Here is a 45,406-nt window from a genome sequence, read left to right as displayed (position 1 = left end):
TCGGGGGGGGGGGTCGGGGGCTCGGGGGGGGGGGCCCCGGCCCGGCTCAGCCCCCCCCCCCACTCCGCCCCCCCCCCGGGGGGCCCCGCGCCGGGGGGGGGCCCCCCCCCCCGGCGCCTCCGCGTCCTCGACGGCGGAGGCGAACCGCAGGATCGGGTCGATCAGGCCGGGGAAGCGGTCGCTCAGGTCGCGGGCGCGTGCCCGGACCCGCCGGTGACGGCCGTCGACGGTCATGCTGATCAGCCCGGCCTCCCGCATGATCCGGAAATGGTTGGACAACGTCGACACCGGCACGCCCATGCCGTCGGCGAGCGCGGAGCAGGTGGACTCGGAGGTGGCCCAGGCGCGGCGCACGAGCTCCAGGCGGACCGGGTCGCCGAGCGCGTGGAGCAGCGGCGCGAGGGTCAGGGACTCGCGGGCCGGTTCGGGAAGCGGTCGCATGCCTCCATACTACCAATACTTCGACTTTTCCGAAATATCGAACTATGGTGTGCGATCAGCGTCGCTTCACGACGGCCTGACGAGAGGGAGCACTGTGGTGACCGCACCCGAAAGCACGATGACGCCCGGCGCCGCGGGCGTCCCACCGAACCGGACCGTGTTGCTCGCGGTGGCCTGTCTGGGCCAGTTCATGGTGCTGCTCGACAGCACGATCGTCGGGGCGGCGCTGCCCGACATGCAGATTCGCCTGCACACCCAGCTCAGCGGGTTGCAGTGGATCGTCGACGCCTACGTGCTGCTGGTGGCCATGCTGCTGCTGTCCGGCGGCGTGTTCGCCGACCGGTTCGGCCGCAGGCGGCTGTTCCTGACCGGCGTCGTGGTGTTCACCGCCGCGTCCGTGGTGTGCTCCGTCGCGCCCTCGCTCGGCTGGCTGATCGCCGGACGGGTGCTGCAGGGCGTCGGGGCCGCGGCGCTGAGCCCCGCCTCGCTGGCCCTGATCGGCGCCGCGTACCCGGTCCCGCGGGAACGGGTGCGGGCGATCGGCATGTGGGCCGGGTTTAGCGGCATCGGCCTGGCCACCGGACCGCTGGCCGGCGGCGTCCTGGTGGACGCCTTCGGCTGGCCGTCGATCTTCCTCGTCAACGTGCCCATCGGCGCGGTGCTGCTGGTCGCCGGGCTGCGGGTGCTGGACGAGTCGCGCAACCCGGCCGCGCCGGGGATCGACGTCCCGGGCACGGTCCTGTCCGTCCTCGGTGTGGGGGCGCTGACCTTCGCGCTCATCGAGGGCGGCTCCCGTGGCTGGACCTCGCCGGTGATCCTGGGCGGCTTCGCCGTCGCGGTGGTGCTGCTGGCCGCGTTCGTCGTCGTGGAAGGACGCGGTCCGGCGCCGATGTTGCCGCCGCGGTTGTTCCGTCAGCGGCTGTTCACGGTCTCCAACACGGCGATGGTCGTGGTGGGGTTCGCGCTCATGGGCTCGTCCTTCTTCTTCTCCCAGTTCTTCGTCCACGTCCAGGGCAGTTCGATCCTGCGCGCCGGCGTGCAGACCCTGCCCGCGACCCTGGCCATGGTGGTCGTCAGCCCGTACGCGGGCCGGCTCGCCGCCAGGTACGGCTTCCGGATCGTGGTCACCACCGGCCTGGCGCTGGCCGGGCTCGGGCTGGTGGCGCTGGGCTTCGTGCACGCCGACACCGGCTACGGCAACGTGTGGTGGCGGCTGGCCGTCGCCGGCGTCGGGTTCGCCCTGACCATGTCCCCGCTGACCGGCGCCGCCATCCAGGCGGTCGGCCCGCAGGAGGGCGGCCTGGCCTCGGGCGTCAGCAGCACCACCCGGCAGATCGGCGCGGTGCTCGGCGTGGCGGTGCTGGGCGCGGTCGTCCGCACGCGGGAGTCCGGCGGCGCGTCGTTCGAGGCCGGGCTCGGCAGCGCCTTCGTCGTGGCCGGCGTCGTCACGCTGGTCTGCGCGGTGTTCACCGGCCTGTGGCTGACGCGGTCCAAGCCCGCCCGGGGTTAGGCGGTCTCGGGGCGGGTGGCCTTGCCGTCCAGCCAGAGGGTGTCGGACTCGTCGCGGTGGGAGCCGGAGGTGCCGACGTGCTTGGCGTCGATCTTCGGGCCCTTCTTGATCACGTGGACGAGGGCCATGGCGTGGCCGCGGCCGAGGTCGTAGTCCTGCTTGAGCCAGTCGATGATCGTCCCGGCCTTGGTGGAGGGGGCGTCGAAGCCGCGTTCCTGGGCCAGCGCGATGAACTGGCGGGGCGTCAGCCCGGTCTTCTCTTCGATGGTGTCCAGATACGCCTGGAACGACATGGCGTTCTCCCTCCGTCGTGGCACGTTGCGGCCTTAGTGTCCCATTGATGGCGGTTCGTCGTTCCAGTGCGGGGGCTGTTCTCAGTAGTGTCGAGGGGTGCAGATGGACGAGCGTGAACTGAGCTCCCCTTGGGAAGGGGTCCTGGTCACTCCGGGATCGGCCGGCCGGACGGGCGTCCTCGTGCTGGCGGGGTCGAGCGGGCGGATCGAGCGTGACCGGGCCCGCCTCCTCGCCGGGGAGGGGATGACCGCGCTGTCGATCCGGTGGTTCGGGGGCCCGGGGCAGTCGCCCGGCATCTGCGAGATCCCGCTGGAGACGTTCGTGTCGGCCGTCGACCTGCTGGAATCCACCGGGGTCCGGCGGATCTGCGTGCTGGGCATGTCGAAGGGGGCCGAGGCCGCGCTGCTGACCGCCGTCCGGGACCGGCGGGTCGGCGGGGTGGTGGCGCTGTCGCCGACCTCGGTCGTGTGGGGGAACGTCGGGCCGGGGCCCGACGGGGAGAAGCGTCCCTACCGGTCGTCCTGGACGTGGCGGGGGAGCCCGCTGCCGTTCGTCCCGTACGACGACGACTGGGCCGAGGTCGAGCCGGAGCACGGCCCGCTGGCCCTGCGCGCCCTGTACGAGCTCAGCGAGCGCACGTTCGCCGGCCTGCTGCCGGCCGCGGCGATCCCGATCGAGGAGGCGGCGGCCGACGTGCTGCTGGTGGCGGGCGGCGATGACGCCATGTGGCCGTCCGTGCCGTTCGCCGGGCGGCTGGCCGCCCGCCGTCGTGCCGCCGGTCGTACGGTCCGGCTGGTCAGCCGGGCCGAGGCCGGTCACCGTCCGCGCCTGCCGGGGGAGGGGCCCGCTCCCGAGTCACCCGACTTCCTCTACGGCGGCGACCCGGCCGCGGACGCCCGGCTCGGCGCCGACGCCTGGCCGCACATCCTCGATCTGCTGCACGGCTGACCGCGATCTGCTGGTGTGGTACGTTTTCTGGCGCATCGACCCGAGGAGGTGAGACCGATCAACGTTGTGACAGGTCGGGGCTCCCTCGCGCGCATCGCCTAGGGAGCGCCCGCACGAGGCATCCCGAAAGGCTTTCGACGCGCATGCGTTTCACCTCTCAGACGTCGGCCGACGGCGTCACCGCACGATCCTTCACCCTCGGCGAGATCCCCGGCGTGCTGTGGACCCCGCGGCACGCCGAACCCCGCGGCCTGGTCCTGATCGGGCACGGCGGCGGGCAGCACAAGCAGGCCCCGGGCGTCGTGGGACGCGCTCACCGGCTGGTGGCCGAACGTGGCTTCGCGGCGGCGGCCATCGACGCGCCGGCCCACGGCGACAGGCCCAGGAGCGCCGAGCACGAGCGCGTCATCACCGCGATGCGGGACCGGATGGCCGGCGGGGGCGACCCCACCCCGCTGCTGGCCGAGCTCCACACGTCGCTGGCCGCCCAGACCGTCCCGGAGTGGCGCTCGGTCCTGGACGCGCTCGGCGACCAGGGGCCGGTGGGTTACTGGGGCGTGTCGCTGGGCTGCGCCCTGGGGATGCCGCTGGTGGCCGCCGAGCCGCGGATCGGCGCGGCGGTGCTGGGCCTGAGCGGCACTTCGCTTGCCTCGGCCGAGGCCGCCGCCGGGATCACCGTCCCGGTGCGGTTCCTCCTCCAGTGGGACGACGAACGGGTGCCCCGGGCCGAGGCCCTGGCCCTGTTCGACGCGTTGTCCTCGGCCGAGAAGACGCTGCACGCCAACCCCGGCGGGCACGGGGACGTACCGGACTTCGAGCTCGACGACGCCCTGCGTTTCCTCGCCGACCGGCTGCGCTGAGCCTCCGAACGACGGGAGGCCGGCCGCCGGGCGGCCCCCGAATCCCGTTGCGGCCTGGTGATCGTTGCTCCCGGCCCGCCGGGACCTCGGCGTGTCGTTCTGCGGCGTGGGAAGGGTGGGTCAGGGGCCGCCGGCGATCTCCACGACGGCGTGGCGGTGGTGTTCGTCGGTGACGTGGGTGAGCAGGTAGTGGGCCAGGTCGGCGCGGGAGATCGAGCTCGCCTTGGCCAGCGGGCCGTTCAGGGCGGTTCGGTAGCGGCCGGTCAGGGGGCCGTCGGTGAGCATCGGCGGGCGCACGATCGTCCAGTCGATGTCGGGGGCGGCGGTGACGGCGGCCTCCATGCGTTCCATGTCGGCGTAGCCGTGCCGGTAGAGGCGCTGGATGACGAAGCGGGTGACCAGGCGGCGGCCCAGCGGCGTGTCCGGCGGGATCTCCAGGCCCGCCGACGACAGGCACAGCAGACGGCGCACCCCGCCCTCGCGCATGGCGGCGACGACGTTGGCGGTGCCCTGGGAGTAGACGGTGGTGGGATTGCCGCGGTCGGTGCTGCCCAGGCACGACAGCACGGCCTCGTTCCCGGCGACGGCCGCCCGCCAGGGGCCGGGGGCGAGCACGTCGCCGCCGATCACCCGCACCCGATCGGCCGAAGGGACGCGGGCGGGGTCACGGGCCAGGACGGTGACGTCGTGCCCGGCGGCGACCGCCTGCTCGACCACCTGGCGTCCGGTGCCGCCGGTCGCGCCCAGGACCATGAGCTTCATGCCGCACCGGCCAGCGCCCGTACGACGGCCGCGGTGATCTCGCGCTGGCCCTCGATGCTCAGGTGCACGCCGTCGTCGAGGAAGTGGTGGTCCTCGGAGACGGCGAGCCTGGTGTCCACGGTGAGCTCGGGACGGCCCAGCAGGTGGTCGGAGGTGACGTCGAGGTCCTTGGCGGCCCAGCTGATGCCGGCCCGCCGGAAGTGCGGGTAGGCGGCGGCGCGCGGCTCGTCGACGGGGCTGGGGGTGAGCCAGACCCAGCGGACGGGCCCCCGCTCCTGGGCCAGGTCGTGCAGCATGGCCAGGTTGCGTTCGGTCTCGGCGGCGCTGACCAGGGTCGGCGCGCCGGGGGCCAGGTGCTGGGCGTCGTTGGCGCCGATCATGCACAGCACCAGGTCGGGCCGCTGGAAGCCGAGGGCGGGGAGCTGGGTGAGAGCCTGGGTGGTGGTGCTGCCGGTGATCGCCAGATTGGTGAAGCGGACGGCGTCGCCGGGGCGGCACAGCGCGACGAGCCGGCCCAGGATCTCGAACCAGGACAGGCGGTCGGCGGTGGTGCTCTCGCCGACGGCGACGACGTGGAAGGCGTCCCGGGGGCCGTCGGCGCCCTCGGCGTGCAGGGGGAGCCGGTCGACGGCGTCGGCGAGGCCGGGCCGGGCCAGCAGCGTCGCGGCGGCCTGCCGGGCCTGGCGGTCGAAGCCGTCCAGCAGGGAGCGGTAGGCGTCGGCGTCCAGGCCGAACAGGGCGGCGACGCGGGCCTCGTCCGCGCCGATCAGGTAGGGCAGGGCGCCGGGCCGCTGGAACCGGACGAGCCGCTCGGTCATCGGGTCGATCATGACATGGCCTCCGTCTGGACGGTGGGTGCGAGGGACGGGAAGAGCGCGGCGTTCATCCGGAGACCCGTCCGCCGGTGAGGTCGAGGGTCGCCCCGGTCACCCAGGCGGCGGCGGGCGAGGCGAGGTAGAGGACGGCCTGGGCGACGTCGGCGGGGTGGCCGACGCGGCCGAGCGGGAACGTCGCGGCGAGCTGGGCGAGCCGCTCGGCGGGCAGGGCGGCGAGCTTGTCGTTGAGCACGGCCGAGGGCGCCAGGCAGTTGACCCGGACGCCGTCGCCGCCCACCTCGGCGGCCAGATGCCGGGCGAACATGACGACGCCCGCCTTGGCCGCGGCGTAGGCGGCGTTGGCGCCGCCGGGACGGCGGCCCGCGGTGGACGACATCAGGATGATCGACCCGGCGCGCCGCTCCAGCATGCCCGGCAGGAACTCGTGGACGGTGAGGAACACCGAGGTCAGGTCGGACTCCAGGACGGCCCGCCAGCGGCCCGGGTCGAGCCCGGCGGTCGGCGCGGGCGCGCCCTGCCCCCCGGCGAACGGGGCGAGGATCTCCACCGGCCCCAGCGCGGCCTCGACCTCGGCGCGGATGCGGGCCAGGACGGCGGTGTCGGTCACGTCGCCGGGCGCGGCCAGCGCCTGGCCGCCCTCGCCGGTGATCGAGGCGACGACGCGGGCCACCGCCTCGGTGTCGCGGCCGGTGACCGCGACCTTGACGCCGTTGGCGGCCAGCGCGTGGCACGTGGCCGCGCCGATGCCGCGCGAACCGCCGGTGACGAGGGCGACCTTGCCCTCAAGTCCTGGATGCCTGGGCCAGTCGGTCCGATCGGTGGTCATCTCGGTAGCCATCGCATATTGCTTCTCTCTAGAGAAAGGTTCACTCTTGTGAAAGGTTCTGTGCGGAGTACAGTATGCGCTGTGTCCGCGTCCCGCAACCGCCCGATGGGCGTCGCCTTCCTGCTCGCGCAGCTCGGCGCGCACGCCGCCGGCCGCTTCGCCGCACGGGTCGCCGAGCTCGGCCTGTCGCCGTCCGACGTCGGGCTGCTGCGGATGATCGCCTTCCAGCCCGGCCGCAGCCAGCAGTCGCTCGCCGCCGATCTCGGCGTCGTGCCGAGCCGGGTCACCGCGCTGCTCGACCCGCTGGACCGGGCGGGCCTGGTGGAGCGCCGACGGTCGGCCGGTGACCGTCGCAACCACGAGCTGCACCTGACCGAGCAGGGCGCGCGGGTCATGGAGGACATCAAGAGGACCGCGATGGCGCACGAGGCCGACGTGACCTCCGCCCTCAGCCCCGACCAGCGCGGGCAGCTGCTCGCCCTGCTGGAGCTGATCGCCGCCGACCAGGGCCTGACCCCCGGCGTGCACCCCGGCTACCGCCGCTCCTGACGCCCGCCCCGGCCCGTGGCGGGCCGTAGGTCCCCGCGCGATGGGACCTACGGCTCTGGCGGCCGCATCCGCGCAGGCCGGAGGCTGGGTGCATCACCACCGGATGCGAAGAAGGTGTTCACGAATGAGGCACAGGCCCATCGCCCTTGACGCCGACGACGTTCAGGTCAGGATCCGCGGCGGCGGCGTGCGCGCGGCCGACGTGCGGCGTGCCCGGCACACCGTGGCCGACCTGACCCGGCTCGCCCACGAGCCGGTGCTCGGGGCGACGGTCAAGCTCGCCGCCACAACGGAGGTCGCGGGTGAGCGGCGTACGGCCGAGGCCGTGGTGGACGTCCAGGGCCGGCTCGTCAGGGCCCGGGCCGGCGCCGACTCCACCCGCGCGGCCATCCACCTGCTGGGCGACCGGCTGCGGACGCGGCTGCTGGAGACCAGCAGGGACTGGGAGAACCGGCGCGGACGCCACCCCCGGCCGCCTCACCCCGCCCCGCCCGCCGGGGAACGCCGGATCGTGCGCACTTTCACGGCCGCCCGCGCCGTGCCCGACGAGGCGGCGGTGGACATGGAGGACCTCGACTACGACTTCCTGCTGTTCACCGAGACCGCGACCGGCCAGGACAGCGTGATCTACCGCACCGAGGACGGCTACCGGCTCGCCCAGCTCGACCCCGGGCCCGGCCTGCCGACGCCGACCTGCGCGGCGATCTCGGTCAGCCCGCTGCCCGCCCCCCGCCTCACCACCGGGCAGGCCCTCGACCGGCTGGAGCTGACCGGCTTCCCGTTCGTCTTCTACGCCGACGCCGGAACCGGAGCGGGCTGCCTGCTCTACCGCCGTGACGACGGCGACCACGGCCTGGTCACCACGGCGCACGAAGGCTGACCACCGCGCCGCCCCCGGACCGCGCCGCCCTGGATCGGGGGCGGCGCGGACCGCCTCAGCGGGACGCCGCGCGGGCGGCGTCGAAGTCGTCGGCCTCGAAGGCCACCACGGCCCGCCGGGTCGCCGCCGCCAGTTTCGACCCGGTCACGGCACGGATCACGATGGACCGCCCGTCGAGACAGAAGTTCACCGGCTGGACGGCGGGCAGGGCGCGATCGGTGAACACGATCCGCCCGATGGGCACCGAGGACAGCAGCAGGAAGCACTCCTCCTCGGAGAGCACCTGAAGTCCGGACGAGTCGAGCCGCATGGTCTCCAGGATCCCAGTCCGGCCCCCGCCCCCGGCAGGGACGAAAGTCCCATCTTCCACCGCCGACCGCCGACCGGCCCTCGGGCGCACGCGCCCGGATGTCCCGTCCGGGACCTTCGGCCCTTCAACTGCGGACGTTCGCCCCGGTGAACGGCCCGGCCGCGCTCCTAGCCTGAGATCCGGCCCGCGATCGCGGGTACGTTCCCCCTGGGACTGTGGAGGTCACATGTTGTCCCCGGAATCCGCCGCCGTCGTCCGCGCCACGCTGCCCGTCGTCGGCGCCTCGCTCGACGCCATCACCGAGCGGTTCTACGCGACGATGTTCGCCGACCGGCCCGAACTGCTGGACGGCCTGTTCAACCGCGGCAACCAGGCCAGCGGCGAGCAGCGCAAGGCGCTGGCCGCCTCCGTCGCCGCCTTCGCCACCATGCTCCTGGACCACCCCGACCAGCGCCCCGACCACCTGCTCGCGCGCATCGCGCACAAGCACACCGCGGTCGGCGTCACCGACGACCAGTACGTGATCGTCCACAAGTACCTGTTCGGCGCGATCGCCGAGGTGCTGGGCGAGGCCGTCACCCCGCAGGTCGCCGCCGCCTGGGACGAGGTCTACTGGCTGATGGCCGGCGCCCTGATCGCGATGGAGGCCCGCATCTACGCCGAGGCCGGCGCCGTCGAAGGCCGCACGTGGCGGCGCTGGCGGGTGGCCGGCCGCCGCGAGGAGACGCCCGACGTCGCCTCCTTCCTGCTCAGCCCGATCGGCGAGGAGCCGCCGCCGCCCGCCCGCCCCGGCCAGTACGTCAGCGTCCAGGTCGAGATGCCCGACGGCGTGCGCCAGCTCCGCCAGTACACGCTGTCCAACGCCGGCGACGGCCTGCGCAGGATCACCGTCAAGCGCGTGGACGACGACCCCGCGGGCGAGGTGTCCACCCTGCTGCACGCCACCGTGCGCCAGGGCGACGAGCTCACCCTGTCGGCGCCCTTCGGCGACGTGACGCTGGACGACTCCGAGGCGCCCCTGGTCCTGGTGAGCGCCGGCATCGGCTGCACCCCCATGGTGGCCATGCTCGACCACCTGGCCGCCACCGGCTCGCGCCGCCGCGTCCTGACCCTGCACGCCGACCGCTCGCCCGACCGGCACGCGCTGCGCGAGGACATGGCCCGCCTGGCCCCCGAGCACGTCTTCTGGTACGAGCACGGCGCCCGGGGCGCCGACCGCGACGGCCTGATGGACCTCGGCGACGTCCCGATCCCGCAGGGCGCGGTCGCCTACCTGTGCGGGCCGCTGCCGTTCATGCGCGAGGCGCGCGCCGCGCTGCTGAGGGCGGGCGTGGCGGCGCGCGACGTGCGCTACGAGGTCTTCGGCCCCGACCTGTGGCTGGCCGCCGGCTGACGCCCCCGGCGATCCACCCTCGATCCACCCTCGATCCACCCGCGATCCACCCTCGATCCACCCTCGATCCACCCTCGATCCACCCTCGATCCACGTGAGGAGCATTGACATGAGCGCTGTCCGAGGCGCGGCGAGGGCGCTGCTGGGCGCCACCGGCGCCGCGATGGTGGCCGCCGGGCCCGTCATGGCCGCCCGGGGCCTCCAGGCGCGCGGCGAGATCCGGGACGAGCTGCGCCGCCAGGCCATCAGCTTCCCCGGCAAGGGACTGCCCGCCGAGCTCGCCGCCCACCAGGGCCGCGACGTGCTGACCGGCCCGCAGGCCAGGGCCTACGCCCAGGTGATCGGCCGCAACGTGCTGACCGCCACCGGCGGCCGGACGTACGCGCAGGTCAGCGCCGAGCTGTTCGCGGCGGGCGGCGAGGACGCCGAGCTGGAGAGCCTGCGGCAGACCGCCTTCACCGGCCAGATGTTGCGCGCCTCCCTGCTCAACGCCTACCAGGCCTGGCAGCTCGGCAACCTGGTCATCGGCCTGGGCGGGCTGCTGACCGTCACCGGCGCCGCCCTGCTGGCCGCCGGCGCCACCCTCGCCGGCGACGAGTGAGGGGGAGGCGGACCATGCGACCGGCGACGTCCGGAACGACACAGCTGGAGGACTGTGTGCTGTCCATCGGCCATCACTTCACCGAGACCTTCCACGCCGAGCACCGCGAGGTCAGGGACCTGCTGCTCGCGCTGATCGACGCCTTCCGGACCGGCGCGGCGGCGCGGGTCGGGAAGCTGGTGGAGGCCCTGTCGGCGGCCGTCGGGCCGCACTTCCGCTACGAGGAAGAAGCCATGTATCCCGGCCTGAGATCCGTCTTCGGCGCGCACTACGTGGACAAACTGCTCAGCGATCACGACGACACGATCCGCAACATCCGCGAGCTGACCGAGCTGGCCGACCTGGTCGCGATCGACGGCCTGGGCGAGCTCGACGAGAACCTGGCCGCCTGGGGCATCGCCCTGGTACGGGAGATCCTGCCGCACGTCGGCGACTGCGACGGCCTGTCCCTCATGGTCGAGACGCTGCCCGAGGACGACGTCGTGCACATCCTGGCGACCCGCGAGGTGGCCAGGGAGATCAATGCCGACGTGCTCACCTGGGCCGGGACGCTGCGGGCGCGACGTGTCTGAGGCCGTTACCGAGGCCGTGTCCGAACTCGCGCTCCCCGTCCTGATCCAGGGCGGCATGGGCGTCGGGGTGTCCGGATGGCGGCTGGCGCGCGCGGTGGCCCGTACCGGGCAGCTCGGCGTGGTGTCGGGCACCGCCCTGGACGTCACCCTGGCCCGCCATTTGCAGCGCGGCGACCCCAGCGGCCACCTGCGCCGGGCGCTGGCCTGCTTCCCCATCCCCGGGATCGCCGAACGGGTGCTCGGACGCTACTTCGTGCCCGGCGGGATCGCGCCCGGCACGCCGTACCGGCCGGTGCCCCGGCTCGGGCTGCGGCCCAGCAGGGCCCGCGACGAGCTGGCCGTGGTCGCCAACTTCGCCGAGGTCTTCCTGGCCAAGCAGGGCCACGACGGGCCGGTCGGCGTCAACTACCTGGAGAAGATCCAGCTCGCCACGCCGGCCGCCGCGTACGGCGCGATGCTGGCCGGCGTCGACTACGTGCTGATGGGCGCCGGCATCCCGGCGGAGATCCCCGCGCTGCTCGACGCCTTCGCCGCGCACCGCCCGGCCGAGATCACCGTCACGGTCGCCGAGGCGGGAGAGGCCCGCCACACGACCGGACTCGACCCGGCCGCGCTGTGGCCCGCGCCCGCCGAGCCGCTGCGGCGCCCCAAGCTGCTGGCGATCGTCTCCTCCCACGTGCTGGCCCTCTACCTGGCCCGCTCGCCCGTGACCAGGCCCGACGGGTTCGTCCTGGAGACGCCGGTGGCCGGCGGGCACAGCGCGCCGCCGCGCGGCCGGCTGCTGCTGGACGAGCGCGGCGAACCCGTCTACGGGCCGCGCGACGAGGCCGACACCGCCAAGGTCGCCGCGCTCGGGCTGCCGTTCTGGCTGGCCGGCGGGTACGCCGTCCCCGGCGGCGCGGCCGGAGCGCGGGCCACCGGGGCCACCGGCATCCAGGTCGGGACGGCGTTCGCCCTGTGCCGGGAATCGGGCCTGGACGACGGCCTGCGGCGGCGCATGCTCAGCCGGGCACGCCGGGGCGCGCTGGAGGTCCGCAACGACCCGCGTGCCTCGCCCACCGGCTTCCCGTTCAAGGTCGCGAGCCTGCCCGGCACCCTGTCGGAGCCCGAGGTGCACGACCGGCGTCCGCGGCTGTGCGACCTGGGCTACCTGCGCACCCCGTACGCCAGGCCCGGCGGCGCGATCGGCTACCGCTGCCCCGCCGAACCCGTGGACGCCTACGTTCGCAAGGGCCGGCCCGCCGAGGAGGCCGAGGGCCGCCAGTGCCTGTGCAACGGGCTGACCGCCGCCATCGGCCTGGGCCAGCGCCGCGCCGACGGCTACCACGAGCCCGCCCTGCTCACCCTGGGCCAGGACCTCGGCTTCCTGGACGGCCTGCCCGACGACCACTCGGCCGCCGACGTCGTGGACCACCTCCTGCGAGGAACACCCGCATGACCGCCCCACCCGGCCGCGGGCCGCTGCGCCGGGTCCGGCGCGACGTCGCCGCGAGCCCGTTCATCGTGATCTGGGAGGCCACCCGCGCCTGCGCGCCGGCCTGCCTGCACTGCCGCGCCGAGGCCGTGCCCGACCGGAACCCGGCGGAGCTGGGCACGGAGGAGGCGTACCGGCTCGTGCGCCAGGTGACGGACTTCGGCGCGCCCCCGCCGCTGTTCACCGCGCTGCGCGACCCCGACCGGCTGGGCGGGCGGTGCGGGGCGTGCGAGTTCCGCACGATCTGCGGCGGCTCCCGCTCACGCGCCCACGCCTGCTCCGGCGACGTGCTCGGCGAGGAGCCGTGGTGCGCCTACGAGCCGGGCAGCTTCCCCTACCAGAAGGAACCGGCCGCCCATGTTTGAGAAGAGAAGGGCCGGCGGGCTGGCCGCGCCCTACGACACGATGCTGGCCGCGTACGCCGCCGCGCTGGCCGGCTCGCCGCTGGCCGCCTCCAGCCGGGACAGCTACCTGCGCCGGGTCGGCCGCTACCTGACGTGGGTCGCCGCCGCCTCGGCCCGCGGCCTGCTGGCGGGCGAGCCGCTGGCCGACACGACCGAGGCCGTCCGCACCGCGCACGCCTACCACGGCGAGCTGGACGGCCGCTACGCCGCCAGCACGATCAACAGCACCCTGGCCGCCCTGGAGGACTTCTACGCCCGCCTCCACCTCGGCGCGACCGGCATCCCCCGCCGCCAGGCCGCCGGAGAGCGGGTGGGCGCGCGATGACCTGGTGGTCGGTGGTGCGCTTCCTGCACGTGCTCGGGGCCGCGCTGTGGGTCGGCGGCCAGCTCGCGGTCTCCCTCGTGCTGCTGCCCCTGGCCCGCCGCCTGCTCGACGAGGAGCGCCGCGCCCGGATGCTCGACGCCGTCGGACGCCGTTTCGGCCTGCTCACCGCCGCCCTGTTCCTGCCCCTCCAGCTCGCCACCGGCCTGGCCATCGCCTGGCACAAGGGCGTCACCTGGGCCTCGCTCACCGAACCCGGCTACGGCCGCGTCCTGGCCGCCAAACTGCTGCTCTTCTGTGCCGTCATGGCCGCCGCCGCGCTGCACGGCTGGGCCGCGGCCCACGCCCGCCCCCGCCTGGCCCGCGCGATGGCCGTCAGCGCGCTGGCGGGGTCGATCGGCGTGGTCCTGCTGGCCGCCGCGCTGCCCGCCACCTGATCATGGCCGATCGGACGTACGGAAAGGGACTTTGGTCCCTGACGGCGGCACGGCCGGCCACGACATCGTGGAGACATGCCCGCAGTTACCGTCGTGCCGGGAACCCCGCGATGACCGGCGTCGGCGTCCCCGGCGCCCGCCCCTGGGACAAGCCCTTCGCCTCGCGCGCCGCCGTGCGCCGGGTCGTCGCCTCCGCCGTCGCCGCGCCCTCGGTGCACAACACGCAGCCGTGGCGCTTCCGCCGCCTCGACGACACCACCATGGAGTTGTACGCCGACCTCGACCGGCTGCTCGCCGTCACCGACCCGCTCGGGCGCGGGCTCGGCATCAGCTGCGGGGCCGCGCTGTTCAACCTGCGCCTCGCGGTCCGGATGACCGGGCACGACCCCCGCGTCCTGACGCTGCCCGACCCCGACCGCCGGCCCGAGCTGCTGGCGACCGTACGCGCCAGGCCCGGCGGGCCGCCCACCCCGGACGAGCGGCTGCTGCACGACATGATCCCGCACCGGCGCACCAACCGCTTCCCCTTCGAGGGCCGCCCGCTGCCCGGGGACGTCCTCGTCGACCTGGTCAACGCCGCCCATGACGAGGGCGCCACGCTGCTGCTCGTCAAGGGAGGCACGGCCAGGCGGGTGCTGGACATGGTCGCCGTGGCCGACGACACGCTGACGGCCGACGCCGCCTACCGGGCCGAGCTGGCCCGCTGGACCCGCCCGGACGGCGGCGCCGACGGCGTGCCCGCCGCAGCCCGCGGCCTCCGTCCCCGCCACGGCGAACTGCCCATGCGCGACTTCGGCGGCGACGCGCGGCGTGCGCCGGAAAACGGCGAGGTCGCGGACTTCGAGGCCGACCCGCAGCTCGCCGCCCTGTTCACCCGGGGCGACGGCCCGCGCGACTGGCTGCGCGCCGGTCAGGCCCTGCAACGCGTCCTGCTCACCGCCACCGCGCACGGCGTGGCGGCCTCGATGTTCAGCCAGCCGCTCGACCTGCGCCCGCCGCAGCACCGCGGCGACCGGCCCGGGCCGTTCGGGCACGTGCAGATGCTGATCAGGCTCGGCTACGGCCCGCCGGTCCCGCGCGTCCCGCGCCGCCCGGTGTACGAGGTACTCGACCGGCTCGGGGCCCGGCGTGCCTGACCGGCGCGGGCGGCGTGAGGGCGGGTCTCGCTCCGCCGGCGTTCGTGTGACAGGGAGGTTCCCGGGATGCCCGTCGACGTCGGCATAGAGAGCGGCAGGCCGATCGACCTGCCGCCGAGACGGGCCCGCGCGTCCTGGCACCTGCGCGCGAACGCGGTCGTCGTCGCCTGGCTGGGCCTGACCGTCGTGGCCGCGCCGGCGGGCGAGGTGCTGCCGGCGCCGTCGTGGCTGCTGATCCACGTGTTCCTGCTGGGCGCGGTCAGCACGGCCGTCCTGATCTGGAGCGAGCACTTCACCGTGGCGCTGCTGCGCGTCCGCGGGCCGTCCGGGCGGGGGAGCCTGACCCGGCTGGCCCTGCTCAACACGGCCACGGTCGCGGTGCTGGCCGGGGTGGCGTACGGGCCGTGGCAGGTGGCGGCGGCGGGCGCGGCGCTGCTGACGGGCGTGGCGGTGTGGCACGCGGCCGTCCTGGCCCGGCTCGTACGCGGCGCGCTGCCCGGCCGGTTCGGCCACGTCATCGGCTGGTACGTCACCGCCGCCTGCGCGCTCGCCGCCGGAGGCACGCTCGGCGGGCTGATGGCCGCCCAGACCGTCCAGGGCGCGCTGCACGAACGGATGAGCGCCGCCCACTCCCAGGTGAACGTCTTCGGCTGGGTCGGGCTCACCGTTCTCGGCACCCTCTTCACGCTGTGGCCGACGGTGCTGCGCACCCGCATGTCGGAGCGGGCCCGCCGGGCCTCGCGCGTGGGGCTGTGGCTGGCCGCGCCGGGGCTGACGGTGGCCGTCACCGGGCTGCTGGCGGGCTGGCGGTGGGTGGCGCTCGCGGGGCTGGCGGCGTACGCGGCCGGCGGGCTGGCGGTGCTCACACCGCTGGCCGACGCGCTGCGGCGCAAGAGGCCGCACACCGGCGCGGCCTGGACGCTGGGGGCGGCGATCGTCTGGTTCGAGGTGGCGCTGGCCGCCGATCTGGTGGTCGTGGCCACCAGGCCGGCGCACGAGGTCGCCGCCGCGCTGGCGCCGCTGCTGCCGCTGGTGCTGGCCGGGTTCGTCGGGCAGGTGCTGCTCGGGTCGCTGCTGCACCTGCTGCCCGCGGTGCTGGGCGGCGGGCCGGTCCGGTTCAAGGAGAACGCGGCGCTGCTGGAGCGCGGCCGGGCGGCCCGGCTGGTGGCGCTGAACGTGGGGGTGCCGCTGCTGGCGCTGCCGGTGCCGCGGCCGGTCACGCTGCTGGGGTGGGGGCTGGTGCTGGCCTCGGCGCTGGCCTTCGTCGCCCTGGCCGCGACCGCCCTGACCCGCGCCCGCCCACCCGCCGTCCCTCCGGTCGTCGCTCCTCAGCCTTCTCCACCCGCTGACCCTTCGGCTTCCGCCGTCGTCGCGGACGAGGGTGGCGCGGGGTGGCGGCGCACGCTGCCCGCCGTCGCCGGGGTGGTCGTCGGGTGCCTGCTGACGGCCGGCGCGGTCGTCGTCGCCACGAGCGGCGGCTCGGAACCGGTGACGGTGACCGCGACCGGCTCCCGTACGGTCGAGGTGACGCTGTCCGGGATGAGGGTCCGTCCCGCCGTGATCGAGGCCCCCATGGGGACCGTGCTGACGTTGCGCGTCACCAACGCCGACGCCCAGCGGCACGACCTGCGCCTGGCGACCGGCGCCACGGCGGCACCGCGGCGACAGGAGGCCACCGGCCACACCGGTCACACGACGACCGGCGCGACCCCGGGCGTCCCCGCGCCTCCCGCCGAGCCCGTCGAGCCCGCCGAGCCCGCCGGGCTCGACCTGGCGGCGCCCATGTCGTCCGGCTGGAAACCCCACGACGCGACGCTCAGGCCCGCCCCCGGCGGCACCGAGCACCACGTCGAGATCCGCGCCGACGACAGGCTCGTCCAGGAGGTCGCGCCCGGGGTCCGGCAACGCGTCTGGACGTTCAACGGCACCATGCCGGGCCCGGTGCTGCGCGGCAAGGTCGGGGACGTGTTCGTCGTGACGTTCGTCAACGCGGCGACCATGGGCCACGGCATCGACTTCCACGCCGGCGCCACCGCACCGGACGGGCCGATGCGCACGATCCAGCCGGGCGAACGGCTCACCTACCGCTTCCGCGCCGAGTACGCCGGAGCCTGGCTCTACCACTGCTCGACCATGCCGATGAGCCAGCACATCGCCAACGGCATGTACGGCGCCCAGGCGCTCGACCTGGCCCCGGCGCAGGGCGGCTTCGCCGAGCTGGTCTTCCCGGAGGCGGGCACGTACCCGATCGTGGACCACACGATGCGGCAGGCCGAGGCGGGCGCGCACGGCCTGTTCAAGGTCGGCGCCCCGGAGCGGGACTGACCCGCTCCGGGGGGCGCGCGCCGGTCAGCCGGTCCTCGCGGGCGACTGGCCGGGCGTGATGCGGTCCCAGGCGGCCATCGGCAGCATGATGACGGCCGCCGGGAACAGGCCGTGCTCCTCGTGGTCGATGTGCCAGTGGAGACGGTCGAGGGCGTCCAGCACGGCGGGCCAGTCGGGCGCGGCCGGGTCGACCGCGCCGAGGATGCCGTGGATGTCGGCGTGCTCGGCGCACAGCCGCTCCACCTCCTCGGCCAGCGACCCTTCGGCGCGCAGCTCGGCGAACAGCCCGCTCTCCTCGGCGTCGGTGTGCGGGACGAGCCGGGCCATCAGCTCCTCCAGCAGTGACACGGCCTGGCCGTGACGCAGCTCCCCGATGGCGCGGCGCAGCGCCCCCGCGCACTCCTGGATGTCCCAATGCTCCTGGGACAGGCGGCCGATCAGCGGGAACTCCCGGCAGCCGCAGTAATTGCACATGGTCACGTCCTTACAGGAGGGTTGCTTGCCGAGGACGACAGCCGGGGCGCACACCTGCGCGTCCTGCTCCTCAGGCCGCCCTGGCCTCCACCCTTCCCGGCGGGACGCCGCCCCGGTCAGGGCCGAAAGTCCCGCATCGGCCAGGCCCTCCGTCGGGAAACCCACGTGACGGGCGTCGCCGGTCTGGCCGAGGCGGGGCTCACCGTGACGTGGAGCGCGCAGGCGCGGGTGCGGACGGTGTTCCACGACGTCGGGGCGCTCGTGCTGTTCCTGCGGATGGTGCCCTGGCAGGTCCCCGGCTTCGACGCCGCCCGGTACGGCCACCGCCTGCGCGCCCTGCACGAGCGGATGGCAAGCGGCCGCCCCCTGACGGCGTACACCCACCGCTTCGCCCTGCTGGCCCGCCGGTCCATCGGAGGGGAGGGCGCGGAGGGACGGTGACGGGCCCGCGCCGGCAGCTCGCGCTCCCGCGCGGCCACCTGACCGGCGGGGACGCGCCGCACCTGAGGTCCGGCCGGAACGAGCACGGGCTCATTCTCACATGCTCCACGCCTCGTGGATCGTGGTGACGGCCGAGGAGACGGGCCGCCCGCCGGGCCGCGTGACGGCCGGAGCGCCCGGCACGGGCACGCCGTCGACGGTGATCGAGGCGTGCTCGCAGGGGATGATCTGCATCGACAGCCCGTGGCTGACGCCCAGCAGCGGGAAGTCGGCCATCGCGAACGGCCTGGCGTCCAGCGGCCCGGTGATGGCGACCGCCAGCCCGGCCGCCGTGGCGTGCGCGCCCGTGGCGGGGTCGACGCGCAGCTCCACGTCCGCCCGTTCCACCCGCGCGACGGGCCAGGACGGCAGCGCCGTGGCCTCGTCGAAGTGCCGGACGAAGTGCTCCTCGATCCACGTCCCCAGCCGGAGGTCGTCACCGACGACGCGCAGCCCGGCGGGCGTCCACACCACCAGGACGGCCCCGGCGCCGTGCGTGGACCAGTCCACCTGCCACAGGGAGGCGTACCCGGTGGGGGTGTCGCCGTCGTACAGGGTGACGTACGGGTTGGCCCCGGCGAGCAGTGGCCGGCGGGTCAGGTAGGCGCTCGCGGGCGTGCCTTCACTGGTGCTGAGCATGAACCGATCATGGACGCTCGCACCCCTCGCGGGCCAGCCCGTTGCGGGATTCCGCAACCCGTCCCGTCTGAGTAGGGCGGTACTCATGCCCTCCCGCCGCCCAGGGCGCAGCCTTCAAGGGACGGAACGCACGACGGAAGGGAGCAGGCGATGCGTGAGGGCGTACATCATCGGCGGATCGGCCGCAGGGCGCTGCTGGCGGTGATCACAGTCGTGTCGGTCGCCGTGCCCGTGTGGTCGGCGGCGGCGCCGGCCTCCGGGGCCGTGGCGGCACGCGAGCGGACGCTCGCCGAGCCCTGGTCCTACCTGTTCGAGATCCGCCGGCGCTTCCCCGCGCCGGAGAAATGCGTGGACGTCGACAACGGCTACACCTTCGACGGCGCCAACGTGAAGCAGTGGGAGTGCGTCAACGTCCCGCAGCAGCACTGGCAGTACCAGCGGGCGGCGCCCGGGAGCGAGTGGTTCTTCCTGCGCGCCCAGCACAGCGGCAAGTGCCTCGACGTCGACAACGGCTACACCTTCGACGGCGCCAACGTGAAGCAGTGGCAGTGCGTCGACGTCCCGCAGCAGTTGTGGCGCTGGAAGTACGCCTACACCGACGCGTGGTGGAACACCTTCTACTTCCTGGAGAACCAGAAGAGCGGCAAGTGCCTCGACGTCGACCACGGCTGGACCCACAACGGCGCCAACATCCAGCAGTGGACCTGCGACGAGTACGCCGGCCAGCAGTTGTGGTACTTCCGGCCCGTGTGACCGGGCCGGGCGGCCGCGAGGCGGGCCCGGGGCCGTCCGGCCGGCCTCGCGTCAGGACGTGGCCGGCGGGATGTTGTGGTTGACGCGGAAGAGCTGGGCCGGGTCGTACCGGGCCTTGAGCGCGGCCAGCCGCCGGTGGTCCTCCTCGGAGTAGGCCCGCCTGACCCGCTCCGGGGCCGAGTCGTGGTCGAACAGGAACCCCGGCAGCATGGCGCCGGTGTCCCAGGGCCGCAGCCGGTCCAGCACCTCGTCGGCGGCCTCGCGCGCGGCCCCGGCCTGTCCGGGCGGGGCCGGCAGCCGCATCCACAGCAGATAGGCCGCGCCCCGGGTGCCGACCGGGTGCGGACGGCCCGGCGGACGATCGAGCGCCCCGCCCAGGTGACGGAGCTGGATGCCGGGGAACGGGCCGTCCGCCCGCGCGGGGTCGATGAACGAGGCCAGCTCCGCCGCGGCGTCGTCGTCCAGGTCGCGCAGCAACGCGCTGCGCAGGTGAGCCGAGACCGGGTGCCGGGGGTCCTGGTAGATCCCGGTGACGCTCGGGTACGGCATGGCCGCGCAGGTGTCCTTCTCCGGGCCGAGCGCGCGCAACGGCGCCACCAGGCGGGCGCCCGGCTCCTCGTCCCCGACGCAGAGCGTCCGCACCTGCACCATCGAGCGGCCCCGGAACGCCTCCGGCAACTGCGGCACGTCGGGGAAGCGCACGAGCGTCACGGAGGACGACATCTCCTCCGGCTGCTCCCTGGCCCAGGCAAAGTAGGAGCGGAGCAGGCGGGCGGTGTGCACGGGGTCCTCGCCCGGGTAGTACAGCTCGCCGCCGTGGACGGTGCGCAGTGGCAGCAGCTCGATCTCGGCCGCGACGACGACGCCGAAGTTGCTCTTGCCACCCCGCACCGCCCAGAACAGGTCCGGCTCCCGGTCGGGCGAGACGGTCCGTAGCAGGCCGTCGGCGGTGACGACGTCGAGCGAGCGGACGCGGTCGGCGGCGAAGCCGTACGTGCGGGCGGCCAGCGGGAGGCCGCCGCCGGTCAGGAAGCCCATCACGCCGACCTCGCCGGACGATCCGCACAGCGGCGCGAGCCCGTGCCCGGCCGCCGCGGTGATCACCTCGCTCCAGCGCAGCCCCGCGCCGATCCGCGCGGTGGCGGCGTCCGGGTCCACCGACAGCTCGCGCAGCCCGCCGGTGGCGATGAACACGGCTCCGTCGGCCGGCACCGACTTGCCGTGCCCGGTGGACTGCACCGCGACCGGCCGTCCGGTCCGGGCCGCGTACCGGACGGCGGTGGCCACGTCGTCGGCGTCGGCGGCGAGCACGACGACCGCGGGCCGGTGCTCGACCGTCAGCAGCCAGCCCGAGCAGGCGTCCTCGAAGCCGTCGTCGCCCGGGTGGAGTGTGCGGCCCCGGATCCGCGCGTCCAGGCCCGTCAGGTCGTGCGCGTCCGCGCCGCCGGGGGCGGACACGGTCGTGACGGGGGTCGTCCGGTCGTCGGTCGGGGTGTTCGGCATGTCGGTTCCATCTCCCCTGATAGTTGGTCGCGCCAACGTTGGCGCGGCCAACAATACAGACAATCGTGGGTTGTGCCAACGACTTGTTAGATTGCCTCTGTGAACACCCCGGAGACGAGGCCGCCGGAGCGGCTGCGCGCGCTGCCGAGCAGGCTGACCAACCACGCGGCGCTGACCGCCAACCGGATCGTGGACCAGGCGTTCGCCCAGGCCCATCTCCGGCGCTACCACTACGCGCTGCTGGCCGCTCTGGAGGAGTACGGCCCGGCCAGCCAGGCCGACCTCGGCCGGCGTACCGGCATCGACCGCAGCGACGTGGTGGCGACCGTCAACGACCTGGCCGGACGCGACCTTGTCGAACGCGCGCCCGACCCCGAGGACCGCCGCCGCAACGTCGTCACCATCACGGCGGAGGGCCGCGAACGGCTGGACGAGCTCGACCGCCTGCTGGCCCGCGCCCAGGACGAGTTCCTCGCCCCGCTGCCCCCCGCCGACCGCCGCCAGTTGATCGACCTGCTCACCCGCCTGGCCGAGCACCACGGCGGCCACCCCGTGTGACCCGGCCCCGACGGCGTCGGCAGGTCACGCGGGCGAGGTCCGCGGCCGTCGCGCCGACCGGAAGAACGCCACCGGGACCAGCGTGATCAGGCACAACCCGAGGGCCCACCAGAAGGCGGTGCCGTAGGCGTGCGCCGGGTCGGCGCCCTGGCGCAGCCGGCTGTCCAGGACGGTCGTGAGGATGGCGGTGCCCAGCGAGCCGCCGAGCCGGTTGACGACGTTCAGCGCGCCCGCGGCGCCCGGCGTCTGGGGCTTGTCCACGGCCCCGTACGCCGCCGCCATGGTGGGCGCGGAGACGCCGCCGATGCCCAGGCCGTACAGGACCAGGCAGGCGGCCAGCAGCCAGGTGCCCGGACGGGCGGGCGCCTGGGTGAAGGCGAGCAGCCCGGCGAGCGAGAGTGCGAGCCCGGCGGTCACGACGGCGCGCGGGCCGTGCCGGTCGGCCAGCCGTCCGGCGGCGAACGAGCCCACGGCGGCCCCGAGCGCTTGCGGGGTGAGCAGCAGGCCGGTCCAGAGGGTGCTCGCCTGCCGGTCGTGCTGGAAGAACAGCGGCAGCAGGATCATGGAGCTGTAGAGCGAGGCCCCGAGCAGGAACAACGCCACGCAGGCGGCGGCGAAGCGGCCCCGGGCGAACAGGCGCACGTCGATCAGCGGCTCGCGGCGGGTGCGCAGCGCGTGCACGAGGTAGCCGGCGACCAGCGCCAGCCCGGCGCCCACGGTGGCCAGGACGGCCGGCGCGCCCGCCCCCTCGCGGCCGCCGGCCATGGTCAGCCCGTAGACCACCGCCGCCAGGCCGGGGGAGAGCAGCGCCAGGCCGAGCAGGTCGAGCCGGGACGTGTCCGGAGCGGTCTCGTCCCCGGTCAGGACGCGGGCGGCCACCGGCAGGACGACCATGCAGATGGGCAGGTTGAGGTAGAAGATCCAGCGCCAGTCGAGCTGCTGGACGACCAGCCCGCCCACGATCGGGCCGAGCACCGGGGCGAACATGACGGGGATCGTCAGCACGCTCATGGCCCGCCCGATCCGGGACGGCCCGGCCGCCTGGGCCAGGATCGTCTGCCCGATGGGGTTCATCAGACCGCCGCCGACGGCCTGCACGAGCCGGAAGGCGATGAGGGCCGGCAACGACCAGGCCAGCCCGCACAGGGCCGAACCGGCCGTGAAGACCGCGACGGCGGCCATCCACATGCGCCTGGCCCCGTACCGCCGGCTCAGCCACCCCGACAGGGGCATGACCAACGCGATCGCGAGCAGGTAGCCGGCCGCCACCCACTGCACGTCGGCCAGCGACGTGCGGAAGTGCGCCGCCATGGCGTCGGCCGCGATGCCCACGGCGGTGGCGTCGATCGTGGCCAGGATCGGGGCCGCGATCAGGACGATCCCCATGCGCAGCAGTCGCGGGTCGAGCCGGTCGCGGGCGGCCCCCGACGGAGAGGTGACGGTCATCGCACACCCTTAGGATCGATCGACTGGGACGACTCCAAACACTAGGTCCGACCTAATCATTAGGTCAAACCTAATCAGCGTGCGGAAGGGCAGAGCTCGTGACCGAACGATCCAAGGGCTTGCGGGAGCGCCAGAAACACCAGACCCGGCAGCTCATCTCCGACGTCGCGACCGGCCTGTTCCTCGAACGCGGCTACGACGACGTCACCATCGCCGACGTCGCGGCCGCCGCGGGCGTGGCCAAGATGACCGTCACCAACCACTTCCCGCTGAAGGAGGACCTCATCCTCGACCGGCACGAGGAGATGGTCAACGGCCTGGCCAGGGCCGTGTCGCAGCGCGGCCCCGGCGAGTCGGCGCTCGACGCGGCGCGCCGCGACTACGACGAACGGCTGCGCCGCCGCGACAGCGGGATCCCCGACGCGGGCGCCGACTGGCAGCGCATGGTCCGGGACACGCCGGTGCTGCGGGCCCGCCTGCGCCAGCTCCACGACCAGGCCGAGGCCGGGCTCGCCGCCCTGCTGGCGGAGGAGACCGGCGATCCCGGCATCACGCCCCGCGTGGTGGCCGCCGCCCTCGCCGGGGTGGAACGGCTGCTGTTCGACGAGGGCCAGCGCCGGGTCCTGGCCGGTGAGGAGTCCGAGCAGATCTTCGCGGCCCTCGGCCGTACCGCTCGGCAGGCCTACGACCTGCTGGTTCCCGCCATCGGCGACTACGCCCGCCGCTGACCCGCGCCGGGCCCGGCGCCGTGGCCCCCGGCCCGGCGCCTACTCCTCGACGAAGCCGAGCTGCCGGAGCTGGGCGTGGAGGTCCACGACCCCCCAGAGGTCGATGATCAGGCCGTCGGCGAACCGGGCGATGAAGATCTCGTCGTACGTCACCGCCCGGCCGGTCGCGGGCCTGCCCCGGTACTCGCCGGTGTGGGTCCCCGTGACCCTCTGCCGGGCGACGATCTTGTCCTCCGAGACGAGCAGGTCCTCGACCGACACGTGAATGTCGGGGAAGGCCCGCAGCAACACGTCCCAGACCCGTCTCTGGGCCTGCACCGCGGGCAGGGCGCCGCCCGTCACGTGGAACCGCGCGTCCGGGTGGATGAACTCCTCGGCGGCCTTGACGATCACCTCCAGGTCGCCGCTGTTGACGGCGTCGTGGAAGCGCCGGTACGTCTCCCTGTTGCGGGCTTCCTCGGTCGACGGCATGTCGTGTCTCCTCACTCGTGACGGGACGCCCGGCGGGGAAGCCGGCGCCCTCACAGTGATCGACAGGACAGCCGCCCGGTTTGTGAGGCCGGGCGGCCGGATCAGCGGTTGAGGTAGGCGAGGACGGCCAGGACCCGGCGGTTGTCGTCCTCCGACTCGGGCAGCTGGAGCTTGCCGAAGATGCTGGAGATGTGCTTGTTGACCGCGCTGGCGGAGATCACGAGCTGGTGCGCGATCGCCGTGTTGGAACGCCCGGCGGCGATCAGGCTCAGCACCTCCCGCTCGCGAGGGCTCAGCTCGCCGGTACGGCCGCGCGCGTCCCCCCGGGTCAGCAGCTTGGCGATGACCTGCGCGTCCATCGCCGTGCCGCCCCTGGTCACCGAGGTGACCGCGTCGATGAACTGCCCGGTGTTGGCCACCCTGTCCTTCAGCAGGTAGCCGACCGCCCCGGCGCCGTCGGCCAGCAGCTCGCGGGCGTAGAGCTGCTCCACGTACTGCGACAGCACGAGCACCGGGAAGCCGGGCCGTTCGCGCCGCGCCTGGATCGCGGCCTGCAACCCCTCGTCGGTGAACGACGGTGGCAGCCGCACGTCGACGACCGCCACGTCCGGCCGCTCGTCGGCCAGCGCCTTGCGCAGCGACGGCCCGTTGTCGACGGCGGCCACGACGGTGAAGCCGTGCTCGGTCAGCATGCGGACCAGCGCGTCCCGGATGAGGAACAGGTCCTCGGCGACGACTACTCGGACCTGATCGCGCACGGCACCTCCAGATGCACCCGGGTGGGCCCGCCGGGCGGGCTGTCGACGGCGATCGTCCCGTCGAAGACGGCCAGCCGGCTCTGGATGCCGCGCAGCCCGGTGCCGTCGGCCGGATCGACGCCGCCGCCGCCGTCGTCCACGACGTCGCAGCTCAGGATCCCGTGCCGGTAGCCGAGCGTGATCTGCACGGTCGCCGCGCCGGCGTGCTTGGTCGTGTTCGCCAGCAGCTCGTTGACGGCGAAGTAGACGGCCGACTCCACCGGCGGCGCGGGCCGCCCGGCCAGGTCGGACGACACCTCGACGTCGAGCAGGCAGTCCAGCGCCAGGGCCCGGATCGCGTCGGCGAGGCCGCGGTCGGCCAGGACCGGCGGATGCACGCCGCGTACCAGGTCGCGCAGCTCGTCCAGGGCCTTGGAGGAGGACTCGCGGGCCGTGGCCAGCAGGGCGCGGGCCGCCTCCGGGTCCTCGTCGAACAGCCGCTCGGCGTTGCCCAGCCCCATGCCCAGGGCGACCAGCCGGGCCTGCGCGCCGTCGTGCAGGTCGCGCTCGATCCGGCGCAGCTCGGCGGCCTGCGCGTCCACGCTGCCCGCGCGCGTCTCCACCAGCGTCTCGACCCGCTGCTCCAGCGCCGACGTCCGCGACGGCCCGAGCAGCGCGCCGGCCCACCGAGCGCGCAGGCGCAGCAGCGGCGGACCGATGTACAGGCCGAGCGCGATGAGCGCGAGCCCGACGGGGATCGCCGCCAGCGCGGCGGCCGTCGAGGTGACGTGGATGAGGCCGTAGGCGTTGGCGCCGCCGGCCCGCAGGTTGGCCTCCCACACGAACGGCTGCACGGCCACGCCGTACAGCCCGTAGAGCGGCATGCCGAGCGCCAGCGCCGACGCCCACGTGCCCATGAGCGGGTCGAGGACCCCCCAGAGGACGTCCCGCCAGGTCGCCGGGTCCCTCAGCAGCGCGGCCTGGTCCGTCCCGGGGCCGTAGGGACGTTCGACGCGTACGCCGACCCGGCCCGCCAGCCGCCGGGCCGCGTCCGCGACCGTCCGCAGCAGCGACACCGCCGGCGGGAACACCCACCGGCCGACGCCGGCCACCGCCGGCACCGCGCTGATCACGACCAGGACGGCCGCCACGACCCCGGCCACCGACAGGCCGATCATGGCCAGCGCCAGCACCGGCGTCGCCAGTCTCGCCTTCACTCCGCGTCTCCCCGTCGTGCTCGTCTTCCTGTTCCGCGCCCGTGGCATCATCGCACCTTCCTCCGGAAATCCCATGGTCAGTCCCGGTACGGGGCCCGCCGCAGCACGGCGACCCCGGCCAGGGCGGCGACCGCCGCGGCGCACAGCCCGGCGAACAGGTCGCCGACCAGGCCGTACAGCGTCCAGGTGCCGCGCGTCGGCACGGACACGACCATGCTCTGCTGCGTCGTGCTGAAGTAGTTCGTCCTGGCCAGGGGCGTGCCGTAGGGGTCGACGGTGATCGCCAGGCCGTTGCTGGTCTGCCGGACGAGGCTGTAGCCGTTCTCGACGGCGCGGAACACCGCGTTGGCGGCGTGCGTGCGCTCGATGCCCTTCCAGTCGTTGGCCGGGACGAACATGATGTCGGCGCGCGTGCGCAGCGTCGCGGGGAAGTCGGCGTCGAAGCAGATGACGTGGGCCAGCCGCCCGTACGGCGTGCCCGTCACCGGCACGACCCCGTCGCCCGGCCGCAGGTCCTCCATGCCGGGCACGGGATGGGCCTTGTCGAAGACCGACGCCACCCGGCCCTCGGGGGTCACCAGCACGGCGAGGTCGCGGGAGCGCGGCCGCCCGTCGAGGACGACGGCGACGCCCATGTCCAGATAGATGCGCTTCTCCTTGGCCAGTTCCTGTGCCTTGCGCAGGAAGGCGGGGTAGTCCTCGCCGAGCACGACCGCGGCGGTCTCCGCCCACGCCACGATCCTCGCGCCGCCGTCGGCCTCGGTCCTGGTGCGGGCGAACAGGTCGTCGTCCAGCACCGCGAACGCCTTGCGCAGCGTCGGCTTCTGCTCGGGCAGGACCTGCGGCGTGTGGAAGTTGTCGATCTCCCGCATGCGCTGCTCGGCCGCCAGCGACGCGCTGATCCCGGCGACGCGCACCAGCTCCGGCGCGGTCGCCGCGGTCGCCAGCCGCAGGCCGCCGCCGAGCAGGACCGAGACGAGCACCGAGACGTACGCCAGCGTGACGGCCCGCACCGGCGGCCAGGCCAGCCGGTGTTCCAGCGCGAGGTTGACGACGGGCGCGGCCCAGGCCATCAGGAAGCTGATCCCGTAGATGCCGGTGACGGACGCCGTCTGGAGCAGCGGCAGGTTCGCCGACTGCGTCGCGGCCAGGGGGCCGAAGATCGTGCCGAGCGGGCTGATCGCGGCGACCAGGAACTCGACCGTCACCCGGGCGGCCGGGAAGACCAGCGTGCCCAGGAACGGGCTCAGCCGCCGGAAGAGCAGCCGGTCGGCCAGCAGCGGAAGGCTCAGGACCAGGCTCAGCAGCAGGCAGCCGAGCAGGATCGGCGGGACGCCGAGCTGCCCCGCCGCCGCGACATGGACCACCGTCGTCGCGGTGGCCGACAGGCCCACGCACGCGAGCCCGGCCGGCACGCCCGAGCTGCGGGTGAACCGCATGAGTCCGATGGAGAACAACCATCCGGCGAGCGGGACCGCCCATTCGCTGTTCGTGCCGACCAGCCCGAGCGCGATCCCCGCGGCCAGCCAGCCGTATCTTCGCCGGCCGCCGGCGAGGTAGGTGTTTGCCATGCCCAGGAGCCTCGCGGATCGCGCGGCGGCGGCCATTGCGGCTGACTCTCGACTCTTCCTGTAGTTTTCTCCACCCCCCGGGGTGAGTGGTAGAAAGCGATCATGACCCGAGCGTTCCTGCGACCCGACGACGTCCGCGACCTGGTCGCCGAGCAGTTCGGCGCCGACCGGCGGCCGGCCGCGCTCGACCGGCTGACCGGCGGCAGCAAGAAGGGCGTCTACCGGCTCCGGCTGGACGACGCGACCAGCGTGATCCTCTACGTCTGGGCCACCGCCGAGAACTACTGGCCGCCGTCCCCGGCGGTCGAGGACGATCCCTTCACCGACGCCTCCGGGGCCGGCCTGTTCGCCGTGAACCACGCGGCCCTGACCGCGGCGGGCGTGCGCGTCCCCCGGCTGCTGATGCTCGACCGCGACGGCCGTCACCTCGGCGCCGACCTCGCCCTGGTCGAGGACGCGGGCGCCACGACCCTGGAGGCGCTGATGGAGCGCGACCCGGCCGCCGCCGACCGGCCGCTGTCCGCGCTCGGCGACGCCCTGCGCCGCATGCACACCACCCTCGGCCCCTCCTACGGCCGGCTCGCCGACCTGTCCGGCGGCGGGGACCGGCCCCGGCCCGCCGAGGACGTCGTCACCGACCGTGCGCTCGCCCATCTCGCCGCCGTCGCCACCCGCGACGCCCGGATGGGCCGGGCCCACGACCGCGTCGCCGCCCACGTGCGCCGCCTGCGCGCCGAGGTCGCCCCACGCCGCCGGTACGGGCTCGTGCACGGCGAACTCGGGCCGGACCACGTGCTCGTCACGCCGGAGGGCGAACCCGTCCTGATCGACTTCGAGGGCCTGACGTACTTCGACGTCGAGTGGGAGCACGCCTGGCTGCGGATGCGCTTCGAGGACGCCTACCCCGCGCTGCGCCCGGTCGACCTCGACCCCCACAGGCTGGAGCTCTACCGGTACGCGCAGGTGCTCTCGCTGATCGAGGGGCCGCTGCGGATCGCCGGCACCGACTTCCCCGGCCGCGACTGGATGCTGGAACTGGCCGAGTGGAACATCGCCAAGGCCCTCGCCGTCCTGTGAACGGCGGTTCCTCCCGTCAGGCGTCGCGGGGGAGCGGGGGCAGCGGGAGCGGCAGCCCCGGAAGGCCGTCGATGCTGGACGCGACGTGCTCCTTCTTGTGGAAGTACGCGTCGAGCGAGTCGTCGTCCTCGCGGGCGAAGCGGGAGGCGTGCAGCGGGCGGTCGGCGTCGTAGGTCATGAACGGGACGGCGTACCCGCAGGTGTCGCGGATCAGCCGGGCGGTCACGACGATGATCGCGCGCAGGCCGTGCAGGGTGGGGTCGATGTCCGGGAAGTGCCGCATCAGCCCGGCCCAGCGGGGGTCGTCGCGGAAGACCGGCTCGCCGGTGCCGTGCACGCGCACGATGTTCGGCGGGCCGTCGAAGGCGCACCACATCAGCGTGACCCGGCCGTTCTCGCGCAGGTGGGCGATCGTCTCGGCGTTGCTGCCGGCGAAGTCGAGGTAGGCCACGGTGTGGTCGTCCAGGACGGCGAAGGAGCCCTTCAGCCCCTTGGGCGAGAGGTTGACCGTGCCGTCGCCGGACAGGGGAGCGGTCGCCGTGAAGAAGACCGGCTGTGACTCGATGAACGTGCGCAACCGGCCGTCGATCCGGTCATAGGTCTTTCCCATGACCCGGATTATCCACTTTCGGGGGTTCCTGTAGGGGTGATGGGCCCGTTTTCCGCCGAGTGGCAGAATGCCTGACACGACCCCGGCCCGCGCCCTCGGTCACGACCCCGTCGCGTGGGCGCGCAGCCGGCGCAACATCCGCGCGTCGGCGAAGCCCACCTCGCGCGCGGCGACCTCGGCGGTCGCGCCGCGGCCCAGGAGGTGCTCGGCGCGCTCCAGCCGCAGGGCGGACTGGTAGGCCAGCGGGGTGAGCCCGGTCGCGCGCCGGAACAGCCGGGTCACCGTCCGCTCGCTGCATCCGGCGGTCCCGGCCAGCAGGCTCAGCGGCAGCCGCTCGGTGAACCGGGTCTCGATCAGGTCCTGGAGGCGGTGAACCGTCTCGTCCACGTGCGAGCGCCGCCGCAACAGCGGGCTGACCTGCTCCGCCGTGCCGTCGCGACGGCCCTGGACGAGCATCGCGCGGGCCACCAGCCCCCCGGCGTACGGGCCGTGCCGGGTGGTCACCAGGTGCAGCGCCACGTCGATGCCGCCGGCCACGCCCGCCGAGGTGACGATCCGGTCGTCCTCGACGTACAGCACGTCCCTGGCGACCTTCGCCCGCGGATAGAGACGGGCCAGCTCGTCCTGGACGGAGTGGTGGGTGGTGCACCGGCGCCCGTCGAGCAGCCCGGCGCGGCCCAGCGCGTCGGCCCCGGCGCACACGCCGGCCACCGTGCCGCCCGAGGCGTGGTGCTCGCGCAGCCGGTGCAACGTCCCCGCGCTCAACGGCCGGGCCGGCCCCCGCCAGCCCGGCACGACGATCAGATCGTCGGGCGTCAGGGACGGCCACCCGGTCTCCGCGCGCAGGGGCAGCCCCTGCACGCTGGCGACCTCGCGGTCCTCGGCGACGTAGTGCAGGATGTACGGCCGCCCGAGGTCGGTGGCGGTGGAGAACACCTGGGCGGGCCCGGCCACGTCGAGCAGGTGCACCCGCGGGACGAGCAGGAAGACGACACGGGACACGGCCGGCGCCTCCTAGTTCCCGGTGAGTTCGTCCACGGTCCTGATCGTGGCGAAACGGCCGGACAAAGCGTATTCGGTACGGGCGAGGATCTCGTCCACGCCGAGCGTGCGCGGGTCCCGCACGAGCTCGTCGAACGGGACGTCGTCCGGGGCGTCGCGGTGCGGGACCGGCGTGGTGGCGGTGGCGTCGATGGCGAAGTCGACCTCGAAGCCCAGGTCGGAGGCGAGGCGCGCGGTGGTCTCGCAGCACTGCTCGGTCCTGATCCCGCACACGGTCAGCCTCCTGACGCCGTGCCGGGTGAGGTACTGCTGAAGGTTGGTGGTGGTGAAGGCGTTGTGCGCGGTCTTGGTGATGACGGGCTCGCCGGTCAGGGGCTCCAGGCCGTCCATCAACTGGACGTACCCGAGGGCCGGGTCGAAGACCGTGCCCGCTCCGGGGCGCGTCGCCAGCACCCACACCACTGCGTCCCCGGCGTCCCTGGCGGCGTCGACCAGGCGGTTGACCTGCGGGACGATGTCCGGCCTCGACGTGTACCGCCAGTCGGGAATGTGCAGGAAGGAGTTCTGGACGTCGATGACGACGAGGGCGCTGGTCATGCATCTCAGCCTGGCGGGACGAGCGGGCCCGACGGAAGACACGACCTGGTCAGCCCGTGGACCGATCCAGTCGGCCGGCCGCGCCGGGTCCGATATCCCGCCCGCGCGGCACCGTAATCGGGCCCTCGCAAGGGCCGGGATCGCCTGCCACCATGGAAGCGCCAGGTGATCCGGACGATCTCTGGAAGGGCGGGCCATGAGGTGGTGGGAGGGCGACGACAGGCGCCACGAAGGCTGGGACGCCGCCGTCTTCCCGGACGGGCGGGTCTCCACCGGCCCGGCCGACGGCGGGGCCAGAGTGCACCCGATCGGCGCGGACGGCCGCATCGGCTACGACCGCGGCGACGTCGTGGACGGCCGGACCGCGATCGGCTGGCGCGGCCACTGCGCCTGCGGATGGCAGGGGCCGCTGTGGGAACGCGTGGCCCAGATGCGCCACGACTTCGCGTCCCGGCGCATCTACGCGCTGAGCGAGTGCCTGCTGTCCGGCGCCGCCCCGGACGACGTGGCCGTCGCGATCCGCGCCGAGTGGGAGACCCACCTCGACCCGCCGAGCCTCGTCGCGGTCCGCCAGGCCGCCGAGGCCGTGCGCCGGGCCCAGGGGCACCTGGACGCCGCGGTGCGCGCGGCCCGCAAGGACGGCCGCTCCTGGACCCGGATCGGCGAGTCGGCCGGGGTCCGCCGCCCGTACGCCCAGGAACGCTGGGGCCCCTGACCGCCGCCCGCACGCCCAGGAGCGGCGGGCCCCTGACCGCCGCCGCGGCGTCGCCGGGGTCAGGCCGCCGTCGTCCGGCGGCGGTAGCGGCCGGGGGCGACGCCGAACTCGCGCTTGAAGGCGTTGCCGAAGGCGAACTCCGACCCGTACCCCACCTGCTCGGCCACCCGCGCCACCGACGCGTCGGACTCGCGCAGCAGGCGGGCCGCGCTCATCAGCCGCCACCACGTCAGGTACGCCAGCGGCGGCTGCCCCACCAGCCCGGTGAAGCGGCGGGCGAACCCGGCCCTGGACATGCCCGCGTGGGCGCCCAGCGACTCGACGGTCCAGCGGCGGGCCGGGTCGCGATGGATGGCGTCCAGCGCGCGGCCGACGACGGGGTCGGCCAGCGCGGAGGCCCAGCCGGACACCGTGCAGGGCTCGTCCTGGGTCTCGAAGTAGGCCCGCAGGACGTACAGCTGCAACATGTCGAGCAGGGACGACACGACGGTGTCCGTGCCGGGCCGCGGGCTGTCGATCTCGGCGGCCAGCAGCTCGACGGCGGCCCGCAGCTCCGGGTGGCTGCCCAGCGTCGCGGGCAGGTGGATCACGCCGGGCAGCGAGCCCAGGATCGGGTGGGTGCGGTCGAGGTCGAGCCGGTAGCCGCAGGACAGGACGACCGTCTCGGCCCCCGTTCCGCCGAACCCGGCCGAGGCGAACAGCTCGGAGTGCGGCTCGCAGTCCGACTCGACCAGCGGCCGGGCGGGGTCGTCGGCCAGCCCGAAACGGTCGCCGTGCGGAAGGAACACCACGTCGCCCACGCTCAGCGGGACGGGCTCGCCGTCCGGCGGGATGAGCCAGCACGACCCGCGCAGCACCACCTGGAAGCCCGCCGACCCCGGCACCGAGTGGAAGGCCACCCCCCAGGGCGCCCGCCAGGAGATGCGGGAGGAGGTGGCGCGCCCGCAGCGCATGAAGGCCATCACGTCGCTCAGCACGTCCATGGGCACAGAGTCTAAGCGCTGAGACGCTGGCGTATAAATGGTGGATAGCAGCGCATTCAGTATCTCAGCCGTGCTTCCTACGGTGGTTCCCGTAACCGAACTGAGGGAGCACGCACATGCTGAAGGTAGGCATCATCCTTGGCAGCACCCGTCCCGGCCGCAACGGCGAGGCCGTGGCGCACTGGGTCCGCGACCTGGCGGCCAAGCGCGGCGACGCCGAGTACCAGCTCGTCGACCTGAAGGACTACGACCTGGGCAACCTGGACGAACCCGAGCACCCCGCCATGGGCAACTACCAGCACGAGCACACCAGACGCTGGTCGGCCACCGTCTCGGCGCTGGACGCGTTCGTGATCGTGACCCCGGAGTACAACAACTCCTACCCGGGCGCGCTCAAGAACGCCCTCGACTTCCTGTACGCGGAATGGACCAACAAGGCGGCCGGGTTCGTCGGCTACGGCGTGGACGGCGCGCCCCGGGCGATCTCGCACCTGCGGCACGTCCTCGGCCTGCTCGGCGTGGCCACCGTGTCCAACCAGGTCGGGCTGTCGATCCACACCGACTTCGCCGACGGCTTCAAGCCCGCCGCCACCCACGAGGACCGGCTGAACGCCGTCCTCGACCAGGTCCTGGCCTGGGGCTCCGCGCTGCGTCCGCTGAGGGCGTGATCCCGGCGCGGGGGTCCACAGCGGGCGACGGGTAGATTGCGCAGAGTGGAAGATGAGGTGGGCAGCGGCATCCGGGTGCGCGGCGCGCGGGTGCACAACCTGCGCGACGTCGACGTCTCGATCCCGCGCGACGCGCTCGTCGCGTTCACGGGGATCTCGGGGTCGGGCAAGTCGTCCCTGGCGTTCGGCACGATCTTCGCCGAGTCGCAGCACCGCTACCTGGAGTCGGTCGCGCCCTACGCGCGGCGGCTGCTGCAGCAACTGCCCATGCCCGACGTCGACGACATCACCGGCCTGCCGCCCGCAGTCGCGCTCGGCCAGCGGCGCTCGGTGCCGTCCGCGCGGTCCACGGTCGGCACGCTGAGCCGGGTGTCCAACTCGCTGCGGATGCTGATGTCCCGCGCCGGCGCCTACCCCGAGGGCGCCGGGCGGCTCGACTCCGACGCGTTCTCGCCCAACACCGTCGCCGGCGCGTGCCCGGAGTGCCAGGGGCAGGGGGTGTTGCACGAGGTCACCGAGGACTCGCTCGTCCCCGACCCGTCGCTGTCCATCGCCGAGGGGGCGATCGCCTCCTGGCCCGGCGCCTGGCAGGGCAAGAACCAGCGCGACATCCTGGCGACGCTGGGCCACGACATCCACGCGCCCTGGCAGAGCCTGCCGCGCGAGGAGCGCGAGTGGATCCTGTTCACCGACGAGGAGCCGGTCGTCACCGTGCACCCCGTACGCGAGGCGGGCCGGATCCACCGCCCCTACCAGGGGAAGTACGCCAGCGCGCGGCGGCTGGTGCTCAAGGCGTACGCGTCGTCGGCCAGCGAGAAGAGCCGGCAGCGCGCCGAGCGGTTCATGACCGCCCGCACGTGCCCGGTCTGCGAGGGGCGGCGGCTGCGTCCCGAGGCGCTGGCGGTCACGTACGCGGGCCGCACCGTGGTCGAGCTGGCTGCGATGCCGATGGGTGAGCTGGCCGGCGTGCTGCGCCCGCACCGGGGCGAGCCGGGCCCGGCGGGGGCGCTCACCCGCGACATCCTCGACCGCATCGAGGTCCTCGACGAGCTCGGGCTGGGCTACCTGAGCGTGGCCCGGCCCGCGCCCACCCTGTCCGGCGGCGAGTTGCAGCGCATCCGGCTGGCGACCCAGCTCCGCGCCGGGCTGTTCGGGGTCGTCTACGTCCTCGACGAGCCGTCGGCCGGCCTGCACCCCGCCGACTCCGCCGCGCTGTCGGAGCTGCTGCGCCGCCTGCGCGACAGCGGCAACACCGTCTGCCTCGTCGAGCACGACATGGACGTCGTGCGCCAGGCAGACTGGGTGGTCGACGTGGGCCCCGGCGCGGGCGGCGACGGCGGGCGCGTCCTGTACAGCGGGCCGGTTCCGGGGCTGCGCGAGGTCGCCGGGTCGGTGACCCGCCGCTACCTGTTCGAGTCCGTCGTGCCGCGGCGTCCGGCCCACCGGCCGGCGGGCCTGCTGGAGCTGCGCGGGCTCACCCGCAACAACCTGCGCGGCGTCGACGTCGACGTGCCGCTGGGCGCGTTCACCGCCGTCACGGGCGTGTCGGGCGCGGGCAAGAGCAGCCTGCTGGCGGCCGTCGCCGAGGCGGCGGGCGGTGACCGCCGGGTGGTCTGGGTGAACCAGCAGCCCATCGGCCGCACCCCGCGCTCCAACCTGGCCACCTACACCGGCCTGTTCGACACCGTGCGCAAGCTGTTCGCCGCCACCGACGGCGCGCGTGCCCACGGCTACGGCCCCGCGCGGTTCTCCTTCAACGTGCCCGGCGGGCGCTGCGAGACCTGCCAGGGCGAGGGCTACGTCGCCGTCGAGCTGCTGTTCCTGCCCACCACGTACGCGCCCTGCCCCGACTGCGGCGGCGCCCGCTACAACCCGGACACGCTGCGGGTGACCTACCGCGACCGCACGATCGCCCAGATCCTGGACCTGACGGTCGACGAGGCCACCGCCTTCTTCGGCGACGTCCCCGCCGTGCTCCGCCCGCTGGAGACGCTGCACGAGGTCGGGCTCGGCTACCTGCGGCTGGGGCAGCCCGCCACCGAGCTGTCGGGCGGCGAGGCCCAGCGCATCAAGCTGTCCGCCGAGTTGCAGGGCCGCCGCGCCGAGTCCACGATCTACCTGCTCGACGAGCCGTCCACCGGCCTGCACCCGCACGACACCGACGTCCTCATGGACCGGCTCCACGACCTGGTCGCCGGCGGCGGCACAGTCGTGGTCGCCGAGCACGATATGCGGGTGGTGGCGACCGCCGGCCACGTCATCGACCTGGGGCCCGGCGGCGGGGCGGCCGGGGGCACGGTGGTGGCCGCGGGCACGCCGGCGCAGGTCGCCGCCAGCCCGCGCAGCCGTACCGCTCCGCACCTGAAGGGCCTGCTGTGATGCGTCGCGCGCTCTACCTGCCGCCGTTCGGGGAGCTGGCCGACCCGCGCGTGCTCGCCGACCTGGCCGCCCGCGCCGAGGACGCCGGGTTCGACGGCGTCTTCCTGTGGGACCACGTCGTGCGCCCGCAGAGCCCCGACCTGCCCGTCTGCGACGCCTGGACCGCGCTGGCCGCGATCGCCGCCGCCACCGACCGCGTCCGCATCGGCACCAGGGTCACGCCGCTGTCGCGGCGCAGGCCGCACGACGTGGCCAGGCAGGCCGCCGCCCTCGACCACCTCAGCGGCGGCCGGATGGTGCTCGGCGTCGGGCTGGGCTCCGACAACGGCGGGGAGCTGAGCAAACTCGGCGAGACCCGCGACCCCCGCGTCCGGGCGGAGATGCTCGACGAGAGCCTCGACGTCATCTGCCGGCTCTGGACCGGCCTGCCCGTCCACCACCAGGGCCGCCACTACCGCGTCGACGGCCTGGCCTTCCAGCCCCAGCCCGTGCAGCGGCCACGCATCCCCGTCTGGGTCGCCGCCCAGTCGGTCAAGCAGGCCCCGCTGCGGCGCGCCGCCCGCTTCGACGGGCTCTGCCCCGAGACCACCCCGGCCGGCCTCCGGGAGATGCTGGAGGTCGTCGCCCGGCACCGCGGCGGGCTGTCCGGCTTCGAGGTCGCGGTCGGCGTCCCGCCGGGGCAGCACCCCGGCCCCTACGAGGACGCCGGCGCCACCTGGTGGCTGGTGGAGTTTCCCGAGGTCACCACCGTCGAGCAGGTGATGGCGGCGATGATCTGAGGCGTTACGCGCCGACGATGGCGGGGTAGGCCACGCCAGGAGAGCGGTCCGCCGGGCGGCGCGCCGTACGACGTCACCCGGCCGGATGCGGCGGGGTCCCGCGTGAGTGAGGAGCGGCCGATGCGTCCGACCGGGCACCCCGAGGACGGCGGCCTGCGCAGCCAGGCGTGGTGGGACAACGCCGGCAATCCGGAGATGACAGCGCTCTATCTCGAACGCTTCCTCAACTTCGGGCTCACCCCGAAGGAGCTCCAGTCCGGCCGGCCGATCATCGGCATCGCCCAGACGGGCAGCGACCTCGTGCCCTGCAACCGCCACCATCTGGCCCTCGCCGACCGGGTCAGGGACGGCATCCGCGACGGCGGCGGCATCCCGTTCGAGTTCCCCGTCCACCCGCTCCAGGAGACCGGCAAACGCCCGACCGCCGCGCTGGACCGCAACCTCGCCTACCTCGGGCTGGTCGAGGTGCTCTACGGATACCCGCTCGACGGGGTCGTCCTGACGACGGGCTGCGACAAGACCACGCCGGCGTGCCTGGCCGCGGCGGCGACGGTGAACCTGCCGGCGATCGTCCTGTCCGGCGGGCCGATGGTCAACGGCTACCACCAGGGGCAGCGGATGGCCGCCTCCGGGTCGGGGCTGGTGATCTGGCAGTCGAAGCGGCTGCTGGCCACCGGCGAGATCGACTACGACGAGTTCATGGCGCGCGTGGCCGCCTCCGCGCCCAGCGTCGGCCACTGCAACGTGATGGGCACCGCGCTGTCGATGAACAGCCTGGCCGAGGCGCTGGGCATGTCGCTGCCGTGCTGCGCGGCGATCCCCGCGCCCTACCGCCGCCGGGCGCAGATGGCCTACGACACCGGCCTGCGGGCGGTGGAGCTGGTGCGCGAGGACCTCACCCCACGCAAGATCATGACCATGCGGGCCTTCGAGAACGCGATCGTGGTCGCCTCGGCCATCGCCGCCTCCACCAACGTGCCCATCCACATCAACGCCATCGCCCGGCACACCGGGGTGCCGCTGACCATCCACGACTGGCAGCGCGTCGGGGCCGACGTCCCGGTGCTGGCCGACGTCGCCCCGGCCGGGGAGTTCCTCGGCGAGGACTTCTACCGCGCCGGCGGCGTCCCGGCCGTCATGCGGTCGCTGCTGGAGGCCGGGCGCCTGCACGGCGACGCCGTGACCGTCACGGGCCGCACCGTGGCCGAGAACCTGGCCGACGCCCCGCCCGCCGACCCGGTGGTCATCCGCCCGTACGACGATCCGCTGGACGCGCACGGCGGGCTGCTCATCATGACGGGCAACCTGTTCGACTCCGCGGTCATGAAGACCTCGGTCCTGACCGACGAGTTCCGCGCGGTGTCGGACTACCGGGCCATCGTCTTCGAGGGGCCCGAGGACTACCACGCCCGCATCCAGGACCCCGCCCTCGGCGTGGACGAGAGCTGCATCCTCGTCATCCGCTACACCGGGCCGATCGGCTACCCGGGGTCGGCCGAGGTGGTGAACATGGAGGTGCCGTCCGCGCTGCTGCGGCTGGGCATCACCACGCTGCCCACGCTGGGCGACGGCCGCCAGAGCGGCACCTCCGACGCGCCGTCCATCCTCAACGCCAGCCCCGAGGCCGCCGCCGGCGGCAACCTCGCCATCCTGCGCACCGGCGACCTCATCCGCGTCGACGTGGACAACGCGCGCGTCGACGTGCTGCTGACCGAGGAGGAGATCGCCGAGCGGTGGGCCCGCCACACCCCGCCGGCGCTGGAGAACCAGACCCCGTGGCAGGAGATCTACCGGGCCACGGTCGGGCAGCTCGACAGCGGGGGCTGCCTGGAGCTGGCCCTGTCGTACCAGGACCTCGTACACACCAAGGGGATTCCCCGTGACTCGCACTGACGCCAGAGGCACGATCATGATCGCCGACTCCGACTTCGGCGACGTGGACATCGAACGCGCGATCGTGGAGGGCGCCGGGTTCGAGCTCCAGGCCGAACAGTGCAAGAGCGAGGACGAGGTGATCGAGAAGGGCCGGGACGCCGACGGCGTGCTGACCCAGTACGCCCGGGTCGGCTCCCGCGCCATCGACGCCCTCACCCGGTGCCGGGTGATCGCCCGCTACGGCACCGGCGTGGACATCGTCGACGTCGAGGCCGCGACCCGGCACGGCATCCAGGTCACCAACGCGCCGAACGAGTGGTGCGCCGAGGAGGTCGCCGACCACGCCGTCGCGCTCTGGCTGGCCGCCGCCCGCAAGATCTGCCAGTACGACCGCGCCACCCGCCGCGGCGTGTGGCGCTGGCAGACCGGCGAGCCGATCCCGCGGCTGCGTGGACGGATCTTCGGCCTGCTGTCCTTCGGCGCCATCGCCCAGCTCGTCGCCGCCCGCGCGCGGGCCTTCGGCGTCGAGGTCCGCGCCCACGACCCCTTCCTGGACGACTCCGAGCTGCTGGCCCGCCACGTGCGGCCGGTGTCGTTCGACGAGCTCGTGGAGAGCGCCGACTACCTGGTGATCCAGGCGCCGCTCACCCCGGAGACGCGCCACACCTTCGACCGTGCGACGCTGCGCAGGATGAAGCCGACCGCGATCCTCGTCAACACCGCGCGCGGCCCGATCGTCGAGGACGCGGCGCTCCACGAGGCGCTCACCGAGGGCTGGATCGCCGGCGCGGCCCTGGACGACCTGGAGGAGGAGCCCGCGAAGCAGCGCGACTGGCGGCCGGACAACCCCCTGTTCGCGCTGCCCAACGTGATCGTCACCCCGCACGCCGCCTACTACTCCGAGCAGGCGATCGAGACCGTGCGGCGCTTCGCCGCCGAGGAGGCCGTACGGGTCCTGACCGGGCAGGCCCCGCGCAGCCCGGTGAACGACGTGACGGCTGGGCCCTGACGCCCCTTCCGACCGCTCGGAAGGGGCGCCAGGGTGGGTGCGAAGGCGTTACTTCTTCTCGCAGGTGCGGTGGCCGAGGAACACGTCGTCGATCCCCCCACCCGGACAGCCGGCCCGTCGACGCTGACGTCCACCAGCGCCGTGCCGTTCACCCTCGGCTCCAGGTCGGAGGCGAACCGCAGGGCCGGGGCCGCGGCCTTCGACAGGTGCGTCCCTCGCCACCTCATGGAGAAGAGCGGGTGCCACACCGGCGAGTGCGCGACGGATGGGCGTGTGGATGCAATGCCGTCGGCATGCTGACCGCCTGCCGGGCAAACGGCAGAGCGCGACGGGCCGGTGTGGGGTCGCCGCGGGCGTGGCCCGGGCCGAGTTGGTCTTCCGGAGGGTGGCGGTCTAGAGTCTCCGACAGCGTCGCGTGCCGGTGGCGGACTGCGTCAGGCATGGAGGCGCCGGATCCGGAAGGTGGTCATGATGACCCTTTCCCCGTTCCTCACCCGTGGGTGAGAGCGCGAAGAACAGGCTCCTGGCCTGGAACATCGAACTGCAGGCCGCACACCGCCGCCTGCGCGAGGCGCTGCGCCTCGCGCGCGAAGCCCTGGAAGCCGGGGACACGGTCTCGGCGCGGGCAGACCTCCTGCTCTACTGCAAGGGATTCTGCGCCGCCCTCGACGGGCACCACGTGCGCGAGGACGTCGGGCTCTTCCCCGAACTGGCCGAGCGCCATCCGTCGCTGCGTCCCACGATCGCGAAGCTCCGGCAGGACCACGAGATGATCGCGACGCTGCTCGGGCGGCTGGACCGCGCGATGGCCTCGGACGCCACGCCGGGCGAGCTGTCCACGCACCTGGACGGGCTCTCCGCGATCATGGAGTCCCATTTCCGGTACGAGGAACGCCAACTCCTGGGCGTCCTGTCGACGCTCGACCTCGACGCCGACCCGCATGACCTGCTCGGACCGCTCTGACGTCCGGTCGATCGGTCAGGGGCGGACGGCGGCGCACAGGCGGACGAGCTCGGGGACCAGCCGCCGCAGCAGCTCCTCGTCGCGCGGGGCGGCGGGGGCGTACTCGGTGATGCCCAGCCCGGCGATCTCGTGCCGGGCGGCCAGCGCGGCCACGGCCTGGACGAGCTCGTCGGCGGACAGGCCGCCGGGCTCGGGGTAGCCGACCGAGGTGATGCCGTCCAGGACGTCGAGGTCCACGTGCACGTAGACGACCGCGTCGGCGGCGATGGTGTCGAGGCCGCCGATGCCGGTCCGCCGGATGTGGTCGGCCTCGGCCGGGTCGAGCGCGCGGGTGCCCGCCAGCGCGATCCGCTCGGGGCGCAGGGTGGGGGAACGCAGGAGGTCGGCCGGGCCCTCGCCCTGCAGCGTGCGGAGGATCATGCCGTGGAAGGCCCCGGACGGGGACGTCTCCGGGGTGTTCATGTCGCCGTGTGCGTCGAACCAGGCGACGTGCAGGCGGTCGCCGTGGCGGCGCAGCGCGGCCGTGACCGGTTCGAGCTCGACGCCGCAGTCACCCCCGACCGTGACCGTGAACCCGTCGCCGGGCAACGCCCGCCGCACCCGTTCGGCGGTCTCGGCGAGGGTCGCGCCGGTCTCCACCCGCACGTGCCGTCCGGCCGCCGGGAGCATCGCGGCCAGCCGGGCGGCGCCCTCGGCCAGCCTGGGCGCCGTGGGCGACGACGACCCCTGCCACTGCGGGACCTCGACGACGGTCAGCATGCTTCTTCCTCCCGGGGCGACGGTGGTGGGCCGCCAGTGTCACCCGGCCGGATCGGCAACGTCCACTTAGAGATGCTGCACTGATCTATAAGATGTGCTTGATGTTGGATCCCGCCAGGTTGCGCCTGCTCCGCGAGTTCGCCGAGCACGGCACGATGACGGCCGTGGCCGAGGTCTGCGGCCTGACCTCGTCCGCCGTCTCGCAGCAGTTCGCCGTGCTGGAGCGGGAGGCGGGGGTGCCGCTGTTCGAGCGGGCCGGGCGCCGCGTGCGCCTGACCGCCGAGGGGCGGCGTCTCGTGGGGCACGCGCGCGTCGTCCTGAACGCTCTGGACGCGGCCGAGGAGGACCTGCGCTCGGCCTCGACCCCCCGGGGGCCGGTCAGGGTGGCGTGTTTCGCCACGGCCGCCGCCGACCGCCTGCTGCCCGCGATCGCCGCGGCGCGGGTCCGCCACCCGGAGCTGCACGTGATCATGTACGAGCTGGAGCCCCGCGAGGCCGTCGAGACGCTCCGCGGCGGCGGTTGTGACCTGGCGATCGCCTTCACCTACAACCTGATCCCCGAGGAGCCTCCGGCCGGCGTCTCCCGCCGCGTCCTGGCCACCGAGCCGATCCTGCTGGCGCTCCCGGCCGGCCACCCGGCGGCGGAGCGCGAGGTGGAACTGCCGGCGCTGCGCGAGGAACCGTGGATCGCCGGCTCCCTGGGCACCAGCGACCACGAGATGTTGCACCGCGCCTGCGCCCTGGCGGGCTTCCGGCCGAACGTCGTCCACACGGCCGACGACTACGCGCTCGTGCTGCGCATGGTCGGCGAGGGGCTGGGGGCGAGCCTCGTTCCCGAGCTGGTCGCCACCGTGGTGGGGGTGCCCGGCGGGGTCGTGCTGCGGCCGGTCGCCACCATGGAGATCACCCGTACGACGCACGCGCTCGTCCGCACCGCTACGCCTGCGGTCAGGGCCGTGCTCGATCTGGTGACCGAGCCCGGCCCGCGCTCGTGAGCGGCCGCAGGCGGGCGTCAGCGGCCGGCGGGCTCGCGGACCGGTACGGGAGCGGCCTGGTGGTGGCGTTCCAGGTTGGCGCCCTCGACGTCCACGTCGGGCAGGAGCCGGTCGAGCCACCGGGGGAGCCACCACGCCTTGTCGCCCGCCAGGTGCATGACCGCCGGGATGATCAGCATGCGCACGACGAAGGCGTCGACGAGCACGCCGAAGGCCAGGGCGAAGCCGACCGGCCGGATCATCGTCATGTGGGAGAACATGAACCCGCCGAAGACCGAGATCATGATGACCGCGGCGGCGGTGACGACGGCCCTGCCCGCCCGCACCCCCTCGGTGACCGCCTGCCGGGCCGGGGCGCCGTGCGCGTACGCCTCCCGCATCCCTGAGGTGAGGAAGAGCTGGTAGTCCATGGCCAGCCCGAACAGGATGCCCACCAGCAGGGTCGGCAGGAAGTTGAGGATCGGCGCGGGATCGGTGACGCCGAAGACGGCGCCGAGCCACCCCCACTGGTAGACGGCCGTGACGCCGCCGAGCGCCGCGAACAACGACAGGACGAAGCCGCCGGTGGCGATCAGCGGCACCAGCAGGGAGCGGAACACGACGATCAGGATGAGCAGCGACAGGCCCACCACGACCGCGAGGTAGGTCGGCAGGGCGTCGGCGAGCTTCCCGGAGATGTCGATGTTGGCGCTGGCGCTGCCCGCGACGGACAGGGCGACGCTGCCGGACCCGAGGTCGAGGGTGCGGCCACGCAGGTCGTGGACGAGGTCCTCGGTGGACTCCGAGGTCGGCCCGCCGGTCGGGACGACCTGGAAGACCAGCACGGTCCCCTTCTCGTTGGCGCCGATGGGGGCGACCGCGGTCACGCCCCGGACGTCCATGAGCTGCTTGCCGAGGTCGGCCTGCGCCGGCGCGAGGTCGTCCCCGGTCACGCCGCGCCGCAGGTCGGCGACGACGACCAGCGGCCCGTTGGCGCCGGCGCCGAACTTCTCGGTGATGGCGGTGTAGGCGCGGTACTGCGTGGAGTCGGCGGCCTCGGAGGCGCCGGTCGGCAGGCCGAGACGCATGGAGGCGGCGGGCAGCGCGATGACGGCCAGCGCGCCGACCCCGATCACGATGCGCAGGACGGCACGTCCGATGGTCATGGGCGGCACGTGCTTGGGCGCGGCCGGGGTCGCGGCGTGCCCGGTGGCGGCGTTCCTGTCGCGCCTGGGCAGCAGCCGGTGCCCGAGCAGGCGGAGCAGTGCCGGGGTCATGGTCACGGTGAGGAGCACCGCGACGGCGATGGCGACGGCGCCGACGGTCCCCATCAGCGCCAGGAACGGGATGCCGGTGACGTTGAGTGCCAGCAGCGCGATGAGCACGGTGCTGCCCGCGAAGACCACGGCGTTGCCGCTGGTGCCGTTGGCCAGCCCGATGGACTCCTCGACGGCCATGCCCGTCCTCAGCTGGCGGCGGTGGCGGTGCAGGATGAACAGCGAGTAGTCGATGCCGACGGCCAGGCCGAGCATGGCGCCCAGGATGGGCGTCACCGACGTCATCTCGATGGTGCCGGACAGGGCCATGGCCCCGGCGACGGCCACGCCCACGCCGAGCAGCGCGTTGAGGATCGGCAGCCCGGCGGCCACGAGGGTGCCGGTCATGACGATGAGCACGAGCGCCGCGACGACCAGGCCGACCGCCTCGCCGACGCCGCCCAGCTGCACCTCGCCCTGCGTGATCTCGGCGGAGTAGTCGGCGGTGACGCCGCCGGGAAGGGCGTCGTCGACGGTCTCGATGACGGCCTTCTTGGTCTCCGGGGTGACCTCCTGCTGCGGCAGGTCGAAGACGACGGTCGCGGTGGCGGTGGAGCCGTCCGAGGAGACCGTGCGGATGTCCGCCGCCATGGTCAGCAGGCTGCGTCCGACGAGCAGCTGCTGTTCGGACGTCTTCAGCGTGGCGCTCTGCTTGTCGAGCTCGGCCTGCTGCTGGTCGAGCTGGGCGAGGGTCGCCTTGAGCCGCGGGTCGGAGCCGGCCTGCTCGATGGCCGCCTCGGCCTGCTTACGGGCCTGGTCGAGCTGTTTCCGGCCCTTGGCGAGCTGGGCGCGACCGCCCTCGACCTGGGCCAGGCCGTCCGTGATCTTCTTGGCCTGCTCGGCGCGCATGCCGGCGGAGGTGAACGGGTCGGCGACCTGGTCGACGCCGTCGAGGGCGGCGACCTTGCGCAGCGCGGCGCTGACGTCCGCGCGCTGGTCGTCCGTGAACCGCCCGCCGGCCTCGGACCGGATGACGACCTGCCCGGTGCCGCCGCTGGCCACGGGCAGCTCGGTCTTGAGCCGGTCGGTGACCTGCGCGGTGGGCGTGCCGGGGATGGTCATCGTCGAGCTCATGGCCCCGCCGAAGGCCAGGAAGGCTCCGACGGCCAGGCCGAGCACGACGAGCCACGCGGTGATCACCCACCAGGCCCGCCGGGCGGTGAACCGGCCCAGCCGGTAGAGCAGTTCGGCCATCGTGGACTCGCTTTCTGGTTCTGGGGCGGGGCAGTCGAGTAAGCGGATGGGATATATCCGATTTGGCAGTCTATTGAGAAGTGGATAGCAATCATCCAGTTCACCGTGGCATGCGGGCTGTGATGTTGATCCCACCTATCCGCTTAGAGGTACGCTGAGGCGATGACCCCGCGACCGCTTGCCGAGCACGAGCCGGCACGTCGTGGAGCCCTGCGCCGGGACGCCGAGCGCAACCGCGATCGCATCGTGCGCGCCGCCCAGGAGCTCTTCGCCGAGCGCGGCCTCGCCGTCGGCTTCAACGAGGTCGCCCACCATGCCGGCGTCGGCGTCGGCACCGTGTACAGGCGCTTCGCCGACAAGGAGGAGCTCATGCACGCGGCGCTTGAGGAGCCGCTGAGCGAGCTGGCCGAGGTCGCGCAGCGGGCGGGCGAGGCCGAGCGGGCCTGGGACGGCCTCGAACTCCTCCTGCAACGCATCACCGAGCTCCTGGTGGACAACCTCGGGCTGCGGGACGTCGCGCTGGGCGGCGGCGGATGGCACCTGGGCAGGTCCGCGGCCGAGCGCGTCGCGGAGGTGATGACGCAGCTGCTCGACCGGGCGCGGGCCGAGGGAGACCTGCGTGACGGCGTCGTGGGCGACGACGTGATGATGATCCTGTGGCTGGTGACGGACCTGGCGCAACATTCCGTCCAGGTCCATCCGGGGCTGTACCGCCGCTATCTGCAAGTGGCGCTGGACGGGCTGCGGGCCTGGCCGGGGAGCAGGCCGCTGGTGGAGAGGCCCACGGAGCAGCAGACGCTGACGATCTGCCGCCGCTGGGCCGGCGCCCCCCTCTGACTCCGGCGACACGCCCCTCGCCGGCGCCGGGCGATCGCACCTCCGACGGGCCCGGAATTCCGCGCTACGCGTGCCCGATTGTCGGGCTTCGGACGTATTACCCGCACGTAGATGGGTGTGACCAGCGGTAACGGAAATGTCGGTATGCCTACCGATGAACATACGTATTTTCGCGCCGTCAACAAGCGCTTAGCGTCTGGCGGCAACAAGG

At 74.0% G+C, this 45,406-nt stretch carries 48 protein-coding genes; 28 read left to right on the top strand and 20 right to left on the bottom strand.

Going from position 1 to position 45,406, the window contains the following annotated elements; all coding sequences use genetic code 11:
- A partial coding sequence (locus tag AB0J97_RS47820) for a helix-turn-helix domain-containing protein (protein ID WP_364102950.1) occupies positions 1-441 on the bottom strand: 441 nt, incomplete at its 3' end.
- A 97-nt stretch (positions 442-538) separates the two neighbouring features.
- On the opposite strand from AB0J97_RS47820, the gene AB0J97_RS47815 reads away from it, so the two are divergent.
- Positions 539-1,951 (top strand): MFS transporter, encoded by a 1,413-nt coding sequence (locus AB0J97_RS47815; RefSeq protein ID WP_364102947.1) that lies wholly within the window; start codon positions 539-541, stop codon positions 1,949-1,951.
- On the opposite strand, the gene AB0J97_RS47810 is transcribed toward AB0J97_RS47815, so the two are convergent.
- Entirely contained in the window at positions 1,948-2,244 is a 297-nt protein-coding gene (locus AB0J97_RS47810) for a DUF4287 domain-containing protein (RefSeq protein ID WP_364102944.1), read from the bottom strand. The two genes, AB0J97_RS47815 and AB0J97_RS47810, sit on opposite strands and share 4 nt — an antisense overlap.
- Positions 2,245-2,347: 103 nt before the next feature.
- Here AB0J97_RS47810 and AB0J97_RS47805 point away from each other — a divergent pair, with 103 nt between their 5' ends.
- Together AB0J97_RS47805 and AB0J97_RS47800 are read left to right on the top strand one after the other, a co-directional pair.
- Positions 2,348-3,193, top strand: coding sequence for an acyl-CoA thioester hydrolase/BAAT C-terminal domain-containing protein (locus tag AB0J97_RS47805; RefSeq protein WP_364102941.1), 846 nt, complete (start codon positions 2,348-2,350; stop codon positions 3,191-3,193).
- 143 nt (positions 3,194-3,336) lie between these two features.
- The gene (locus AB0J97_RS47800) at positions 3,337-4,053 is read left to right on the top strand and encodes an alpha/beta hydrolase (protein ID WP_364102938.1); all 717 of its coding nucleotides are present in this window, start codon (positions 3,337-3,339) and stop codon (positions 4,051-4,053) included.
- Between the two features lie 120 nt (positions 4,054-4,173).
- On the opposite strand, the gene AB0J97_RS47795 is transcribed toward AB0J97_RS47800, so the two are convergent.
- Genes AB0J97_RS47795 through AB0J97_RS47785 form a run of 3 tightly spaced genes read right to left on the bottom strand, consistent with a single transcriptional unit; the run spans position 4,174 to position 6,477 of the window.
- A complete protein-coding gene (locus tag AB0J97_RS47795) occupies positions 4,174-4,815 on the bottom strand; it encodes an SDR family oxidoreductase (protein WP_364102935.1) in 642 nt (213 codons plus the stop codon).
- A complete protein-coding gene (locus tag AB0J97_RS47790) occupies positions 4,812-5,645 on the bottom strand; it encodes an SGNH/GDSL hydrolase family protein (protein ID WP_364102932.1) in 834 nt (277 codons plus the stop codon). The genes AB0J97_RS47795 and AB0J97_RS47790 overlap by 4 nt, the downstream gene beginning before the upstream one ends.
- Before the next feature lie 52 nt (positions 5,646-5,697).
- On the bottom strand, positions 5,698-6,477 hold the full coding sequence (locus AB0J97_RS47785) for an SDR family NAD(P)-dependent oxidoreductase (protein ID WP_357709909.1): 780 nt from the start codon (positions 6,475-6,477) through the stop codon (positions 5,698-5,700).
- Between the two features lie 81 nt (positions 6,478-6,558).
- Here AB0J97_RS47785 and AB0J97_RS47780 point away from each other — a divergent pair, with 81 nt between their 5' ends.
- Positions 6,559-7,026 carry a MarR family transcriptional regulator gene (locus AB0J97_RS47780; protein ID WP_364102928.1) on the top strand — a complete coding sequence of 156 codons (468 nt, stop codon included), beginning with the start codon at positions 6,559-6,561 and terminating at the stop codon, positions 7,024-7,026.
- A gap of 124 nt (positions 7,027-7,150) precedes the next feature.
- Positions 7,151-7,906, top strand: a complete 756-nt coding sequence (locus AB0J97_RS47775) for a sigma 54 modulation/S30EA ribosomal C-terminal domain-containing protein (RefSeq protein ID WP_364102925.1) — start codon at positions 7,151-7,153, stop codon at positions 7,904-7,906.
- A gap of 55 nt (positions 7,907-7,961) precedes the next feature.
- On the opposite strand, the gene AB0J97_RS47770 is transcribed toward AB0J97_RS47775, so the two are convergent.
- On the bottom strand, positions 7,962-8,216 hold the full coding sequence (locus tag AB0J97_RS47770; protein WP_364102922.1) for a pyridoxamine 5'-phosphate oxidase family protein: 255 nt from the start codon (positions 8,214-8,216) through the stop codon (positions 7,962-7,964).
- A gap of 226 nt (positions 8,217-8,442) precedes the next feature.
- Here AB0J97_RS47770 and AB0J97_RS47765 point away from each other — a divergent pair, with 226 nt between their 5' ends.
- From AB0J97_RS47765 to AB0J97_RS47725, 9 genes are all read left to right on the top strand, one after another.
- Positions 8,443-9,609 (top strand): globin domain-containing protein, encoded by a 1,167-nt coding sequence (locus AB0J97_RS47765; protein ID WP_364102919.1) that lies wholly within the window; start codon positions 8,443-8,445, stop codon positions 9,607-9,609.
- 109 nt (positions 9,610-9,718) lie between these two features.
- Complete coding sequence (locus AB0J97_RS47760; RefSeq protein WP_364102916.1) at positions 9,719-10,210, top strand: hypothetical protein; 492 nt, start codon at positions 9,719-9,721, stop codon at positions 10,208-10,210.
- A 14-nt stretch (positions 10,211-10,224) separates the two neighbouring features.
- A complete protein-coding gene (locus AB0J97_RS47755) occupies positions 10,225-10,782 on the top strand; it encodes a hemerythrin domain-containing protein (RefSeq protein ID WP_364102913.1) in 558 nt (185 codons plus the stop codon).
- Positions 10,775-12,220 carry a nitronate monooxygenase gene (locus AB0J97_RS47750; protein WP_364102910.1) on the top strand — a complete coding sequence of 482 codons (1,446 nt, stop codon included), beginning with the start codon at positions 10,775-10,777 and terminating at the stop codon, positions 12,218-12,220. The genes AB0J97_RS47755 and AB0J97_RS47750 overlap by 8 nt, the downstream gene beginning before the upstream one ends.
- Positions 12,217-12,621 (top strand): hypothetical protein, encoded by a 405-nt coding sequence (locus AB0J97_RS47745; protein WP_364102907.1) that lies wholly within the window; start codon positions 12,217-12,219, stop codon positions 12,619-12,621. The genes AB0J97_RS47750 and AB0J97_RS47745 overlap by 4 nt, the downstream gene beginning before the upstream one ends.
- The gene (locus AB0J97_RS47740; RefSeq protein WP_364102904.1) at positions 12,614-12,985 is read left to right on the top strand and encodes a hypothetical protein; all 372 of its coding nucleotides are present in this window, start codon (positions 12,614-12,616) and stop codon (positions 12,983-12,985) included. The genes AB0J97_RS47745 and AB0J97_RS47740 overlap by 8 nt, the downstream gene beginning before the upstream one ends.
- The gene (locus tag AB0J97_RS47735; RefSeq protein WP_364102901.1) at positions 12,982-13,419 is read left to right on the top strand and encodes a hypothetical protein; all 438 of its coding nucleotides are present in this window, start codon (positions 12,982-12,984) and stop codon (positions 13,417-13,419) included. The genes AB0J97_RS47740 and AB0J97_RS47735 overlap by 4 nt, the downstream gene beginning before the upstream one ends.
- 110 nt (positions 13,420-13,529) lie before the next feature.
- Positions 13,530-14,555, top strand: a complete 1,026-nt coding sequence (locus AB0J97_RS47730) for a hypothetical protein (protein ID WP_364102898.1) — start codon at positions 13,530-13,532, stop codon at positions 14,553-14,555.
- Between the two features lie 66 nt (positions 14,556-14,621).
- Positions 14,622-16,880 (top strand): multicopper oxidase domain-containing protein, encoded by a 2,259-nt coding sequence (locus AB0J97_RS47725; RefSeq protein ID WP_364102895.1) that lies wholly within the window; start codon positions 14,622-14,624, stop codon positions 16,878-16,880.
- Positions 16,881-16,904: 24 nt separating this feature from the next.
- Here AB0J97_RS47725 and AB0J97_RS47720 read toward each other — a convergent pair whose 3' ends face one another.
- Positions 16,905-17,354 carry a hemerythrin domain-containing protein gene (locus AB0J97_RS47720; RefSeq protein ID WP_364102892.1) on the bottom strand — a complete coding sequence of 150 codons (450 nt, stop codon included), beginning with the start codon at positions 17,352-17,354 and terminating at the stop codon, positions 16,905-16,907.
- Between the two features lie 165 nt (positions 17,355-17,519).
- On the opposite strand from AB0J97_RS47720, the gene AB0J97_RS47715 reads away from it, so the two are divergent.
- The gene (locus AB0J97_RS47715; protein WP_364102889.1) at positions 17,520-17,795 is read left to right on the top strand and encodes a hypothetical protein; all 276 of its coding nucleotides are present in this window, start codon (positions 17,520-17,522) and stop codon (positions 17,793-17,795) included.
- Positions 17,796-17,891: 96 nt separating this feature from the next.
- Here the strand turns inward: AB0J97_RS47715 and AB0J97_RS47710 are convergent, their stop codons facing one another.
- Positions 17,892-18,473, bottom strand: a complete 582-nt coding sequence (locus tag AB0J97_RS47710) for a hypothetical protein (RefSeq protein WP_364102886.1) — start codon at positions 18,471-18,473, stop codon at positions 17,892-17,894.
- Positions 18,474-18,623: 150 nt separating this feature from the next.
- Between AB0J97_RS47710 and AB0J97_RS47705 the strand changes: the two genes are divergently transcribed.
- The gene (locus AB0J97_RS47705) at positions 18,624-19,226 is read left to right on the top strand and encodes an RICIN domain-containing protein (RefSeq protein ID WP_364102883.1); all 603 of its coding nucleotides are present in this window, start codon (positions 18,624-18,626) and stop codon (positions 19,224-19,226) included.
- Between the two features lie 51 nt (positions 19,227-19,277).
- On the opposite strand, the gene AB0J97_RS47700 is transcribed toward AB0J97_RS47705, so the two are convergent.
- Positions 19,278-20,729 carry an FAD-binding oxidoreductase gene (locus tag AB0J97_RS47700; protein WP_364102880.1) on the bottom strand — a complete coding sequence of 484 codons (1,452 nt, stop codon included), beginning with the start codon at positions 20,727-20,729 and terminating at the stop codon, positions 19,278-19,280.
- Positions 20,730-20,828: 99 nt separating this feature from the next.
- Here AB0J97_RS47700 and AB0J97_RS47695 point away from each other — a divergent pair, with 99 nt between their 5' ends.
- Positions 20,829-21,287 carry a MarR family winged helix-turn-helix transcriptional regulator gene (locus AB0J97_RS47695; protein WP_364102877.1) on the top strand — a complete coding sequence of 153 codons (459 nt, stop codon included), beginning with the start codon at positions 20,829-20,831 and terminating at the stop codon, positions 21,285-21,287.
- A 24-nt stretch (positions 21,288-21,311) separates the two neighbouring features.
- On the opposite strand, the gene AB0J97_RS47690 is transcribed toward AB0J97_RS47695, so the two are convergent.
- A complete protein-coding gene (locus AB0J97_RS47690; protein ID WP_364102874.1) occupies positions 21,312-22,733 on the bottom strand; it encodes an MDR family MFS transporter in 1,422 nt (473 codons plus the stop codon).
- A gap of 98 nt (positions 22,734-22,831) precedes the next feature.
- Between AB0J97_RS47690 and AB0J97_RS47685 the strand changes: the two genes are divergently transcribed.
- Complete coding sequence (locus AB0J97_RS47685) at positions 22,832-23,461, top strand: TetR/AcrR family transcriptional regulator (protein ID WP_364102871.1); 630 nt, start codon at positions 22,832-22,834, stop codon at positions 23,459-23,461.
- A 39-nt stretch (positions 23,462-23,500) separates the two neighbouring features.
- On the opposite strand, the gene AB0J97_RS47680 is transcribed toward AB0J97_RS47685, so the two are convergent.
- The 4 genes from AB0J97_RS47680 to AB0J97_RS47665 form a co-directional block, all read right to left on the bottom strand.
- Positions 23,501-23,932: an ester cyclase gene (locus tag AB0J97_RS47680; protein WP_364102868.1), complete on the bottom strand. Its 432-nt coding sequence runs from the start codon at positions 23,930-23,932 to the stop codon at positions 23,501-23,503.
- A gap of 101 nt (positions 23,933-24,033) precedes the next feature.
- Positions 24,034-24,624: a response regulator transcription factor gene (locus AB0J97_RS47675; protein WP_357709925.1), complete on the bottom strand. Its 591-nt coding sequence runs from the start codon at positions 24,622-24,624 to the stop codon at positions 24,034-24,036.
- A 44-nt stretch (positions 24,625-24,668) separates the two neighbouring features.
- Positions 24,669-25,886, bottom strand: a complete 1,218-nt coding sequence (locus tag AB0J97_RS47670) for a histidine kinase (protein ID WP_364102865.1) — start codon at positions 25,884-25,886, stop codon at positions 24,669-24,671.
- Between the two features lie 77 nt (positions 25,887-25,963).
- Positions 25,964-27,457 carry a nitrilase-related carbon-nitrogen hydrolase gene (locus AB0J97_RS47665; RefSeq protein ID WP_364102862.1) on the bottom strand — a complete coding sequence of 498 codons (1,494 nt, stop codon included), beginning with the start codon at positions 27,455-27,457 and terminating at the stop codon, positions 25,964-25,966.
- A 102-nt stretch (positions 27,458-27,559) separates the two neighbouring features.
- On the opposite strand from AB0J97_RS47665, the gene AB0J97_RS47660 reads away from it, so the two are divergent.
- Positions 27,560-28,534, top strand: coding sequence for a phosphotransferase (locus tag AB0J97_RS47660; RefSeq protein WP_364102859.1), 975 nt, complete (start codon positions 27,560-27,562; stop codon positions 28,532-28,534).
- 16 nt (positions 28,535-28,550) lie between these two features.
- On the opposite strand, the gene AB0J97_RS47655 is transcribed toward AB0J97_RS47660, so the two are convergent.
- From AB0J97_RS47655 to AB0J97_RS47645, 3 genes are all read right to left on the bottom strand, one after another.
- Complete coding sequence (locus tag AB0J97_RS47655) at positions 28,551-29,144, bottom strand: pyridoxamine 5'-phosphate oxidase family protein (protein WP_357709855.1); 594 nt, start codon at positions 29,142-29,144, stop codon at positions 28,551-28,553.
- Positions 29,145-29,243: 99 nt separating this feature from the next.
- Positions 29,244-30,146: a DJ-1/PfpI family protein gene (locus tag AB0J97_RS47650; protein WP_364102856.1), complete on the bottom strand. Its 903-nt coding sequence runs from the start codon at positions 30,144-30,146 to the stop codon at positions 29,244-29,246.
- A 12-nt stretch (positions 30,147-30,158) separates the two neighbouring features.
- A complete protein-coding gene (locus AB0J97_RS47645; RefSeq protein WP_364102853.1) occupies positions 30,159-30,743 on the bottom strand; it encodes an isochorismatase family protein in 585 nt (194 codons plus the stop codon).
- 196 nt (positions 30,744-30,939) lie between these two features.
- On the opposite strand from AB0J97_RS47645, the gene AB0J97_RS47640 reads away from it, so the two are divergent.
- Entirely contained in the window at positions 30,940-31,458 is a 519-nt protein-coding gene (locus AB0J97_RS47640; protein WP_364102850.1) for a hypothetical protein, read from the top strand.
- 59 nt (positions 31,459-31,517) lie between these two features.
- Here the strand turns inward: AB0J97_RS47640 and AB0J97_RS47635 are convergent, their stop codons facing one another.
- On the bottom strand, positions 31,518-32,441 hold the full coding sequence (locus AB0J97_RS47635; RefSeq protein WP_357709846.1) for an AraC family transcriptional regulator: 924 nt from the start codon (positions 32,439-32,441) through the stop codon (positions 31,518-31,520).
- Between the two features lie 116 nt (positions 32,442-32,557).
- Here AB0J97_RS47635 and AB0J97_RS47630 point away from each other — a divergent pair, with 116 nt between their 5' ends.
- The 6 genes from AB0J97_RS47630 to AB0J97_RS47605 all read left to right on the top strand — a co-directional run bounded on the left by AB0J97_RS47630 (position 32,558) and on the right by AB0J97_RS47605 (position 40,115).
- On the top strand, positions 32,558-33,109 hold the full coding sequence (locus AB0J97_RS47630) for an NAD(P)H-dependent oxidoreductase (RefSeq protein ID WP_357709844.1): 552 nt from the start codon (positions 32,558-32,560) through the stop codon (positions 33,107-33,109).
- A gap of 45 nt (positions 33,110-33,154) precedes the next feature.
- A complete protein-coding gene (locus tag AB0J97_RS47625; RefSeq protein ID WP_364102846.1) occupies positions 33,155-35,488 on the top strand; it encodes an excinuclease ABC subunit UvrA in 2,334 nt (777 codons plus the stop codon).
- On the top strand, positions 35,488-36,267 hold the full coding sequence (locus AB0J97_RS47620) for an LLM class flavin-dependent oxidoreductase (protein WP_364102843.1): 780 nt from the start codon (positions 35,488-35,490) through the stop codon (positions 36,265-36,267). The genes AB0J97_RS47625 and AB0J97_RS47620 overlap by 1 nt, the downstream gene beginning before the upstream one ends.
- 120 nt (positions 36,268-36,387) lie before the next feature.
- Positions 36,388-38,160, top strand: coding sequence for an IlvD/Edd family dehydratase (locus AB0J97_RS47615; protein ID WP_364102840.1), 1,773 nt, complete (start codon positions 36,388-36,390; stop codon positions 38,158-38,160).
- Positions 38,147-39,151, top strand: coding sequence for a C-terminal binding protein (locus AB0J97_RS47610; RefSeq protein ID WP_364102837.1), 1,005 nt, complete (start codon positions 38,147-38,149; stop codon positions 39,149-39,151). The genes AB0J97_RS47615 and AB0J97_RS47610 overlap by 14 nt, the downstream gene beginning before the upstream one ends.
- 496 nt (positions 39,152-39,647) lie before the next feature.
- Positions 39,648-40,115: a hemerythrin domain-containing protein gene (locus tag AB0J97_RS47605; protein WP_364102834.1), complete on the top strand. Its 468-nt coding sequence runs from the start codon at positions 39,648-39,650 to the stop codon at positions 40,113-40,115.
- Positions 40,116-40,130: 15 nt separating this feature from the next.
- Here AB0J97_RS47605 and AB0J97_RS47600 read toward each other — a convergent pair whose 3' ends face one another.
- Positions 40,131-40,874, bottom strand: coding sequence for an arginase family protein (locus tag AB0J97_RS47600; RefSeq protein ID WP_357709830.1), 744 nt, complete (start codon positions 40,872-40,874; stop codon positions 40,131-40,133).
- Between the two features lie 101 nt (positions 40,875-40,975).
- On the opposite strand from AB0J97_RS47600, the gene AB0J97_RS47595 reads away from it, so the two are divergent.
- Positions 40,976-41,869: a LysR family transcriptional regulator gene (locus AB0J97_RS47595; RefSeq protein ID WP_364102831.1), complete on the top strand. Its 894-nt coding sequence runs from the start codon at positions 40,976-40,978 to the stop codon at positions 41,867-41,869.
- Positions 41,870-41,886: 17 nt separating this feature from the next.
- Here AB0J97_RS47595 and AB0J97_RS47590 read toward each other — a convergent pair whose 3' ends face one another.
- Positions 41,887-44,358, bottom strand: a complete 2,472-nt coding sequence (locus tag AB0J97_RS47590) for an MMPL family transporter (RefSeq protein WP_364102828.1) — start codon at positions 44,356-44,358, stop codon at positions 41,887-41,889.
- 162 nt (positions 44,359-44,520) lie between these two features.
- Here AB0J97_RS47590 and AB0J97_RS47585 point away from each other — a divergent pair, with 162 nt between their 5' ends.
- The gene (locus AB0J97_RS47585) at positions 44,521-45,195 is read left to right on the top strand and encodes a helix-turn-helix domain-containing protein (protein WP_364102825.1); all 675 of its coding nucleotides are present in this window, start codon (positions 44,521-44,523) and stop codon (positions 45,193-45,195) included.
- Positions 45,196-45,406: the final 211 nt, after the last annotated feature.

It is taken from the genome of Nonomuraea sp. NPDC049607 (assembly GCF_040675375.1).
GTDB lineage: Bacteria > Actinomycetota > Actinomycetes > Streptosporangiales > Streptosporangiaceae > Nonomuraea.
The sequence above is the reverse complement of the archived record's forward strand: the minus strand, read 5'-3'. Positions and strand labels throughout refer to the sequence as shown.

Excerpts from the sequence above, each read along its gene's own strand:
- AB0J97_RS47690 (WP_364102874.1), bottom strand. The coding sequence starts at position 22,733 with ATGACCGTCACCTCTCCGTCGGGGGCCGCCCGCGACCGGCTCGACCCG.
- AB0J97_RS47600 (WP_357709830.1), bottom strand. The coding sequence starts at position 40,874 with ATGCTGACCGTCGTCGAGGTCCCGCAGTGGCAGGGGTCGTCGTCGCCC.
- AB0J97_RS47630 (WP_357709844.1), top strand. The coding sequence starts at position 32,558 with ATGCTGAAGGTAGGCATCATCCTTGGCAGCACCCGTCCCGGCCGCAAC.
- AB0J97_RS47645 (WP_364102853.1), bottom strand. The coding sequence starts at position 30,743 with ATGACCAGCGCCCTCGTCGTCATCGACGTCCAGAACTCCTTCCTGCAC.
- AB0J97_RS47675 (WP_357709925.1), bottom strand. The coding sequence starts at position 24,624 with ATGCTGACCGAGCACGGCTTCACCGTCGTGGCCGCCGTCGACAACGGG.
- AB0J97_RS47585 (WP_364102825.1), top strand. The coding sequence starts at position 44,521 with ATGACCCCGCGACCGCTTGCCGAGCACGAGCCGGCACGTCGTGGAGCC.
- AB0J97_RS47665 (WP_364102862.1), bottom strand. The coding sequence starts at position 27,457 with ATGGCAAACACCTACCTCGCCGGCGGCCGGCGAAGATACGGCTGGCTG.
- AB0J97_RS47710 (WP_364102886.1), bottom strand. The coding sequence starts at position 18,473 with ATGCTCAGCACCAGTGAAGGCACGCCCGCGAGCGCCTACCTGACCCGC.
- AB0J97_RS47620 (WP_364102843.1), top strand. The coding sequence starts at position 35,488 with ATGCGTCGCGCGCTCTACCTGCCGCCGTTCGGGGAGCTGGCCGACCCG.
- AB0J97_RS47705 (WP_364102883.1), top strand. The coding sequence starts at position 18,624 with ATGCGTGAGGGCGTACATCATCGGCGGATCGGCCGCAGGGCGCTGCTG.
- AB0J97_RS47635 (WP_357709846.1), bottom strand. The coding sequence starts at position 32,441 with ATGGACGTGCTGAGCGACGTGATGGCCTTCATGCGCTGCGGGCGCGCC.
- AB0J97_RS47730 (WP_364102898.1), top strand. The coding sequence starts at position 13,530 with ATGACCGGCGTCGGCGTCCCCGGCGCCCGCCCCTGGGACAAGCCCTTC.
- AB0J97_RS47800 (WP_364102938.1), top strand. The coding sequence starts at position 3,337 with ATGCGTTTCACCTCTCAGACGTCGGCCGACGGCGTCACCGCACGATCC.
- AB0J97_RS47735 (WP_364102901.1), top strand. The coding sequence starts at position 12,982 with ATGACCTGGTGGTCGGTGGTGCGCTTCCTGCACGTGCTCGGGGCCGCG.
- AB0J97_RS47755 (WP_364102913.1), top strand. The coding sequence starts at position 10,225 with ATGCGACCGGCGACGTCCGGAACGACACAGCTGGAGGACTGTGTGCTG.
- AB0J97_RS47660 (WP_364102859.1), top strand. The coding sequence starts at position 27,560 with ATGACCCGAGCGTTCCTGCGACCCGACGACGTCCGCGACCTGGTCGCC.
- AB0J97_RS47770 (WP_364102922.1), bottom strand. The coding sequence starts at position 8,216 with ATGCGGCTCGACTCGTCCGGACTTCAGGTGCTCTCCGAGGAGGAGTGC.
- AB0J97_RS47590 (WP_364102828.1), bottom strand. The coding sequence starts at position 44,358 with ATGGCCGAACTGCTCTACCGGCTGGGCCGGTTCACCGCCCGGCGGGCC.
- AB0J97_RS47615 (WP_364102840.1), top strand. The coding sequence starts at position 36,388 with ATGCGTCCGACCGGGCACCCCGAGGACGGCGGCCTGCGCAGCCAGGCG.
- AB0J97_RS47775 (WP_364102925.1), top strand. The coding sequence starts at position 7,151 with ATGAGGCACAGGCCCATCGCCCTTGACGCCGACGACGTTCAGGTCAGG.
- AB0J97_RS47640 (WP_364102850.1), top strand. The coding sequence starts at position 30,940 with ATGAGGTGGTGGGAGGGCGACGACAGGCGCCACGAAGGCTGGGACGCC.
- AB0J97_RS47760 (WP_364102916.1), top strand. The coding sequence starts at position 9,719 with ATGAGCGCTGTCCGAGGCGCGGCGAGGGCGCTGCTGGGCGCCACCGGC.
- AB0J97_RS47765 (WP_364102919.1), top strand. The coding sequence starts at position 8,443 with ATGTTGTCCCCGGAATCCGCCGCCGTCGTCCGCGCCACGCTGCCCGTC.
- AB0J97_RS47745 (WP_364102907.1), top strand. The coding sequence starts at position 12,217 with ATGACCGCCCCACCCGGCCGCGGGCCGCTGCGCCGGGTCCGGCGCGAC.
- AB0J97_RS47700 (WP_364102880.1), bottom strand. The coding sequence starts at position 20,729 with ATGCCGAACACCCCGACCGACGACCGGACGACCCCCGTCACGACCGTG.
- AB0J97_RS47725 (WP_364102895.1), top strand. The coding sequence starts at position 14,622 with ATGCCCGTCGACGTCGGCATAGAGAGCGGCAGGCCGATCGACCTGCCG.
- AB0J97_RS47795 (WP_364102935.1), bottom strand. The coding sequence starts at position 4,815 with ATGAAGCTCATGGTCCTGGGCGCGACCGGCGGCACCGGACGCCAGGTG.
- AB0J97_RS47595 (WP_364102831.1), top strand. The coding sequence starts at position 40,976 with ATGTTGGATCCCGCCAGGTTGCGCCTGCTCCGCGAGTTCGCCGAGCAC.
- AB0J97_RS47790 (WP_364102932.1), bottom strand. The coding sequence starts at position 5,645 with ATGATCGACCCGATGACCGAGCGGCTCGTCCGGTTCCAGCGGCCCGGC.
- AB0J97_RS47655 (WP_357709855.1), bottom strand. The coding sequence starts at position 29,144 with ATGGGAAAGACCTATGACCGGATCGACGGCCGGTTGCGCACGTTCATC.
- AB0J97_RS47720 (WP_364102892.1), bottom strand. The coding sequence starts at position 17,354 with ATGTGCAATTACTGCGGCTGCCGGGAGTTCCCGCTGATCGGCCGCCTG.
- AB0J97_RS47740 (WP_364102904.1), top strand. The coding sequence starts at position 12,614 with ATGTTTGAGAAGAGAAGGGCCGGCGGGCTGGCCGCGCCCTACGACACG.
- AB0J97_RS47805 (WP_364102941.1), top strand. The coding sequence starts at position 2,348 with ATGGACGAGCGTGAACTGAGCTCCCCTTGGGAAGGGGTCCTGGTCACT.
- AB0J97_RS47680 (WP_364102868.1), bottom strand. The coding sequence starts at position 23,932 with ATGCCGTCGACCGAGGAAGCCCGCAACAGGGAGACGTACCGGCGCTTC.
- AB0J97_RS47785 (WP_357709909.1), bottom strand. The coding sequence starts at position 6,477 with ATGACCACCGATCGGACCGACTGGCCCAGGCATCCAGGACTTGAGGGC.
- AB0J97_RS47810 (WP_364102944.1), bottom strand. The coding sequence starts at position 2,244 with ATGTCGTTCCAGGCGTATCTGGACACCATCGAAGAGAAGACCGGGCTG.